The following is a 57,671-nucleotide window of genomic DNA, read 5'->3' as shown; positions in this document are numbered from 1 at the left end:
CAATACGAGCCTCTGAACCTGCTCAAAGAGATGTCTCAGGCGATACAATGGATCCACTTGCGAACGCTTTTGAGCCCAATGATTCCGTGGATCAAACTGGCTCAGCACAAGAATAAAAGAGGACCAAGATGGCTGAAAACGATAATGATTTAGCAAAAACACTGACGAGCGCTGATGTTTCTGGGTCCCTTCGCAAGGCGACATTTAATAATCTAGAAGATGGCGCTAAAGCTGGTGCGGACTTTAACGATATTGATCTAGTGATGGATGTACCGGTTCAAGTCACAGTTGAACTTGGACGTGCCAAGATGCAAATTCGCAATCTATTGAATCTGACGTATGGATCAGTGATTGAGTTAGATATATTAGCTGGTGAACCATTGGAAGTGGTGGTAAATGGTTGCCTAGTGGCTCAGGGCGAAGTGGTGATTGTGAATGATCGCTATGGTATTCGCTTAACCGATATCGTGACACCCGCAGAGCGTCTGCGTAAAATAAACCGTTAATTCTCAATGGGCACCTCAGTTGGAGGCATGTTGCTTTTTTCGTTCATCTGGCTGGCGCTAGCTGCCGCATTGATTTGGGTTGTTGCTTATTTAGTTAAGCGGGACTCTGCAGTACGCGCAAGTAATCCCCACGTCATGATTTTGGCTCAGCAGGCTTTAGGCCCTAGAGAGCGGGTGATTATTGTGAATGTTCTCAATCGAATCTTGGTGATTGGCCATACTCCTACCCAAGTCAATTTGTTAACCGAACTAGACCCAGAAGATGTTGCCCATTTAAAACCGCAGCCTAGTAATGTTGATTTTGCAAATCAATTAAGACGCTTGGTCAAGAGGAATCGCGGTTGAAAAATAAAAATACCTTCTTCATTACTGGGGCAATAGGGTTACTCGGATTTTTCCCATTAATAGCATGGAGTCAGACGCTACCGCTAGTGACTGCTAAGCAGGCTGGTGGTGGAACACTATATTCTGTTCCAGTTGAGACGCTCCTAGCAATCACCGCGCTGAGTTTTTTACCGGCAGCCTTGGTTTTAATGACAAGCTTTACCAGGATTTTGATTGTATTTTCTCTATTACGTCAGGCTCTTGGTTTAACAACGATGCCACCTAATATTGTCTTAATTGGACTTTCATTGTTTTTGACTTTATTCATTATGAATCCGGTCTTTGATTCAATTTATAAGAATGCCTATCAACCATACTCCATTGGAAAGATGGGATTTCCGCAAGCGGTTGAAGTTGGTGCAAAGCCCTTAAAAGAGTTTATGTTAAAGCAAACTCGTAAAGATGATTTGAACCTATTCGTAAAGATGTATGGCAAAGAAATTCAAGCGCGCGAAGATGTTCCGTTTACCGTCTTAATTCCAGCGTTTGCGATTTCAGAAATTAAGACAGGGTTCCTAATTGGCTTTGTGATCTTCCTCCCATTTTTAGTGATTGATTTTGCAGTAGCTAGCATCTTAACCTCGCTTGGTATGGTGATGGTCTCACCAATGATGTTTTCCTTGCCGATCAAATTGATTGTGTTTACCTTGGCGGATGGATGGGCCTTGCTCTCGACCTCATTAGTTCAAAGCTACATTAATTAATTGTCATGGAGAGCGGAGTCATTCTTGATTTGGTGTATCAGGCTTTAAGGATGGCAGCAGTTTTAGCAGGGCCGGTACTCATGGCTTTACTAGTAGTTGGATTGGTCATCGGTATTTTGCAGGCGGCAACTTCTGTCAATGAGTCGACCGTTGCATTTGTCCCAAAGCTGATTGTATTTGCTGCTGTCATTGTCATTATCGGGCCTGTTAGTTTGTCCTTATTCACAGACTACATCAAAGAGCTGTTTGCCCGCATACCCGGTTTAGTGAATTAACTTATGTTGACCATTACCGGTCTACAAATTGAGCAATACATGGCAATCTTTATGTTTGCCTCGCTTCGCGTTTTTGGATTATTTCTTACTGCTCCGATGTTTGCAATGCGAACGGTGCCGATGCAATTTCGTTTATTTATTTCTTTGGCGTTTGGTATTTATCTGATGCCGGTACTGGGGACCGAAAAAATTCCTTATCCAGGAGAGATTACGTTTTTTGCTTCTGCAATTGAGTTAGCCATTGGCGCCTTTATTGGGTTTGTAGTGCGCATTGCATTTATGGTTTTTGACATTGCAGCAGAAGTTCTGTCCTTTTTATCAGGCTTTAGTTTTGCTTCTTCTAGCTTTCGGGATCCTACTTTAGATTCTGGATTGGTATCGCAATTTATTGCTTTAACTGTATTAGCGCTAGTATTTGCTCTCAATATTCATCTAGTCCTAATTGATCTAGTGCTGACCAGTTTTAAAACGGTGCCATTAGGTGTGTGGCCTCAATCTTGGACCTCAAAAGGGTTGGTAGATTTATTTTCTGCTTCATTTCGTTTGGGCTTGGTACTATCAATGCCGGTGCTATTGGTTTACACGATGTTTAATTTAACGCAAGCTTTTTTGGGAAGAACTAGTCCACAGATGAATTTATTTTCAATCGGTTTTGCTGTTAGCATACCCTTAGCCTTTTTGGTTATCTTTATGATCTTGCCTGACCTACAGATTATCTTAGAGCGCTCGCTTGAAGACCCTTTGCAGCTTATTCGACAAGGTGTGGAAAGACCAAATGCAAAATAAGTTCAATATAAAATTTCTCATTAAATATCTAGGCGGCCTTTTATTTATCATTGCGAGTTTTTCGGCTTCCTGTCAAAGTACTGATCGATCTGATGTAAACGCTTTGCAAACGGGTTCAGTTGAGGAGGGACTGAGCCGAAAGGAGCAAGTTGTCATACAGCAGAATTCATTGAATCAACCCCTCGATCTTTTAGACGATTGTGATAAGAGGTTTCCATTTCCAGTGACTGCAGAGAAGAGCGACCCATATAGTGACAAGGGTGCTGATATCTGTAAAAAACTCAAAGTTCGTGGTCAGCGCATGCAATGTGAGGTGGATTCGTTGTTAGAAGAAAGACCAACTTCCAATACCACTGGCGCCAAAATTGAGCTAGCGGCTTGGGCCCGTTGTAATAGTAAGGTGGCTAATTTGTTGATTGAGGGCTATTACTTGCCAGCCAGTGAAATCGAAAGAAGACTGCAAATTTGCAGCTCAAACTATTATGCTGATCCTGGTAAGCTTCCCAAGCTAGGATGGTATCAACGCTTTTTAAAGTGGTACACCAGCAATGATTTAACTCCGCCACCAACGGATGCGGCGCTTGAGGTGGCATTAAAGCAGTCAACACCGCTAGATAGTCGTCAAGATAGTGCTGGTTTAATGAAGTGTGAGTGGATGTTTAATATTAGTCGTATCCCTCAGGTGGACCCTTTACCGAACTCTAACAATAATAGTGTTGAGTCAAATCCTGCCCCAAAAGCTCTGACCAAAAAACCCTCAAAGAAGTAATCTCTGCCCCTATTGGATAAAGGCTAATGGCCTTTTTAGTGACTTCTGGACCGTAAATAGCTAATAAAGTGCCATATTGAGTCTTTTAAGATTGAATATGGGCTATCCAAAGGGTAGCTGAAGATATATTGATTCGCTATTGTTAAACGAAATAACAAATATTTCCGTAAGCGGACTCATGATGAATAAAATCCTCAGCCCCCTCTCTGTGGCAACACTTGCCATATACTTCCTATTGCTTGGTCAACCAGTAATCGCGTCTGATGCTGCCCAGGTAGTTTCGCCGGCAGAAAAGCCAGTTGATAAGGTGGTGGAAAAAGCTAAGGTAACAGTATCTCCTGGCCCATCTAGTGATGATGAGATGAGCAAGGCCCTGACTAATAAAATTAGCAAGGGATCTGGTGATATTGTGATTCGCAGCAGTGATCTGTCGGTTGCTGGTAATGCGCCGCTTACTGCAGAAGTTAAAGCTAAAGCTGTAGTTAAAGCGCCAGCTAAGCCTGCTGAGAAAGAGGCACATGCTCCTCATTGGTCTTATATTGATGGACCTGGTGGTCCTGATGACTGGGGTAATTTAAGCAAAGAGAACTTAGCCTGCCTGAAGGGTAAGACTCAATCTCCGATCAATATCAATATTGATCGAGCAGTCAAAGCGGAGTTAAGTCCTCTCGAGTTTATGTATAGAGCATCGCCTTTATCTATTGTCGATAATGGACACACCATCATGGTTAGTTATGGTGAGGGTAGCAATCTGATGGTCGATGGTAGGCAATATCGGTTGATTCAGTTCCACTTTCATAAGCCCAGTGAAGAAGCGATCAACGGTGAGCGCACTGACATGGTGGCGCATTTAGTACATCAACATTACGACGGTAGCTTAGCGGTTGTTGCTGTCTTGATGAGTACTGTAAAGCCAGCAGCACTCAAAAAATATTGGTGGGGTGATGAGTCTACCCAAGAGAATCCTTTAATTAATACTCTTTGGAATAAGGTGCCATTAGTCAAAGGCAAGACCGAGACCCCTGGGGTCATGATTGACATCAATCAAATATTGCCAGCAGATAAAAGCTATTTCACTTACATGGGATCTTTGACAACACCACCGTGCAGTGAAAACGTGCTTTGGCTTGTTCTTAAAAATCCTATTTATGTAAGTGAGGCACAAGTTAAGAATTTTGATCGTATCTACCCCATGAATGCGCGACCATTACAACCTAAGGGCGATCGTTTGGTTAAAGAAACTAAAGATCGTTGATCTAGCTACGTACTGATAGCCAATCATATAAAGAGCCCATCAATGCGCCCTAACAATCAAAAATCTGGAAAAGCGGGGGGCAACTTAAGCTTGGTTTCTGGCCACACTCAGGCTAACGAGCAAATAGATCAGACCCAAGATTTATTTGAGCAAGGCATCGTTTGCCATCGCACAGGTAAGCTCAAAGAGGCTAAAAATTTATATGAGCAAACATTATTAGCACAACCCGATCACGTTGATGCAATGCATTTAATGGGGTTAATTGCTTATGAAACGGCTAATTTTGATCTTGCAGAACATTTGATGCAAGGGGCAATCGCACTTAATCCCAATAATTCTTCTTACCATTCGAATTTAGGGAATGTCTTAAAAGCAAAGCAAAAATACGATGCTGCTATTGTTAGCTACGATAGCGCAATTCAGTTAACACCAAACTCTACCTATACGTATTACAACCGTGGTAACACCTTGCATATTCAGAAGAAGCTAGAAGATGCGGTAGCCAGTTTTGATCAAGCGATTGCAATTTCTGCCGATTTTGCGGAGGCCTATAACAACCGTGGCAACGCTTTAAAAGATCTCAAGAAATTTGATCAAGCGATTGCAAGCTATATTGCGGCTATTCAAATCAAGCCTGAATATGCCGAAGCCTATAACAATCTTGGCAATGCTTTAAAAGATCTCAAGAAATTTGATGAGGCGATTGGAAGCTACACCACGGCTATACAAATTAAGCCAGACTATGCTGAGGCCTATAACAATCTTGGTAATGCCTTAAAAGAGCAAAGGCAAATCGATAAAGCAATTCAAAGTTATAGTCGAGCTATTGATTTAAAGCCTGATTGTTTTGAGGCATTTAATAATCGGGGTAATGGCTTAAAAGAATTACAGCAATTAAGTGGCGCTATCGCAAGTTATGACAAAGCCATTGAAATCAATCCTAATTTTGCCGAAGCCTATTGGAATAAAAGTTTAGCGTTATTGCTCGGTGGTGATTATATAAATGGCTGGAAATTTTACGAATGGCGTTGGCAAAGAGATGTATTTGTACCGCTCAAGAGAGATTTCCCTCAGCCTTTATGGCTTGGCACACCCTCTTTATTAAATAAGTCAATCTTATTGTATGGAGAACAAGGCTTTGGAGATACGATTCAGTTTATTCGTTATGCAAAGTTGGTGTCTGATTTAGGCGCAAAGGTAATTGTAGAAGTGCAAAAGCCCTTGATTGCTTTGCTGGCAAATTTGGACGGTATTGCATTAGCTACTTACAAAGGCGAAAAGCTTCCTGATTTTGATTTCCAGTGCCCCCTGATGAGCTTGCCATTTGCATTTAAAACTACTATTGATACGATTCCCACTCGCAATCCCTATCTTTTTGGTGACATCGCCAAAGTGGCACTTTGGGAAGCCAAGTTGGGACCAAGAATCAAGCCGCGTGTAGGAATTGCTTGGAGTGGTAACCGCAGTCATAAAAATGACCATAATCGCAGCATCTCTTTAAAACAGTTATTGTTATATTTGCCTGATAATTGCCAATATATTAGTTTGCAAAAAGGCGCTACTTTCGATGATGGTAGAACATTGAAGGCCAATCCCCAAGTTTTGAACTTTGCCGATGAGCTGCACGACTTTAGTGACACAGCAGCTTTGACTGAGCTATTAGATTGTGTGGTTACTGTAGACACTAGTGTGGCACACCTAGCTGCAGCCTTGGGTAGAAAAACTTGGATATTGCTACCCAATGATCCGGATTGGCGCTGGTTACTTAACCGGGAGGATAGTCCTTGGTACCCAACGGTCAAGTTGTATCGACAACCAGTTCCTGGCGATTGGTTCACTGTCTTTACGAGAGTTCGAGAAGATTTATTGGCCTTAAGGTGAGTGGCTGTTTACAATTTCTCAGCTCGTCATTCATTTAGCGGGCGCTAAAAACCCTAAAATTACTTAGTGGTAAATGAAAAGGGCAGGTATTACCATCTGCTTTCGTTCAAAAACGGCAAATTTTGCCCTTTTTGAACGTGATTATCTATTTTTGACCCAAAAAATAGCCCTTTTTGATAGATCCAGAGATTAATCAATAGGGCTTATCTGAAATTTCTGGCATTAGTTTAAAACTGGCACGCTCTTTGCATATCTACACATGAGGATTTTCCCCCTCAGGTATGTCATTCCCAATTAGGGAGGAGTAAATATGAATGTAGTGCCGCAATACGACCCATTAAGTTTTGGCGAAGCCGCGCTAAAGTTGCGTACCTTTCGCCAACAAATCTTGGGTAATAACTTGGCAAACTCTGATACCCCTGGTTTTAAGGCTAGGGATATTCGCTTTGCTGACGTATTGAAGGCCCAGATGGAAGGTACTCAGCCGTCAATGGATGTTTCGATGGTGACAACCCATGCTGGACATATTGAAGGAAAGATTACTAAAGAAGATCCACGTTTACTGTATCGAGTGCCAAATCAGCCATCTAAAGATGACAACACAGTCGACGGTGACGTTGAGCTTAGCGAATTTACCAAGAACTCAGTACTTACTGAGTCAGCACTAGGTTTGTTGAGTAGTACATTGCGCGCGCGAATGTCTGCGATTACAGGACAGGCATCATGAGTTTATTAGCCGCCTTTAATATTGGATCCTCTGCATTGACAGCACAAGCAATGCGTCTCAATACTACCGCCTCCAATATTGCCAACGCAGAAAGTATGTCTGGTCCAGATGGACGTCCATACCGCGCACGGCAGGTTGAATTTAGTGCAATAACCACCCCCAATTCACCTGGCGCCGGCGTGGCTGTGAGCAAAATTGTTGAAAGTGACGCCCCACTGCGGATGGAATATCGCCCGGGACATCCAAAAGCCAATGCTGCAGGCTATGTAGAAATGCCCAATGTCAATCCAGTTGAAGAGATGGTCAACATGATTTCAGCGTCTCGTTCGTATCAAATGAATGTTGAAGCAATGAATGTGACACGTCAACTGATGTTAAAGACTTTGGATTTAGGTCGCTAGAATTTTTTTGAAATAGATCAATAGATAAAGAGCTAAGAAAATGACAACAACCGGACCAATGAGCAATATTCCTGTCTACGATCCAACTGTAGCGGCAAGCTCTGCTACGAGTTCATCGAGTGGAACTTCAGCATCAGATCAAACTCAGAACTTTTTAAAGCTATTGATAGCGCAGATCCAAAATCAGGATCCGATGGCACCAATGGATGCATCGACGATGACATCCCAAATGTCTCAGCTCAATATGGTAACGAGTATGAGCAATATGAATACCTCAATGACGGCCATGCTCAATCAAATGCAGAGCGTAAATTTTATGAATCAGGCTGCGCTGATTGGCCATAGCCCTGAGGTAGCGGGTAATAGTATTTCTTTTGACGGGACTAATTCAGTAGTTCTTGGTGCCAATGCAGCTAATCCTCTAAGCTCTGTTGTTGCAACTATTACCGATAGCAGTGGAAATGTTATCAACACTGCTGATTTAGGGACCTTAGTTGCTGGAATGAAAAATTTTGCGTGGGATGGCATAGATTCAAGTGGTAATAAGGTGGCTGCAGGCAACTACAGCATCAGTATTAGTGGCAAGAATACAGCCGGTAACTCAGAGTCGCCAACTGTATATGTAGCATCACCTGTAGCGGCTGTAAGTAAGGGGACTAATGGTGACTCACTACTCACATTGGTCGATGGTAGACAGATTAATGCATCAACAATCCAGCAGTGGATCAATTAATTTAATTAAGAAATTAAGCTAAGGAGCAAAAAATGGGATATGGAATCGGATTAGCAGGCTTAGACTCAACATCACAAGCTATTGACGTAGTCAGTAATGACATCGCGAACGCACAAACCGTTGGATTTAAATCTGCGCAGTTTGTATTTGCAGATATGTACTTTAAGGCAAATGATGCGCAAGCAAAAGATCGAATTGGTATGGGATCCCAGCAGCAGGCTATTAGAAGAGACCAGTCCTATGGAACGCTGCAAACTACGCAAAATCCACTGGACTTAGCAATTACTGGACCAGGTATGTTTATGCTGGCCAAAAATGTGGTGGGAACTGTTCCTACTGAGAGTCCAAGTAAGTTTGAATACACCCGTAACGGTCAATTTGGCACTGATAGCCAAAACCGGATGGTCAATCAAAGTGGTTTATTGGTGGTGGGTTACCCAGCAGATACCGCTGGAAATATTATTTCTGGCGCAAAATCTACAATGGTATTGAGCCCAGAGCCGCTTCCATCACAACCAACGATCAATTCAAAAATAGATTTAAACCTAGATACAAGAAATCCTCCTATGGATATTCGTTTTGATCCAACCAATAGCACTACTTACAGTCAAGCAACATCACAAACCATTTATGACCAAAATGGTAATGGCCATATTTTTAGCATGTACTATAAGCGGATTTCTTCGCAGCCTTTGACATTAACTCTGCAGGGCACGGGTGCTTATTCCTACAATCCAACGCAGCCTATTCCGGCTAATGCTGATGAAGTAGCCCATCCATTGCAATATGACACCGATCATAGGCCATTAAATGAGCAGTCAAGTTTTATTGCTAGCACCTATAAAGGTGAAGATGCCAAATACAAGGTGACTGCTGGTAAGAAAGAAATTATTGACTCAGTAAACAATCCCGCTAATACGGAATTAGTGAGTGTTGTGGGAGCGCAAAAAACTCTAACTGGCGGTGCTTTGAATGCAGTAGGCTCAACCTATGATTTAAGGTTAGCAGATGGCACTCATATTCCAATCAAGCAAACTGTAGCTTATGCCGCAGCTTCAGGTGGTAATCCAGAAGTGCTAGCTCAATTTACAGCAACAACTGATCGATTTGAAGTCTATGCGACGATTGACGGTAATAAAGTAGGTCACAATCCAGACACTGGCATGGATGGCGATATGAGTTTTAGAAAGGTGAGCGATGGTTCGCTAAATACACAGCAAATGTCAATCGGTACTATGGCATTTTTAGGCGGTATCAATATTGATACTCTAGCAACAGGAGCTGATGGAAAGCCTGCGAATTTTGCAACAACAAGCTTTAAACTCAACGCATTAAGTGCTTCTCCAGTAGCTGCATATGGCCGAACAAACCAGAACGGTATTATGCAATTCACAGTTGCAAGCGATATCACTACAGCGTTAACTGCACCGACCCAAACTTACGCAAATTCTCAAGATGGTCATACCGTATCGAATCTATCAGCCTATTCAATTGATAGCTCTGGTAAGTTAACAGCAACCTATGACAATGGAGTGCAGGCAGTTAAGGGTCAGCTCATTTTGGCGCAATTTAATAACCTAGATGGTTTAATGCCAAATGGTAGCAATACTTTTGCAGCCACTGCTGCATCAGGTGATCCGATTTTAAGTGCGCCAGGAACTGGCCTATTGGGTCAAATCCGTTCCAAATCATTAGAAGCCTCAAACGTAGACCTAACTGCAGAGTTGGTTCAATTGATGGTTCTACAAAGACAATACTCCGCTACTTCGCAAGCATTAAAACTGCAAGCAGCAACCATTGTCGATGATGCAATCAATATGAGCCGATAAGCAGTAAGTGCTAATTTATGATTAACCGATACGCTTATACTTCGATGACAGGGGCAACAGCTGCCACGCAGCAGTTGGCTGTTACCTCTAATAATCTGGCGAATGGTTTAACGCCAGGCTTTAGAGAAGTCATCAGCGCTTTCCGGGCTGTACCGTTAAAGGGTGATGGTGAGCCCTTTACCGGTAATGGCGCAGATACAAGAGTATTTGCAGTTGAGAGTACGCCAGGAAGTAACTTTACTGGCGGACAAATACAAACTACCTCTAATCCCTTAGATGTGGCTATCAAGGGTGATGGTTTTTTTGCAGTACGACGACCAGATGGAAAAGAGGCCTATACCCGCGCTGGCAAATTCATGGTCAATGACCAAGGAATATTAAGCGTTGGCAAGGAAATACCAGTAGTAGGTGAGGGCGGTAGTATCACTATCCCAACTGGTTCAACTATGAACATAGCAGAGGATGGCTCTGTCTATACTCAGATACCTGGAACACAGTACCTGAACCAAGTCGGCAAATTAAAGCTGGTCAATCCCAACACCAATAATTTGGTTCGCGGTGATGATGGTTTATTTGATCTGCCAGGTGAGCAAGCGGCAGCCGATCAACGCGTTAAAGTTGTGCAGGGCGCTTATGAGTTGAGCAATGTAAACCCTACGATGGCAATGGTGCAGATGATTACTCAAAATCGACTATTCGATTTAAATACTCGATCAATCACCTTAGCTGATCAAAATTCTAGATCAGCCACGACGCTATTATCCCTATCACGTAGCTAAATGAAAGAAAGATAAACAATGTTACGTTCACTATGGATTGCTAAAACGGGTATGGATGCCCAGCAGATGAATTTAGATACGATATCTAATAATTTGGCTAACGCGTCTACTACAGCATTTAAGCGAGTCCAGCCTTTATTTCAGGATTTACTCTACACGACTATCCGTGCCTCTGGCTCTGCAGCTAACGCACAAAACCTATTGCCTACCGGTCTTCAGGTGGGATCAGGTTCAGCGATTACCTCTACTGAAAGAAACAATCTGCAAGGCACCTTGTATCAAACAGGTAATCAATTAGATATTGCAATTAATGGAAATGGTTTCTTTCAAATTGCATTAGCTGATGGAACTACTGCTTACACCCGCAATGGTCAATTTAGTAAAAGCGCTACTGGCCAAATTGTGACCTCATCAGGAAATGTCGTTTCCCCTGGATTGACAGTTCCGATTAGTGCAACTTCTCTTACGATTAGCTTGACTGGTCAAGTGCAAGCCACTGATCAGGCTGGAAATGTAACGCAAGTCGGTCAACTGTCGATGGCCAACTTTATTAACCCAGCAGGATTGGTTGCTCTTGGTGGTGGTAACTATATCGCTTCACCAGCCTCTGGTAATGCAACAAACGGTCTACCTGGGCTCAATGGTATGGGTACGATGAATCAGTACTACATTGAGCAGTCCAATGTGAACGTTGCTGAAGAATTGGTTAATCTAATTGCAGCGCAGCGCGCCTATGAAATTAACACTAGAGCAGTAACTGCTTCTGATCAAATTTTGCAACGCGTTAGCAATTTGGGGCAATAATGATTCATCTAGGTAGACTTTTTCGTTATGGCTTAGTAAGCGCTGTGAGTGCCATTTTGTTGGCCGCTTGCGCTAGTGCCGACCGACCTTCTTTATTGTCTACACCAACGACTGCAAGACCACGCCCTATCCAGGAAACGTCTGCAAATATGGGCAGTCTGTATCCAGCCAATTCTGGAGGACCCTATATTAATGCAGTCAGCCATAGACCGCTATTTGAAGATCGACGCGCTAGAAACGTTGGCGATACGCTAACAGTGCTGCTGAATGAAACAACCAGTGCGGCGAAAAATTCCGGTATGGCGGCAGCACGTAAAGCAAATGGTACTTCAACGTTTGGTAATAATAGCCCAACATTTAATGGGGCAATGTTTAGCCTTGCTAATGCAGCCAATTTTGCAGGCACAGGAGACATCAAGAGTGAAGGTTCTGGCTCGAGCGCTGCCAGTAATACCTTTGCTGGAACGATTACAGTTACCGTTGTAGAAATTCTATCTAACGGAAATTTAGTTGTTGCTGGTGAAAAACAGGTTGCTGTTAGTAACGAAGAAGAAATTATTCGCTTTGGCGGTATTGTTAATCCAAATACACTCGTATTTAATCAAGTTTCATCACAGCAAGTTGCAGATGCTCGCATTGAGTATCGTGGCCGCGGCGCTACTGATGATACTCAAAGTACCGGCTGGTTTACGCGCCTAATGCTAAAGTTGGCGCCTTTCTGATGAAGATCAACGATTTCTTCTCTTGGTGCACAAAAGGCTTACTCATCTTAGTAAGTATTAGTTGCTTTAATAACATCTGCTTTGCCGATCGCATTAAGGATATTGCAGACACCGCAGGTCAAAGATCAAATCAACTTGTGGGTTATGGCCTAGTGGTTGGTTTAGATGGCACGGGTGATCAAACAACTCAGACACCATTTACACTACAAAGTGTCTTGCAAATGATCGGGGTGTTAGGCGTTACTTTGCCATCAACGGGTAATCAAACTCAGCTGCGTAATACAGCGGCGGTGATGGTCACTGCAGAATTCCCGGCGCTTTCAAGACCTGGTCAACAAATCGATGTGACAGTTTCCTCTTTGGGAAATTCAACCAGCCTAAAAGGTGGCACATTAGTGATGACACCGCTTAAGGCTGCTGACGGTCAAGTGTATGCTCAGGCTCAAGGAAATATTGTTATTGGAGGTTCACGTGCTGCAACGGGTGGCGCTGCAACTTCTGTGAACCATTTATCAGCTGGGCGAATTCCTTCTGGCGGTATTGTCGAAAGGGCGGTCCCAGCGCTCTTAGTTGATGAGTTTGTGCAACTTGATCTACGTCAGGCGGATTTTTCATTGATGCAAAGAACGGCAGAGACGATTGGTCGTCGTTTTGGTGTTGGAACGGCATTACCTATTGATGCTAGATCCCTAAATGTACGCGTTCCCACAGAGCCATTAAAAAGAACTGCATTTATGGCAGCTTTGCAAGATTTAGATGTACCGATGGGTAGTCAACCAGCGCGGGTAATATTAAATTCACGTACAGGCTCTGTGGTCATGAATCAAGCGGTCAAGCTTTCACCGTCCGCTGTAGCGCACGGTAACTTAACGATCAAAATCCAGCAGTCGCCCACAGTAAGCCAGCCATTACCATTTAGTCGCGGACAGACCACTACCGCCACTGAAGATACTGCAACGATTAGTGATAGTGGTAAGGAAAATAGTCTGATTGCTGTCCCAGGAGGAGCCTCTTTAGACCAAGTGGTTAAGGCCCTTAATATGATGGGCGCTACCCCACAAGACCTTATTTCTATTTTGCAATCTCTAAGGGCTGCTGGTGCATTGCGTGCAGAATTAGAGGTGATTTAATGGATGTTAATCATCTGACACCTTCTATCGATCCTAATAGCGCAAGAATGTTGCAGGGCGCCGCTGTTGTTAAAACATCACCATCTACCTCTACTAATGACGCTAAATTAAAGCAGGCTGCACAGGGATTTGAGCGTACCTTATTGAGGCAGATGCTCAGTTCAGCCCGCAATACAAATTTAAACGGCATGGATGAGCAAAGTAGTACTTCCAAGTCGTATCTTGAGATCATGGACGATCATGTGGCTGATTTGCTTTCCCAGGGGCAAGGCGTTGGATTTGGAAAACAAATGGCTGAACAGCTAATTGCGCAATCTAACCGAGCAAAACTAAGTGGAATTCAAGAAGTAGCCGTAAAACCATTAAACACTCCTCGCTCGGCACCTCTTTCGGCTGAAACTTCGCAATCATTGCAAAGACCGAATGGATTTGTGAGCAATCCTTAATTAAGGTAAATAAATGGGCGTCTACTCCATTACCGATTCTGCAATGTCTGCCTTAAATATAGCGCAGGCAGGCATTCTGACAACCTCACAAAACGTTGCTGGTGCTTCAGTAGATGGTTTCACGCGTCGCACTGCAGATGCCACAATTAATGCCCTAGCACCCAATTCTTTGATGCTCAATGGTACGAGTTTTGCTGTAGAGGGTTTTACACGTCAATACTCTTCATTGCTGAATTCTCAGGTTTTGTCTCAGCAGGCTAAATCGAGTTATTCAGACACCTTAGTGCAATACACTCAAGGAATCGATACCTTGGTGGCTGACCAGTCAACCGGATTAAATACTGCGATTAGCAATTTCTTTAATGCTGTTGGTACCTATGCAGCCGATCCTACTAGTAAACCGCAAGCCGCAGCGATTACTGCCTCAGCTAATGAGGTAGCAAGACGCATTGTGGGGATGAGCAGCTTAACCTCACAAATCACGAGTGACGCTAAAAAAGGTTTGGCCGATACCGCTGCGCAGGTAAATACCCTGTTGCCTGAGTTGGCACAAATCAATGCTCAAATTATTAAAGGCACTAGTTCTGGCAATTCTTATCCATCAGCAGATTTGTTGGATGAGCGAGACCGCTTATTATCTCAGCTACAAAAGTTGGTAGGTGGACAATCGCTCATTAATGCCGATGGTACAGCCACACATTTAATTGCAGGCATGCCCTTGGTTGATCGTACAGTAGCCAATAAGCTGGTGATGAATGGTGGACAAGACATGCATACAGCAGTCTATTCATTAAAGAGTGGGTCAGACAATACAACGCTTACTAGTGTTCAACACTTAGAGGGCGGTCAAGCAGGCGCATTATTAGAATTGGTTAATACCTTTGTACCTAAAATTGACCAGCGATTAGATACGATTGCACTGGGTCTAGTGTCTGCTGCCAATACAGCTAGTCAAACAGCAAACAATGTTTTCACTCAGACTAATCCCTTGCTCGCTATTTTTGGTTTTCAGGTGGGCGCTCAAAAACTTCCTAGTCTAGAAGGGGATATCACTGCCGATATTAATAGTGTGGCAGATTCATATGGACAGTTGGTATCGGGGATTAATTCACAAGAAAATATCGATCGACTTTATAACTATTTAGCAGACTCAAGCAACAGCCTAACCGCTTCTGGTTTTAAGGCCGCTAATTTTATTTCTCTGGCTCCAACCGATACTGCTGCCTATTTTGATGTGATGGGCAATTCCCTTATTACATCTGATGCAGCTAATACTTTACAAAAGCAAAGCTCGATATTTATTGGTAGTAGCGCAAGTTTAGTAAGTGATGTTGGTGTTCAAGTGGCAACTTGGAAAAGTACTCAAAAAGCAGATACTGCAGTGATGGCCAACCTGAAAAGTCAAAAAGATTCAGTTTCAGGAGTCAACCTTGATGAGGAAGCTGCAAATCTATTGAAGTATCAGCAGTTATATACGGCATCAACTAAGGTATTGCAGACTGGCAATCAAATGTTCAATGCGCTTCTATCGATCATGAATTGAGAGTAGATTATGAGTATTCGAATTAGCACCAATCAAGTGTTAGACGCCGGCGTCGATTCTATGAATAATAGTTTGGTCAGCGCTACTGAATGGCAACAAAAAATTAATACTGGCAAAAATTACAGTAAGGCCTCAGATAGTATCTATGCTGTATCAAGGGGTGTAGAGCTAGATTTTGATACCTCTCGTTTGCAGATGTTCAAGAGCAATCAAGATATCGTTACGAGCATCCATAATAATGCTCAAACCCAGATGGATAGTATTTTGAACCAATTTACTACCCTAAAGCAATTATTCGTACAGTCACAAAATACCGCCTTAAGTCCCTCCAATTATGGGGCCTTAAAAATTCAAGCTGAGTCAATCCGTGACACTATTGTTAGTCAAATGGCAGCCAAAGACGCTAGTGGTCACGCCATTTTTTCCGACGTAGTCAATCAAGTTCAAATAGAGCCTAATGTGATGGTCGACTCGGGGGTGCAATTTAATTTAGCCTTCGGCATTGGCGGCTCTTCTAGCGACCCTCAATCCTCATCGCTTTACAGTAGTATCGACAGTTTTGTGAGTTACTTAGATGGTCGTGCTAATGGCGCGCAAGCCATTGCAGGCGATGCAGCGACAATATCGACGAACTTAAACGCATCTTATGACCAATTAATGACAGCTCAGCAAACGAGTGGGGCTATTTCTAGCCAGTTAGATGTTTCGAAAAGAGTGACAACTGCCATGGGTACACAAATCAAGGCTGCTTCCTCGGACATTTTGGACACCGATATGGCTGCAGCAACAGCGGCTTACACTAAAGCCCAGACCTTATTAAACGCAGCTCAGGCGATGTTTGCTAAACTTCAGCAAAGTAACTTGTTTTCCAAACTTTAAATTGAGTAAATAGAAGTATGAATATTCCATTAGGCTGGATCATTGCGATGGGTTGCGCCCTAGGCGGCTATGCCTTGCATGGTGGCCATATCGCGGTTCTATGGCAGCCAACGGAGGTTTTGACCATTGTCGGAGCCGCTGTCGGAACGATGATTGCATCTAATACCATCATTAATCTGAAGAAAACGCTTGGTGCCTTGGGAGGTGCTTTTAAGGGGGCCGGCGATCAGAAGAAAAAACACCTAGATTTACTGTGTTTGATGTTTGAGATTTTACAAAAAGTAAAGCGGGATGGTTTGATGTCTCTAGAAGGGGATATCGAAGAGCCTGAAGCCAGTCCGCTGTTTGAAAACTACCCTGATATTTTGAAGGACCACCACTTAGTTGACTTTATTACCGACTACTTGCGGATGATGCTGGGTGGCTCATTGGATCTCATCCAAATTGAAAGCTTAATGGAACAAGAGTTAGATGTTCATCATCAAGAAAGTCATATCCCTGTGGCATCGGTGACGATGGTGGGTGATGGTCTACCCGCTTTTGGTATTGTGGCGGCGGTGATGGGTGTGGTTCATACCATGGGCTCCATTGGTTTGCCCCCAGCAGAGTTAGGTAAGCTCATTGGTGCTGCGCTCGTGGGTACCTTCTTGGGTATTTTATTGGCCTATGCTTTTGTGCAACCAGTAGCTAAAGTATTGGAGCAGCAAGCAGAATCTGAAACCAGGGCTTTCATGGCAATTAAAGCCATATTGCTCGCGAGTCTAAATAATTTCCCACCTGCAGCAGCCGTAGAGTTTGGACGCAAAGTACTCTTTACCTATCAACGTCCAACCTTTACTGAGCTTGATGAAGGTACTAAAGCCGCTAAAGGGAAGTAAGCACGATGGCTAAGTCCGACGCGCCCATTATTGTTGTAAAGCGCGTTAAAAAAGGCGGTCACGGTCATCATGGCGGTGCATGGAAAATTGCATACGCCGACTTCGTAACGGCGATGATGGCCTTCTTCCTGCTCATGTGGGTTTTAGGATCCACCACAGCGGGTGACTTGGCTGGTATATCCTCCTACTTTCAAAATCCGATGCGCGTTTCGATGAGCGGCGGCCAAGGGTCCGGCGAGACTACCCGGATTATAAAGGGGGGTGGAGACAATATCTCAAAAGTTTCTGGGGTTGAAGCCAAAGCAGATGCCGATACTGAGCAGCGCCGAGTGAGCGACTCGTCGGTAACTGATGTTGAAAATGCCCGTAAAGACAGAACCAAAAACGAAGCTGTAAAAAGTGAGATTGAGAAAAATGTTGAGGCTGATGCTGAATTAAAAAATATTAAAGGGCAGCTCTTCATGGATATTACCTCAGAGGGTCTGCGGATTCAGGTGGTTGATGAAAAAGGCAAGCCCTTATTTAATAGCGGTGGCGTGGTACCAAGCGTGGCAGCGCGTCGTTTATTGCGCGTGATTGGTAAGTCATTAAATGACAACACTGGCAAGATCCGAATTGAGGGTCATACCGATACTTCAAAATATGCCAATGGTGAAGCGGGTTATACCAATTGGGAGCTTTCAAGTGAGCGTGCTAATGTGGCTCGCCGAGAAATGATTGCTGGAGGCTTAGCGCCTTCCAATGTGGCGCAAGTGATCGGGTTTGCAGATACGATTCCTTTAAATCCAACCGATTTGAACGACCCCTTAAATCGTCGTATTTCCATTACGCTCTTAAATAAAAAGCCGAAGAAGGAAGAAAAGCCAATCCAAAGGCCAATCGAGAGAGAGGCCGAAGTCATTCCAAAAGGGGCGCAAGATATACCCTCTAATTTAAGAGCGCCTGCACAATTTTTATCCAAAGACAAACCGGTAGCACCAGCAATGGACATCTCTAAACCAGACAAACCAGCTACAGGCAAGCCTGAGAGGTAAGGCCTTGTTACCGCTCTTTAGAATCTTTCTCGTTTTATTCATGGTTGTGCCGGCATTGGGAAACGCCTCAGACCCAAAAGCGCATGATGGTGGTTCACACAAAGAGCGTACTTCTGATGCTTCAGCCTCGAATGAGCCTTTTGTGGGGCCAGCAAGTGAAGCAAAAAAACTGTATAGACGATATAAACGCGCTTATGATAAAACGATCGTCGCGGTCGCCTGTGTCAAAGACCCAAAATGCATTGATCCAGAAGATGAGGTATTGCGTTACAGCAAGGATGCCTTAAGGATATTGGAAAAACTAGATACTTTGGCAGCAGAAGGTGATGTACAGGCAAACTACTATCGGGGCTTAATTGCCTTTGAGCGCATGAAGTACTACGATCAGCAAGCTGAAATCGTGACGCATCCCGACTTTATCTTGACCAATACTGTTTTTCGGCGCTATGCAAAACAGCAATATTTATTAGCAGTAAAGTACTTTTCTGTTCCAGCTAAGATTAATAACCCCAGTGCCTGCGAGTACTTGGGCAATCTTTATCTAATTTCTATCGTTAGTAGCCCACAAAAAGAAAAGGCAGGCTTGTACTTTTACAAAGCCGCAAACGCCTATATTGAGCAGGGCAATCAAATTGCTGCGGCGCGAATGTACAACGCGATGAAGGATAATATAGACCTTGCAGACCCTAGAATTATTCAGATGTATGCAAAGTTGCATAATAAGGAACCTATTGCAACTTGGCGAAAGTTACCCAGTGATTTGGTTCAAGGTGCGCCAAAGAAGTCTGAGCAACATTGATACGCTATTGATTGGAAATTGACTTTTATGAATGAGAAAATTGAACCCTTAATACGATTGGCAAAAAAGCTCTTGCTGTTGTTTATTTTGCCGCTAGTCCTAGTGATTTTTGCTTTTATCTTAGGTGAGCAATTTGAGGTTGGTCGACTCGCAGCGATTGCAAGTTGCGAAGGTAGCATGAATAACAATGCTTGCATTCGCTCCAAGGGCTATTTGTCAAATGCTCCTCACTACCCAGATCTCACGCGCCGTTATTTTGGAGGTTTTGCCAGGATGATCGGTGGAGATCTAGGAGCAAGCTATTACGTGGCACCACCCCCACCAGTAGCTGTGCCTAAAGCTTCCGATGCGCCACCCGATGAGGACGCCGAGGAAGTTGAAGAGAAAAAGCCAGCACCACCGAATAAAAAGTAAACCCAAAACTGATAAAAAATAAACGCCCCAGCTCGTATGAATATTGACTGGGGGGTTGATTCTCAATAGCCATGACCCAACTTCATTGGCGCACCTGCCTGCACATGTCTATTTTGGTGGCGCTGACTAGTATGTTGATGGCTTGTTCAGACTATCAAAATGCAAGATCTGCTTATGCCGCAGGTGACTACACCAAAGCCTATCAATTATTTCAAGCTCTAGCAGAGTCAGGTGATACCAAGGCTCAGTACGATTTATCGTTGATGTACATCCAAGGCATCGGTACTCAAAAAAATATTGAGCAAGGCTTGGTCTGGCTAAAGCGTGCAGCGGAGAAGGGCAATATTGAGGCAATGCTCGAATTGGGGGTCCTGTACCAAAAGATCGACACTTTAGACAATGCTCCGCAACTAGCACTTCATTGGTTTGAAAAAGCAGCGATGGCAGGAAGTGCAGTGGGTCAATATAACTTGGCCCATATGTATATGGATGGTGGGCAAATTGCGATAGATCTTCCAAAAGCGTATATCTGGATGGCCATATCAGATGCCACCGGTAATCCGTTGGCCATTTCAGAGCTGGCTAAGCTAAAAGCAGATTTAAGTAGCCAAGAGCTTGTTGCTGCTGAAGAAAAAGTCGCTGCTATCAAAAAGACCTTGCCCCAGTAAAATCTCAACCTAAGATCCAGCTTAACCCCTAAATCTTTGCTTCAGCTCTAGCCCTAATCCTTTTCGGGTAAGAATAGGTGCGCAGGGTGTAAGCTTGAGTCATAGTTTGATTTTGAATGAGGTACTAGAGAGTGGCTGAAGGTGGAGATAACTCCCAAGAACGGGAACTAGAACCGAGTGAGCGGCGTATTCTGCGTGCCCGCGAACAGGGTCAATTACCGCAATCCCGCGATCTAGCAACTTTTGCTACCCTGGTAATTGTAGTGATTTTTTTATCTGCTGTTGGCCCCTCGCTACTTAAGCAAATGGTCTTAATGACCCAGGCCATTTTTCAGTTTTCAGAACCTGCCAAGCTAATGGATCACATGCAAGAGTGGGTCGGAGGATCACTTTTAGTTGTACTGATACTCTTAGCGTTGATCTTCATACCGTTGTGGATTATTGGGGTCCTAGCACCTTTATCCCTAGTGAGCTTTCGGGCTTATTTTGCCCCTCAGTTTAATTTGGGCAGGCTAGACATCATTGCTGGGTTAGGGCGCATGTTTTCGATTAATGCCTTAAGCGAGCTATTAAAGAACTTATTAAAAACGACCCTGATGTTAGGTGTGGGTATAGCTTATTTATCGGGCTTGTTTGTGTACATTCGGATGATTGTGAATCAGGGCTTTGATGCAGCCCTAGTGCAAACCTCGTCTCTTATTCTTGATGGTTTTATGCTCCTGATGATGCCATTGCTATTAATTGCCGTTGGGGACTCTTGGTTGCAATGGTTTAACTTTCGCAAGCAAATTCGGATGAGTCCCGAAGAAATGAAGCAGGAGATGAAAGAGTCTGATGGCTCGCCAGAGATCAAGCAGCGCTTGCGGCAAATGCAACGACAAATCTCTGCATCACGGATGATGGCGGCCATTGAGCGGGCAGACGTGGTCTTAGCCAACCCAGAGCACTATTCTGTTGCGCTGCGTTATGACATGGAAAAGATGGCGGCGCCGATTGTCGTGGCTAAAGGGGCAGACCAGATTGCTTTACGCATTCAAGAGGTAGCCAAAGACTTTAATGTGCCTATTGCCCAAATTCCTCCATTAGCTCGCTATTTATATAGTCAGCTTGAAATTGGGGAAACCATACCTTTGCCCTTATTTGAGGCAATTGCTCAAATCTTGGCCTGGGCTTACGACACCAAAGAATCAGGTTTGGCAGGGGATGCCCCTCAGGTAGATTTCGTTCCTACCCAGCTCAAACCTGGCAAACCCCTGCTTTAATTAACTTAAACCAAAGCGCTCTATTTCCTGGGGCACTACTTAGTTCATGACACTTTTGGCAAAGGTTGCCCCGACATCTTCTGGGAAAAAGTACACCAGCATCAATTCATTGCGGTTATTCAGGCTTCTACCAATCTGAAAGGCAACTTGCCCGCCCCCGAAAACATAGCTTTTAGTCTTTCGAACTCCAGTAGCAAAGGCGCTTTCTTGAGCCTCAGTAGGGCTGAAATCGATACCATATTTAATAGTCAGGCGCTCAATAATGGTGTCCGCCACCTCCTTGTTATAGTAGCCCAGCTCTTTTTTCATCAATACCATGCGGCCTACCTCGTTATAGATTAGCCAAAGATCTTCTTCTTTATCCCCGTTTTTGATCTTACAGCTATAAGTGAGGTCGTATTGGGTGCACTTAAATTTATCAACTGCATCTTGCCCGCTGGTATTAAACGGAATGCCGGCATATTCTTCCATTGGCAGTTTGGCTACTGCAGTATCGGGCAGCCAAACCTCCGCTTTAGGGGCGGAATCATTATTGCCGCAAGCAAAGAGAGTGGCGCATAGTGCCAAGGCGGAAAGAGCCTGAATCCTGATCACAGTTATTTCACAGTCTTAAGTAGTTAACAAAAAAAGTAAGTTCAAAGATGGCTAACTCAGTTATTGAAAGTCAGAAAGCGGGTTATTGAGGGGCTTTTGTATTAAAGATTGACATAAATTATTGCATTTGTCCGTCATTAAAAGGTACTTTACCCTAGAATCCGAAGACGATTTAAGGGTTTGAAGGTAGCCGGCGTCACATAAGGCATCGACAAACTTCTTCACTGTAAGGTGGCTACAAGAAAAATAGCTATATAGCCCCTTTAAAGATAGCTCTTGACCTAGCTTTTGCTTATCCAAAACAATCATCACAATCCCTAGGGGGATATTCGAGTATTGACCCTGGAGCTCTTTTTCTGGGAAAAACTCCCAAAGAGACTCTGCGGGCACTAAATAAGGGTTTGAGAAGACATGTTTCATAGGAGGGAAACAGAGTGCATAAAACAAGATTGTATATCTAATTTATAGATATAAAAAATTATAGTAAGCACGCCAGCAATCCAAGATGGATGGATAAAGCTAAACAAAATTAGAAAAATAGCCGAAACATAATTAAGAAGGTTAGTTTAGGACCTAAGGAGTAGATATCAAAACTCATGTCCTTAAGAGACGTAGGAGTTAAATATTCTCAATAGAAGTTTGAAGAATATAGACCCAAGAAAATATATAAAATATATACATATATATTTTATATATTTTTACTAATCAGTTCAGAGTGTTTATCCGTTTAAGTAGATAAGAAATTAATTAATAGGAGTAAGTTATGACTATAGCAATCAAAATCGGCGCAGGTGCACAGGTTTACGATAACGTAGCTTTGGCTAATGCAATGAGGGGCACTCAAAAGCTTTCGATCACTGGAACTGGTGATGAAATTAGAGCCGAACTTACTTCTGGTCGTATTACTGATGCTATTGCGGCAAATATTGGGTCAATTAAAGCGACTAATGATCTTAATTTGACAGCAACTCAAGTCACCACTTACAAGGCAGCACTTGTAAAGCTTGGTACAAAAAGCATAGTTTTAGACAGCACAACTGCCCATACTGATATTGAGGCTGGTAGTGGCACCAGCTCGAACTTCAATAATCTAGATGCAGTCTATTCAAAAATTAAGTCGTTAACAATTACACCGGACGGTGGCGGTATTACTCAACCAACCATTGCAGTTGCTAAATTAGATGGTGTTGTTAACCTTGCAGGTCTTGAAAAGTTATCCGGAAATGTATTTAATGTAAGCGGGAGCGGAGCAGACATTCAAAATCATATGGATGCTTTGCTAAAAAACATTAGCAGTGTTGGCTCCATATCAATAACTGGGGCGACAGAGCTTAAACTAACTGCAAGTCAACTTGCAATTCTTGGAGATAAGTTAGTAAAGGGTGCTGGATCCAGTGTTACATTAAAAGATAATGCCGATAATATTCTAACGACTGCTAGCCTAGCTTTAATTAGCAAGCTCAACAATAGCAATATCAACACAGCAACACAGATATCTACGACTACTATCACTGCCGCTGATGGTGGCGTTGGAACTGGAATCATTACTCCTACTGGTGGATTTTCTATAAATACCGGTGATGCACTCACTTATTCTGGTATTGGTGTAGCTTCAGCTGGCGGCAAAGGAGCACTTACTTCTGGTCAAACTGTTTATGCAAGAAAACTTGATAGTACGAATTTTGCTCTCTACGATACTTTTGCTCATGCAATTGATCTCTCCAGCACAGCTGGACTTGTAAATACTAGTGCAGCTCAGGCCGGAACTTTGGTAAGTCAGGCAGGTAATGCCCCAACAAGCTCCTCGACACTAGATAAAATTGATGTGACTAAAGCAACCTTAGCTCAAGCAGCGCGTTTGGGTGAATTAGGGGCAGTCAGCACAACTGTAATTTCACCAGGTGTTAATCGCAATAGACTCATGCCAGATCTTGTTAGATCTATACAAATAGCTGATACTGCAAGCAATTTAAATGATGTTACTAATGATGTGATTAAAGCTGGTACAACAACTACAGCTTTAACGGATGACGCTACTACTGGGAAAATTCATACGTCGACGGCTCATGGATTTAAAACTGGTGATGCAATTACCTACAATGTGAACATTGGTGGAACAGCTTATGCTGGTCTTACTACCGGTACTACATATTTTGTTGGTAAGTTAGATGCAAATAATTTTGTACTTTACGATACCAAAGCTAAGGCACTTGCAGCACATTTAAACTCTCAAGCGTCCGCATACGCAGATACTAATAGTTACATCCAGGTAGGTGTTACAGCTACCGCATCCATTAACACTGCTTCTAATGCCAGTACACATTCATTTAGTGCCAGTTCTTTAGATAAGGCGATGAGTGCAATTGGAAGACTTAATAACGGTGCAGGTAACGTTACTAGAGTGACTTTATTGGGCGACGGAACAGAAAGTTCTACTACGCTTGGTAGTATTGCAGCGAAGGTTTTAAGGGCCAATGCTAATGCCGATGTAACGTATTCTGCTAAGGCAGTGAATATTCAGAATAACTTGCAGGCACTTTATGACAATGTACATTCAACAGATCCAACGGTTAAAAAATTGACTGAAATTGTAGTCTCTGATGGCACAGCTAACAGTAAAAAAGGTTTCTCAGTGACTGAGGCTGTCTACACAGCTCTGAAAACAGTATTTGCGAATGGAGTTGATAATCTTGCTACAGCCAATGGTTTAAGCACACCTCAGAATAAGAATTACTCATTCAACGTTTCGGGTGTTGCATTTAATGCAGCAACTCCTGACACATATCAGCAAGATGTTAACGTTTCAGGATACTCAATTACTGGTGCATCTTACTCGACTATGGACCCTGTAAACACACCTTTAAATATTGTTAAGGTACTAGGCCAGTCTAAAATGAAGTCAATAACAACGGCAGCTCTTTCTGCAAGCCAGAAAGCTGACATTCTAAGTGTAGTGAATTCAATTGGTAGTCCAGTTGATAGAGCTAAGATGAAGATAATTACTGCTTAAGTCAAGTAATTTTATTTAAAAAAATCGTGATCTATTTATGGATCACGATTTTTTTTTGTACCTGAGTTTATATAGATAAATAGCTAATCGATTACTGCCCTCAGTTTAGTTATTAAGTAGCTGAATGCTGAATGGCCTTAGAGACAGGGGTAGGACCATGGAATTGAGTGTATGTGCTTGTGAAATCTTAGATAACAGGTGAAATATTTAAGCTTTCAAATTTACATGCATTCCAACATCACCCATCGGGACTACAGTCTGGATTTTAAATTGAGTGCTTGTTGGCTTTAGGCTCACACCTTTCATCTCTTCCATTTGAGATTGCGCACCACTCTTAGTACGCGTCTCATTTATAGATCTGTTGGAGGGGGCAAATTGAGATTGGTAAGAGATTGAGGTATTGATAGCAGCCATATTGATTCTTGAATTAAAGATACAAAATAATCTTAGGTAACTTTACGCTGAACTTTATTAGTACTTGCTAACTTCTCAAGCTAGAAAAAATCTATATAAATTAACAGCTTAGCTAATATCTGGAATCATTGGCAGATTTGTCTTGCTGATTATTGAACTGGCTTTGCAGCTTCGTTTGATTTTATTCCAATTAGTTTTTTTAGATCTTTTAAATGGGTGTTCTTTTAAGATTTACTCACTTTTAGCCGTTAGAATAAAGAGGGCGCTTCTTAGGTGTCATTAGGATAATTGAATGACTGCAATATATACAGTAGGGGGCACTGGCTATAGCTCCCTAGCAACTGCACTTGCCAATCAAGGGGCCGTGACTGTAACGGGCACTGCAGCTGACCTGTCTGATGCCGCCTTGGCTGATCTTGAGGCCAATAGTGCAAGAATAGCTTCTATAACAATCTCAGGCACTGATAATTTATCCTTAACAGGCTCTAAGCTATCCTCTTACAAAGATGTCATTCTTAAGCTAAGTGCTGCCAAATTAGACGTAACAGACACTGCTGCAGGACTAAGCGGCAATAATTTTTCAACTCTGGATGCGGTTTATTCAAAGATTAATGCAATTACAGTCAGTGATGCTGGACCTGTGTCAGTGGCATATCGTGTTTATAGCGCCAATGCTCATGAGCAAGCAATAGAGACTTTAATTCGCGGTACTGGCAACAAGGGCATTGCAGTGACTAATTTCTCAGGAAATGCTAGTGCACTCGGTGTATTAATAAGCGATGCAGACGTTAAGTCAATTTCTTTAAAAGATAGTATTGCAAACCTGACTACAAACGCAACAGCAATAAATGGCAGTAGCAAAATTGCCTCAAACTCCATTACCGTTTCTGATACCTTAGCAAATATTAATGATGCTGCTGCAAAAACTCTCGTTGGAACAACGCTTGCAACAAAGGTTTCCTCGGTGGCAATATCTATGGGTGCAGGTGATTTAACTACTGAAAACATGGCGACGATTAATGCGTTACCAGATGCAATTAAATCTAAAGTAGGTATCAGCATAAGCGATAACATTGCGAATTTATCTGCAAATGTAGCGGCAATAAACAGCAACACTAGAGTTGCCTCAAGCTCGATTACGGTTTCTGATACGTTGGCAAATATTAATGCCACTGCCGCAAAAACTCTGATTGGTACAACCTTGGCATCTAAGGTAGCTTCCGTTGTCATATCCATCGCGGCCGCAGATGTCACTTCTGCGAATCTGCAAACTATTTTTGCCCTACCAGATGCGATTAAATCAAAAGTAACTTTTAATATCACCGGTAGCTCTTCGGTTTCAATTCCAGTATCTATGTCTGCTACAGATGTGAGCCCTGGAAATCTGGCGGTGATTAATTCTCTACCGGATGGATTTAAATCCAATCTCAGTATTAGTATTACTGGTAGTGCTGCAGACCTTATTAGAAATTCTGCCAACATTACTGCATTGGGTAGCAAGGTCTCGTCGATTGTAGGGACGGATGCATCAATTGCGAATTTGTCTACACTCAGCTCCTTAAAAAATAAATTCACAGCAATCGGAATTACAGATATCGGCGCTAACTTAGCGCAGGTAACCACAACCAATCACACCGCTTTAGGTGATGCAATCACCTCTTGGACAGCTGGTAAGATTTCAGGGGTCAAGATTTCTACCATACCAACATCGGCATCTCTCACAACGGTCTTATCTACCGTAACTGGCAATAGTATTTCTGTTTCTCTCTCAGATACTGCAGCTAATCTGAATAAAGACCTTGCATCTGCAAGCTCAGTGATTGGATCGAACATCGGAAATTTATTAACTGTTGCAGTTACTGATGGTACAGCGCTGAAAAAAGCAGCTTTAAATATGTCTAGCGCACAATACACAGCGTTAAAAACAAAACTAACTGGGCAAAATACTTTTATTTTGAGTGGAGTTGCCTATGCTGACTACGGTACTGTCAGAATTGACCCTGCTGTTCTGAAATTTAGCGTTCAGGATACTTATGAAAATTTAGCATCAGCTGATCTGCCGACCATGCTAATTAATGCTAGTTTATTGGGCGTGAAGATCACTAATACAGCGGTTGCCGATGTGAGTACCATTAGCGCCCAATATGCTGCATTAGCTCCTTCTATCCGAAGTAAGTTAAATTCTGTGACCGTGACAGATACGTCAGCAAACTTATTAGGAAATGCTTCGACATTACCCAGCCTGAGAAGTAATAATCTGATTAAGAATATCTATGCAACAGGGGCTAGTATTGCCAATGTTTTAACACTCAAATCTAATCCTAAGGTAAGTGGTATTACTGTGTCAGATACTGAAGCGAATTTCAAATTAACAGCCAATGCATCGTTGGTTGCCTATACAAAAATAACCGGGTTTTCTTTAACAGCGGTTAGTACAACATCTTTGACTGGCACCAATAACTATCTTACTAACAGTAAGATTACATCAATTGATGTAGCCGACTCTCTAACGAATATCAATGGAATTAGCGACACTATTATGAACAATACAAAACTACATCAAATTACTGCAAACGGTGTACTCATTGGTGATATTTCAGCGCTAAATAGTAAAGATAAAGTAACCTCAATCAATGTGTCCGATTCCTGGGCAAATATTAAGACTTACTTTGCCGGAGCTGGCGCAACGCAAAATACAAAGGTCAAATCATTCACTATTGCTGGGTAATTTTTAAGCAAAAAATGAATATTCTTGGTAATTAGTGGGCTATTACCCCATTCATCATGGCAGCCTAAAAAAGCATCTGAATTTTTCTTTAATGGCGTTTTGCTTTCACTGGCAAATCTATAGGATGGATCTGACTCAATTGATTTAGGGGATTTGGCTCTAAACTACTTTTTAGTCTGGCATTTAGCCAAAAGACCTGCTTTTATCCCCGATCAAAGGTGTTTTTATGAGGCTTGGGTTAGGGTAATTTGGGGCGTGACTCCCCATCCATGTCTTTTGGTCATCATATGGCTCAAATCACGTTTTTTGTATCAAATTTGCAGCTTTTTAGTCATTGAGGGGGTAAATAAAACCCTTGATTTAGCCGTTATAAGTTCAATAGAACTATATTTTTAGGCATACAGTGACTTTATCAATAACTTCTAACGGAGTTAACTTATGGGATAGCAGTCACGTCTCCAAGCGCAGTACGTTGGAGATTGCGCAGCTAACTACCGACCAGGCTGCTCAGATCAGCTCGGCTCAGATCGCCCCTTTCAAGGCGATCCAAATTCACGCCTTTACTAGCGCGAGCATGAATGCCTTAGCCACAGATGCTTTTGCTGGGATTGATCCTTTTTCAGTAACGGGCATGACTACCAGTCAACTGACAGGTTTATCGACCGCTAATGCAGGTGCTTTTACAACCACCCAAATTTCAAAATTAAACTCTGCGCAAATTGGGAAATTATCAGCAGCCGATATTAATGCCCTGAGCACCGGCGCAATGGCGGCCATTACTAAAACTGCTGCTAGAGGATTTACCACTACTCAATTAGCCGGTTTATTGGCTACTAATGCTGGTGCAATGACGGCCTCACAAGTCGCCCAGCTCAACGCAGTTCAAATTGGCTCCCTATCTACCGCTGCTTTAAATGGGTTAACTCCCACGGCAATCGCTGCCATTTCAACTACCGCTATTCGTGGTTTAACGACCGCGCAAATGACTGCTTTATCCGATACCAATGCCGGCGCCTTAACCAGCGCTCAAGTGGCTCAGTTAAACTCCGCGCAAATTGGAGCCTTGACTCCCACCGCATTAAACGCTTTTAATGCTGCTGACTTTGCAGCGATTCAAACAAAAGCGATGGCAGGTATTACAGGTACACAAGCAGCTGGAATATCTTCTACCAATATGGCAGCGCTATCTTATCGACAAATTAATGCCATGACCAGCGCCGGTATTAACGGCTTAACAGCCACTGCTTTTGCGGGAATTAATCCAAACGCAGTACAGGGTTTTAATGCCACTCATCTCAATAGTTTAGTGACGACGAATGCTACGGCCCTTACAACAGCGCAAGCTGCTAAATTAAACGCCACGCAAGTAAGTCAATTGTCTGTCGGTGATCTGAATGCGATGACAACAAATGCGATTGCGAGCATTCCGACGGGAGCAATCAAGGGATTGACCACCACGCAATTGGGTAGTTTGTCCGCTACCAATGCAGGAGCCTTAACTGCTGACCAACTTGCCCAGCTCAACGCAGTTCAAATTGGCGGCTTATCGACCACGGCCTTAAACGGCCTGACTCCAGCAGCAATATCAGCAATTTCGACAAATGCTATCCGCGGCTTAAGTACAGACCAGCTAACTGCATTATCGACTGCCAATGCCGCTGCCTTAACAGGCCCCCAAGTAGCTCAGCTCAGCTCAGCTCAAGTGGCTGCCTTGGTCAATATAAGTTCACTAGGAGATGATGCGATAGCCGCCATTTCCTTAAATGCAATCGCTGGCATGAGTTCTACACAAGCAACCAGTATGTCTGCCGCAAATGCCGCCTCACTGTCTGCTCGGCAACTCAATGCCTTTACTAGCACTAATCTGAATGCGTTAACTACCACCGCCTTCGCTGCGATTGAGCCAAGCGCAATCCAAGGTTTAAATACCGCGCAGATGACTGGCTTAACAACCGCTAAAGCTACGGTCTTTACTGCCAATCAAGTGGCCCAGCTAAACTCCACCCAAATTGGTGCTTTGAACACTGATGCTTTAAATGCGTTGAGTACCGCAGCCATGGCAGCGATTTCAACAACGGCTGTTCGTGGTTTGACTACCGGTCAAATGGCGGCCTTATCCGATACCAATGCTGGCGCTCTTGTGAGCGCTCAAGTAGCTCAGCTTAACTCGACCCAAATTGCCGCCCTCACTCCTACTGGATTAAATTCCTTTAGTCCTTCAGATATCGCGGCCATTTCCTTAAGTGCCATGGGTCATTTGACTACCGCACAGGCAACCGGATTATCTGACGCCAATGTTGCCGCACTCTCATATCAGCAAATTAATGCTATGAATAGCGCAGATGTCAATGCCTTAACCACCACCGCCTTTGCTGCGATTGATCCAAATGCAATCCAAGGCTTAAATACTAGCCAGCTCACCAATTTAACAACCGCTAAAGCGACAGTCTTTACTGTCAATCAAGCGGCTAAATTAAACTATGTGCAAATTAGTAAATTACCTTTCGCCGATCTCAATGCGATGAGTACTAACGCGATTGCGAGTATTCCGGTAGACGCCATGAGAGGATTGAGCACTACGCAGTTGGCTGGTCTATCTACGACTAATGCAGGAGCTTTGACTGCAAATCAAGTGGGGGCGCTGAACTACACCCAAATTGGCGCTCTGCCCTATGGCACATTAAATAGTCTATCTGATGGAGCAATCGCAGCGATTACCCCCAGCGCTATCACGGGCCTTACCACTACTCAAGCAACCAACCTGACTTCAGGTAAAGCTGGGGCCTTGGTCGGCACTCAAATAGCTGCACTAAACTCAACTCAAATTGGCGCCTTCTCTACCACTGCATTAAATGGACTTGCTCCCAATGCAATGGCAGCGATCTCCACCTCGGCTATTTCGGGTTTAACGACTGGACAACTGGGAGTCCTCTCTTCTGCTAATGCCACAGCATTGACTCCTGAGCAGGTAGCTACGCTGAACTCCACCCAAGTAGGTGGCTTATCGACTACAGCCCTAAATGCCCTGAGCCCAACGGCTCTACCGTCGATTTCAACCTCGGCTATTACCGGTTTAACGACTGCACAACTTAATGCGCTCTCTACTACCAATACAGTTGAACTAACTAGTGCGCAAGTAGGATCTCTGACTTCAAGTCAAATTGCTCAATTAACCAATTTATCTTCCTTAAATCCAGATGCGGTGGCTGCGATTTCCAGTTCGGCTATTACGGGATTAACGGGTACGCAACTTGGAACATTGTTGACTACCCATACTGAGGCCTTAACGGATAGCCAAGTTGCCCAGCTTAGCGCTACTCAAATTGGCCAACTAAGCTCCACAGCCTTAAATACTTTGATACAAGAGTCAGGGTCAGCCATTACAGCAGCTGCAATGCATGGTGTGACAGATACACAAGCTCCGAACATAGAAGCTCGTAGTGTCAGTGCAATGTCAGCTAGCCAAATTGCCCAGTTAACCACCACTGCCCTAAATCTACTAACTACAGAGGCAATGACCGCGATTGATCCATTTGCTATTTCTGGTTTAACTACTGGACAACTCGGAGCTCTCTCTGCTGCAAATGCGACAGCATTGACTCCTGAACAGGTTGCCAAGCTTAGCTCGTCCCAAATTGGCGCTCTAAACAACGATGCATTAAATGGACTTACACCTGAGGCGATGGGTGCGATTGCGACAACGGCTATTTCCGGTTTAACGACCACGCAACTCGGCGCTCTCTCTACTGCCAATGCAGGAGCGCTTAATCGAGAGCAAATTGCGATGCTCAGTGCAACGCAGCTTGCTAGCCTTCCCAGTGCAGATGTTAATACATTCACTAATGAAGAGTTTGCTGCGATTACAACCAGTGCAATAGCAGGAATGACTCTTGGCCAAGTGAATGGTCTTGGTTCAACTAGAGCAAGAATGTTGTCTGCTTACCAAATAGCGGCACTACCAGATGTATCAACCGATTTTGTGAAAACTCGATTTAATACCTTATACGCCTAAAAACCACCTAACATTCAATAGATTGTCGAATGTTTCAACTGTATTGCTAGTGATTTTATATTCTTAAGATCCGATATTTAAAAATGCATTTAGACACTAGAGTAATCTCCGCTTAGCGATGCTCACCAAAATCAAGACTGCCTTTTCTAAGTTCATTGCAGTTGGCTTAGAGCCCGTCATAGCAAAAGAAAGTCTGTTATACGAAGGTCAAACTCTGGGCGGCTTCACGCAAGTTACGCAAGATCGAGATGGTGTTCGGACACTGCGCTTTGGAGAAAATGGACCACGGCAAAGCATTGTTAAACCCGGTGATCTGAATGAGTTAGGCTTACCCTATGCTAGGTCAGCCATGATCGGTTTGGCGTTTACCCAGCATGTCGATCGCGTGTTGATAATTGGGTTAGGCGGTGGCTCGATACCCATGTTTTTACATAAACACTATCCAAGGGCGCACATCGATGTAGTAGATATTGATCCACAAATTATTGCTTTAGCTAAGCAATATTTTAATTTTACCGAGAATGCATTTTTGCGCACCTTCGCCCAAGATGGCAGGGCCTTTATTGAAAAGAATCAAAAGCCATACGACCTGATTTTTTTAGATGCTTTTACTGAAGCAGGAATACCAAAGCACTTGGCTACCCAAGAATTTTTGTTGGCAATGAAAAGAGCGCTCAAACCTTCAGGAGCTATCATCACCAATATGTGGAGTACTGCAAGTGCCAATCCCCTATATAAACTCATGCTACGCACGTATCAGGAAGTCTTTCATGAGGTCTATACCTTACGAGTTCCTAGGGCTGGCAATAAAGTGGTGATTGCCTTACCAGCCTTTAAAAGGGCAAGCTTAGATAGCATTACTGATTATGCGCAGCAGATCAGCGCACAAAGGGGGCTGCCCTTTGATTTAAGTGGCTTATTGCAGCCTGGATTAGTCAGGTTAATTGATCTTCAGGGCAGCAAAGTACTGCAAGATAGCGATTTGTAATTAGCTGTCACAAGTGAGTAGTCCGAAGCCAGACTGCTAAGAATTGGTATTTACGGGTGTGGGCGCGTTTGGACTGAAATAGGTCTAATCGATGGCACATCTGGACTACATTTGGCGCTCTAAAAAACCCTACTAATATTAAGGATTATCAATATTAGCCCTCATTGCCAATAACGCTAATGGCTACTGTAATTAAAGCCGTAAACCGTATTGGTGCTAAAAAATAGGGTGTTTCTCTAGAAGGCCCTGTTTTTGTGCGCCGCGACTTTAAATCGTCAACGTTTTCTGTTATTTTTTCCTTCCTGGCAATAGCTTTAATTTAGAAATCATGAGCATGCATTTACCTCACTTTCCTGAGACAACGTTTATCCGCGTTAAAGCCTTAGTGGCCTTAACGGTGGCTGATATTTGTCTAGTGCATGACAAATGGCTTACTTTTATTGTGCTGCTAGTTATTGCTATTGGTCTAGAGTTTCTCTATCGCAGTTTGCATGAGGTGTTATTGCACAATCATGAGATCGATAAAATGACTGAAAAAATTGCGCAGCGTAAAGCCCATCAGAAGGCGATGGAAGAAGCGGGTATCGGGAAGCACGCCTAAAACGAGTATTTCTGATTTGGGATTGTTGCGCAATCGATGTACATGTTTTTAAAAGTGCTTTAACGCCTGTTCACATTTAGAGATATTTTTCTTCTATCGCTGATTTGCGTAGAGTAATTTTTTGTGTTTGGTGTAGCGCGTAGGCTACTTTCAAAACCTCTAACTGAACTTTATCGACCTCAGAACTTAAAATCTTTTCACTATTTTGTAAATCCTCTCCGATCGTTCTAGCCCTAGTCTTGGTCATGGCACCAAGAATTTTGATGCCCAAAGGTTTACTTACTTTTTTTAAACACATCACCAAGCTTTTATCTGAAATCTTTTGCAGTAGTGTTTGCATATCAAGCGCAGTTAAAAATACCAAGTCTTCAAAGCTAAAAAGATGATCTAAGATGGCCTGCGCAATTTGGGCATCATGGCTTTGCACATGTTTTACCCCCAGATCCACTTGGGTTTGTTGAAGGTGCGCCAAGATTGCAGCGGCATTTTTCACAGTCATGTGTGCTTGCTCTTTTAGTGGCTAAGTTATCTCAGAGATGAGCATTTTTATTTCAGCAAATCATTTAGTGGTAACTGAGTCAGAGCTTAAGATTTCCAAAAACAGGAAAGTTTACGATCCATGCCAGCGGCATAATCATGGTAGACCCATTTATTGCAGATCCCTTGATCAATCAATAGTGCCAAACCTAAAAAAATCAAAAATATTACAGCAGCGCGTATTAGGTTTTTGTTCATTAGCTTCATTCTCAATAAATGATTAAAAGATGAAGGTAAGTCTTGGGCCAGGCAATTCACGCCTACTTTAGCTAGGTGCTAAAAGTGCTTACCAGTACTTTGAGGGTGGCGCGTAGACCAATACTTTGGCAGGATTTAGATACGCATTGTTTTGATGGATCTCATAGTGCAGGTGCGGACCAGTAGATCTGCCAGTAGAGCCTGATTCTGAAATCACTTGACCCCGCTTGACTTGCTGTCCCGCTTTCACCAAGAGCTTGCTATTGTGAGCATACTTAGAGACAAAGCCTTCATTGTGGGCAATTTCGATAAAGTTACCGTACGCTGGATCAAAGCTGGCTTTAATCACGGTGCCATCACCTGAGGCCACAATCGGTGTCCCTGTAGGGGTAATAAAGTCCACCCCAGAATGCTGAGCGAGTTGCTGGGTAATTGGATCAATGCGCACCCCAAAGTTACTAGTCATCCCTAATCTAGCATCAATCGGAGGGCCAATGGGTAGCGCTCGCAGCCAGCTGTATTGCTTTTGCCATTCAGGCTCAAGTTGGGTTGCGATGCTTAAAATTTCAGTCGATTTGTTGGCTAGATCTTCTAAGTTATCAGCCAAGGTTTTATTGGGATCTAACTGAAAATTGACGGGTTTAAGGGGGCCACCAAGCGGGGGGTCTGAGAGTTTTTCTTTTACGGTGCTCGGAGTTGAGATTGCCAAGAAACGATCTTTGGCAGCTTTGAGTTCATTAAAGGTGATACTGGCTTGCTGCAGTTGCTCTTGATAGGACTCAATCTCTTGGCGGTAAATCTTGTCAAGTCTTTGGCGCTCTTCAGGGGTCACTACGCCAGTGACCTCTTTGGCAAACTCTGGATTGACTTCAAATGCAATCGAAATGCCAGTGTAAAAAATCAAGATCCCCAAAGCGCAAAATGTTAAGCTGACAATGGCTCCTAAGCGCACAAGACTTTCTTTGGTGATATTGATTTGTTTGATCGCGCCAGTCGATCCTGAAACCCAAAATAATTGCATTTACATTCTATAAGTAATTGATTTGTTTGAATAAAATAAGGGTTTTAGCGCACAACGTGGTCTATAATACCAACAAAATCCTCGCTTGGCGACCTCATTTAAGTGATCCTACTTTTGCATGTAAAGAACATTCCATGAATCTATTACGTCCCTTACTCCACATTCTGTTAGTAAGTCTTTGCCTTGGGGTGCTATTGGGCAGTCGGCTAGCGCAAGCGGCTGTGATTGGTCAAATGCCAGCGCACGGTGATATTTTGTACATTACGGCCGATCCTTGTACCTCAGAGTCAGGAAGAATTGAGCCCAATTGGTATTTTTCCTACAGCGTGAACGCCGCTGGTAGCGTGAGCCGCAGTTGTTATGTGAAATACAACGACCAAATTTGGATTCGAGGGCCTTTTGGGGCGGAGTCTACCTATCCGATGAGTTACTTTTCAAAGCCAACAGGATCATTGGCCTCAGAGTCTGCTGCGTCAGGGGCTGGGGCAGGGACAGGGTCGGGGTCAGGGTCAAGTTCGGCACCTCCTGAGAACAAACCAAACGCCACACCAGAAGCAAAACCCTAGGGATTTGTGTAGGGTTCTTCTGCGGGGTTCTTTAGGGGTTGGCGCCTTGTGAACTACTTTGAACGCTAGGCCTACAAAAAAACTCAAATAAGAGGTAGCTCATGGTCTCTGGAATGACCCGCTCCCAGGCTGAATTCTCCGTATTTTCACCGCCAAGGCTCGTGCCAGATCCGCCAGGACCGGCGTAATAGCCAATATAAAACTGTTTGTAGCTTTCATAACCGGTGCGGCAATAGTAGGATAAATCTTGAATGACCGAAAGGGTCGGCTCGCCATTGGGCGCCAAGAGGGCTTGCGTGTAACTCGTTAATAGCCAGGTGCTTACTTGCTCCTCTAGGGGGTCTTTGACAATCTTGGTGTCTTCGTAATAGTAGCTATTGCCTACCGTATCTTGAGAGATCAAGACCCACTTGGCATGTGCTGGGCTAAGGGCGTTTAATAAAAAAGCCGTAAAGCCAATATAAATCCATTGTTTTGTCATAGGTGCAGGGTAAATTATGGGCGTGAAATATTTTAATTGTTCCTATATAGTGCATTTAAGCCCGAAAAGCGAATTTTGGCTGATAGAATTGTTAAAAAATACCATTAATAACAGAAGTAACGCGCCCAAGGAGTGTTTAGCATGGCTGAAGTAAATCAACAAGGTTGTCTATTTGTAGGTGAAGGCGTTGTCCTGAAGGGAAATTTTGAGGTTCCCGATATTGCTTCCATTTCCGGAACAGTTGAGGGCGAAATTACCGCTAAACAAGTACTCATTGAGTCAACGGGCGTAGTACGCGGCAAGTTATCGGGCGAGTCAATTGATATTCGTGGTGAAGTTAATGAATATGTTTCATCGACTCGTAGTTTGATTATTCGCTCCACCGGTAAGGTGAGTGGTTCTATTAACTATTCTGAGATTGAGATTGAAAAGGGCGGTCATCTGCATGGTGAGCTGCACAATCTTAATCCCCACATTTAATCAATTAAATTTTTCATATAGAACTCACAGCGATGTCTATCTTCTCAAAAAATCCCTCGTCACAAAATAACCAAGAGCAAAATATGGAAGAGCAGTCCGATAACTTCTCAGAATCGAATATTTCTGAAGAAACGATTCCTGAGGCAATAGAGCAAAATAATCGTAATGAAGCGTTGCCTCGGATGGGAGTTAGTACTAAACCATCCATCATCAGCGAAGGTTTTACTTTTGAAGGCACCATCACTTCAGATGGTGTGCTTAATATTGCTGGAGTGGTGCGTGGCACCATTACTGCCAAATCGGTTTTGATTGACTCAACCGGTCAGGTTGATGGCGAGCTTAATACCGAAAGTCTGGTGATCAAAGGTGATGTGAAGGGTGATGTGAACTGTGATGATTTAAATGTTGGTCCCTTAGCTCATGTAAGTGGCAACATCAATTACAAATATATTCATATTCAACGAGGCGGCAAGGTTAGTGGAACATTTAATAAAAACTAATCTGCTTCTAACATTGCTTTGAAACAGAGTCATGTAATTCGCCTATTAGATCCGTCCAAAGAAACCTTTGGTTCAATTATTGGTTCGGATTTAGAAATCTTTGGCAGATTATTGGCAACAAAGTCGCTTAGGATTGATGGTACGGTAGTAGGAGATATAGAAACAAAGCCTGGTGCAGACGTCTGTATTGCCTTAGGCAAAACAGCATTGGTTCAGGGCAATATCTCAGGGGTAAGGGTGTTGGTAGCAGGCCGTGTAGAAGGTAATGTACTTGCAACCGAGAGGGTCGAATTGCACAGTGGTGCAGATGTTCACGGAGATATTGTCTATGCTCAAATTGGCATCGAACATGGAGCGCGTCTGAGTGGGCAGCTGTCCAAAATTATCGAATCAGATGAGTAATCAAACAGCACTTAGCCAAGTATTTACGTCATTACAGGATTATTGATATGTATTCCAATGGCACTATCAAAATTTTAGTGACCAACCAAAAAGGTGGGGTTGGAAAGAGTACAGTTGCGGTGAACCTTGCCGCCTATTTGGCGATGCAAGAAAATATGAAAGTCTCGTTGATCGATATGGATCCTCAGGCTTCGTCTTCCCGCTGGGCCAAAAAAGCACCTAACATTGGCGTACAAGTTCACTGTTTAAATGTCAATTATGAAAGTAGTGGGGCAGCGCTCCTGAGCGCGCGTGCAGGTGTTCGTAAATATTCCGCTGGCGTTGAGGTTTGTATTTGTGATTTGACTTGGACCCCGGCAATGTCAGAACAATTTATTTTAGATTTTGATATTGTGCTAGTACCAAGTTCAAGCTCTAAATTTGAAATGGCTAGCACTGAAATTTTTATCTTGCAGTATGCGCAACAGTGCATGTCCAAGTTGGCGGTAAATAAGCAATTTATCTTAGTCGTTCCAAGCAAGGTGGAAGAGGGATACTCTTCTCATGCAGCTTTTACCAACCTAGACTTTTTGATGAATTGTCACATCACACCGCCGGTCTACCGAACACCCGAAATTGATAGTTATGTCTACGAAGATTTTTTATGTGTCTGTGCAGATCAGAAGGTTGCCGAGAACTTTTCTATTTTTGGTAAATACATCTCTAAAAAAATTAGTGAGCGCAGTGTGGTCAGAGCATCCCTGTCGATTAATGGTAGCTCCTTAAATCGAGCTATTGTGAAAAAAGTCAGCGTCCTTGATAACTATCGCGAAAGATCACGTAGCTTAGGTTTTTATGGTGGAATCGCCAATAACTTGCCTGTGGCAGGATTAAGTGAGCCTATTGCAACAGAGGAACCAACCAAGAAGGCGGGCTTTTTGCCCTCTTTCTTGAAAAAAGATGCCAGCTAAGCTCATGACCGACATCAAAGATCCTTACAGAAACGACATTTTTGAAGATGAAAGTGGTCATCGCGTCGCTGTTAAGCGTCTCTATACCCCCAATGCCATGGGGGTAAGTTATGTTGAATACAAAAGTTTCTTCGATTCATCGTTGCGATTTATGCCCAAAGAGCAGTTTATGGAAGTCTTTCATTGGGTTGATAATTTTGGCTCAACCGATACCTTTGTAAGGGTTGATGAAGTTGTAGAAGCTCCCAAAAAAGCAGATAAAGAGGCTCCAAAAGAAGAAGCGCCTGCTAAGCCTGCAGACGAGGCCAATGCTAATGGGGGCGATGATCATCGGCAGGGTCAAACTCCACCTAAGCGCATGTCCTAGGGCTTATAGGAGATTTTGCGGCCGGCAATATGCTCGGTCCCCAAATATAATGTGCAACTTAGGGTCAGTCTTATTATTTGCGACTAAGTCTTATGGTGCTCGAGCCTAAATGGATGAAGGAATTTTGATGTTAGAAAACCCAGTGTACGCTCACTACTTAAAAATTTCGCTAAAAATGGTGGCGATACTTTGCGGTCTTTTGTTGCTCTTGGGGTCTGCTCAGACCCAATACCAAGCCAGTGGATCAGATATTGAGGCAACCCTCGTATTGATCATGGCGCAACTCCAAAATCCTGCCCAAGTAAAACTAATGGTTGGAATTTGTTTTTTTATGCTGGGAATCTTATTGCCAGCACCAAGGTTTTTTCGCGCAAGATTTTTGGGGCCGAGGGATTTGCAAAATGATGCCTATAAATTATATTTGGTGACCAAGTACGGCATCGAGAGAAATGCAGTCCTTAATCAACTTGTTTGTCGCAATACAGTATTTGCTAGTTTAGAGAGCGCCCTTACGTTTGCCCATGAACTAGAAGGTCAAAATCGAGCCCATGATATTGCGCTTAAAAACGTGCCCTCAAAATCAGCTGAGCAAATTAGCTCACAGAACTCTGTGGTCAGTCCCAAAAGCGATTTCTCTTTGCCCTCTGGCAACACCTTGGTTGCCACAACATCTCAGAACAAAAGCACCATGCGCGTTACCGTTTTATTCGGACTGTTGCTCTACTCCGTTGTCCTAGGTGGATTGTTTTACGCCAACTCTCACAATACTGTCAGTACCAAGTCAGTTGCCACTGTCACTACCGTTGCTTCGCCCGAAGATGTTCCTGCGCCAACAGTGACAGAGCCTGTTGCCAATAATTCTAGCGCTAACCCAGGGTCTTCCAGTGTTGCAGAGCCCGTAAGTGCAGATCTTGCTGCAAAGCCAATCCCCATTAACGAACGATGGCTAGGGGTGTGGGGTGCAGAGGGCAACTCCCAAAAATTATCCATTACTGCTTCTGCTGTGAAGTATGGCCCCGATGAATTTACATGGGTTGGCACAAGGCCCAAGGGTGTTGTCAAGTGCTGCCCAGCGTTTTATGAGGGGTCAACTAACAAGGCTGAGCTACTGACAAGAATTCAGACCCAACAGGCCCTGCCAGCAAACTCGGCGATTGATTTTCAAAAGATGACCGCATTGGTCAATAACCTTGGGCAGGATAATTTCAAAAAGATTGTCATTGCTGACCCCTTTTTAAGAAAATATTTTTTTATTTATGACCAAAATTATGTATATCGAATCAGTAGGGATATGGGCGATAAGACGTCATTCATGATTGAGCAATTTAAAAGGCAAGAGTGAGCGAGAAGACTGATCCGACTTCCAAACTTGAAGGCAAACTCCACCCCCTAGAGCACCTGCGTTTATTGCGTGAAACCACGCCATTACAAAAGGTGATAGATGAGATAGCCGGGCGACAATGCATCTTTTTTTATAATACTGCGTGGGAATTTGATTTCTCTTTAAGTGCTTCTGACGAGCCTTGGTCTGTGACCAAGCAAGTTTACTTTCGCAATACGCGAAGGCATAAATCCTTAGCTTTTGCGCTCCCCTATTTAGTGATTCAGATGAAGTTTTTAGATGAGCCTAAATATCTTCGTGCAATCGTCACTTATGGGGATGATGTTGCCACAGTGATTGGTTTTATGAGTCAGTTCATGAAACAAGAGAGGGGTACTAGAGTGTGGACTGAGAAACCTGGCTTTGATTGGGTGCCTTGGAATATCTCTGCTTTATTTAATAGATTATTAAATGCAGATGGACGATTTAGTGAAATTGAGTTTTATCGATTTCACGATGCTTTTCATGCAAAGTTAAAGGGTAACTGGGAAATGATCCGAGCCGATTAATCGGTTAACAATTGCGGATACAGCCTTCAGACAGTTTGGGTATAAGTTAGCTTTTTGTAGTGACTTTTACTTATATCAAAAGGCTCAATTAATAAAAAGTCTAGTCTAATCAGTCGGTTTAAGCGTTTACTTCAGATTTTCTTTTGAATAAATCCTTAAATGAATGAATTTATGCAGTAATTCTGTGAAGGTGGCACACCTCTAGGAAAATCGTGCCGGTTCCTGAAAATAAAGTCTATACAAATCAATAACTTCAATTTGAATTTCACTAAGCGAGAAAAGAGCTTTTGTTGATGATAAAAGCTTTATTAAGATCGCAAGAGCGTCTAGGATGGTCTTAACACGTCAGCGTATCTTAATAGGAGGCATGTTAATGAACCCATCTCAAGACAACAGCAATGCGACTATTGGAGCATCAAGCTTTACTCAGCTGGCGATAGAGGATTTAGTGCGAGACCGCCTAGTTTGGCAGGGGCGGCTTGAAAAAATGATGAATTCCAACACTATTTTGCCCAGTGTGATTCATCCCATTAAATCGAAGATTGTGAAAATAGCTTAAGCGAAGGGTCTCTAATGAAGGTCTACATTGCACCCTTTGTTTTTGCCCTCCTAATGCTATTTATTTGCTTTTATCTCTTTTTGGAGGCAAGGACAGTACTTGACTACAAAAAAACGGAGGAAATTACAATTGACCCCGATGCTTTGAAGTACTTCTCAGTCATAGCAGAGCAATACGCTTCTGAGGCGCGCTCAATTAAGGATGTCAAAAATTAGTTACGCCTGGCGGTTTAAAAATTCTGATCCCGTGGAATCAGTTTGTTAGTCTATCTAATAGTCATCAAATTAACAGGCAAAGCAAGCCTAGGTCATAGTAAGCTATGCTTTTATTGATTTGAGATAAGCCTATTGTATGACTGATCAAGAGTGGGATTATTGGGTTGCCAAGCAATACGTCTATACCTGGCAAGCGGCTGCTTTGGTTCTGGATATTAATCCTCGACAAATTAAATTTCCTAGAAGAGACCCGGCTGGCGAGCTTCATTTTGAGCAGGATAATTTTGAAGGAATATATTCTGAATTTAAGACGAAACTTGATTTACTGACAGAGCATGCTTGGATGCAAAATTTCTCTGCGCAGAATATGCGCGTTGACTTTAAGCGATTTTTATTTTGGGCTCACAATGGTATCCAGTGGAATATGCCTGAAAAGTTACTCACCTTTGCAAAAGAAATTGATCTAGAGGCTTTGGACCAAAATGCAGAGGAAAGAGCAAAAATTTTGCGGGATGACCGCGCTTCATTGCAGTTAATTTGGGCATTAAGGTTAATGCTCAAAGATCACCAATACGGTAAGACCGATCGGGAGCTGATTTATTACCTATCAAAAACCTATCCAGATCTGCATGGATTTAAAAGACTGGCCTTAGAGATGAAATTTGCTGAAGCGCAGATGGTGTCAGAGCCCTAAATTTCATCTGATTTGCCTCTTAACAGAGTCTAAAGACCTAGTTAAAACTTTGGAGAGAAGAATCTGTATGGATGACCTTGTTTATAAAAAACCTCAAAATAGCGCTACGATGTCACCTTCCGCTAACGATTTGTTTCGTTTGCCAACGCTTGAAGATTTGCAAGAAAAGCAACTTAGTGAACTGCTAGAGATGGCTCAGGTTCGCTTTGGAATGAAAGGGGGAGCAGTTAAGGTCAACTTAACCCCACTAGAAATCCATTCCAAAATGACTGAAGCTCAGGTTTTAAAGGCTCTGCTTTTAGCCCCTCAAGATCAAAGACCTGATCTTGTGCTCTATGAGCTGTCTAAAGGGAATATTGATTGTCGTATTGCAAACCAAATTTTAGCCAGTTTGGCAATTTTGGAAAAAATTAAGAAATTCGCTATGACTGATCAATAAAAGGGTGCTTAAGGGCTATTTCGGTCACATGACAGTTATTTGGTCGAAAATTGGAGGCCCAAGCGCTCAACCCTTTTTGTTTTTAGGATCAGAACCTTTTTCTACATCTTTATCAATTATCTGATTTTGTTCATATTCCGCTAATTTTTGCATTATGCTACTAGCGGCAGGGGACAAAGAGACATCAGAGGTTGTTTTGACCTTTTTAGTTCTTCTTAAGAAATTTTGAAGTATGGTTTGCAATAACATAGATGGTGTTGATAAATGGTCTTCTCTACGATTATTCACTATACGCTAGTTGTAATTAGTGGTCTAACTGTTTAAATCACCCGATGGTTTTTGGAGACTCTTTTGCTTAAAAAAACTCAAGAACTATTTCACGGAATGCGTTTTTCTGATTTTCTATTTGTTTTGGTTCTATTGGCAAATATTTCGGTCGTTGTCTACCTTGGGATAGGTAATTATCATAGGGCCTCAAAAGTTGGGGAATCTCTAAAAAATGGCGAAAGTATCCTTGCTTGGTTTAATGCTATTCCAAATGATCCACATTCTGAAAATTTATCTGACAAAAATTTTTGTAGCGCCTTAAAAGAGGGTCAGACCAGCAATGTGGGCAAAGCTAATACTTGGAGAGAATGCCTTGATTCTATCTTTTCAAGCCATGGCCCGTTTCATGGTTATACCAACCTACTTATGCCTGAGTCGCCTATATACGCAGGGCAATGCAATAAGCACGATTTAGGAACTAGCGGTGCCTTTATCTTTGAGTTATTGACTTTAAATCCCGCAGGCCCCCCTCAGACATCGCAGATGGAAGGTGATCAAAAACTCATCGGTGATATGCATGTTCGTTTAAGTCTTTGTGATACGGGGTATTACCTTGTAAAAATCGGAGAGTTTAAGTTATGAACTTTAGTGCCAACTTACCTTCACAATTAAATATTCGATTGCGAAGACATATTTATGATTTATTTTTTAATCATCAAATAAAAAAGAACTACCACAGTCAGTTTGAGCATTTCATTACTTATATGATTTTACTAAATATGGCCGGTTTGGTTTTAGAGCATATTCCCATTATTTATGACTCGCGTCAAAATATTTTCCATCTCTTTGATATTTTTTCTTTAGCAATTTTCTCAATTGAATATGTCTTGAGACTTTACGTTGCTCCAGAGGACCCATCATTTAAGAATACAAAGCTACCACGATTCGCTTTTTTTAAGAGCCCATTTGCGCTGATTGACTTAATTTCGATATTGCCGTTTTATCTTGGGGCATTTTTCAATGCTGATTTGAGGATCCTCAGAGCATTGCGTCTATTACGTTTATTCAAATTATTTAGAGCTCTAATACCTGCAGTAAGTGATTTTCTGAAAAAAAATCAAGGAAAATCATTTCGATATAAGGTTTATGCATTAGTAAATGAAACTCCAACAAGTGGCGAATTACATCATATCTTCGATCTATTTATTGTCGTATGGGTAATCATCTCTGTCTTGGCCGTCATTCTCGAATCAGTACAAAGCATTAATTACTATCTACATTCAGAATTTATCATTCTAGATGCAATTGCGGTAGGTATCTTCTCTACAGAGTATTTAATGCGTATTTATAGTGCCCCAGAAGATCCCGCTTACAAAACTTGGTTCATGGGGCGACTAAAAAATGCTGCTAAACCAACTAGCATCATTGATTTGCTTTCCGTCTTACCTTTTTACTTAGAAAGCTTTTTACATCATCTGTTTGATTTACGATTCTTACGGGTTTTTAGGCTGATGCGCTTACTTAAGTTGGCTCGTTATTCTGGGGCAACTGAGTCACTCTTTATTGTCATTCGCCGTGAGTGGCCGGTAATGAAAGCTTCTATCTTCATTATGTTGCTTCTGGTCATGCTGGCTGCCTGCTTGGGCTATTTATTTGAGCATGAAGCGCAACCTGATAAGTTTGAAAATATCCCCCAAGCGATTTATTGGTCCGTGATCACCCTTGCAAGTGTTGGCTACGGTGATATAACCCCTATAACGCCAGTCGGTCGGGCAATAACGATTATTTTGGCACTACTGGGTATCGGTATATTTGCTATTCCAGCTGCTATTCTTTCATCGGCCCTAAGTGATCAACTTCGTATTGATCGTGAATCAATGATGGATGATCTTTATAAAATGCTAGAGGATGGGGTGATCTCTGAGGAGGAGCAAGAGTTAATAGAGGCAGAAGCCAAGCGTCTGCATTTATCGCAAGATGAGCTTAATCGCTTGCTTGAAAAAGCTAAAGTACAAATGGGCCTAGAGCAAACTGTCGGTTATAAAAATGATGGCGGAAATTCAAGTGGGCATGGGCTTGAGTATTTAATTTCCCATCCCGAGATTGCGGCTGAGGAATTAAAAATTACGATTTCAAAGTTACAGCAAATTATAAGTGCTTCAGATATTCAAAAGCTTTCTAAATACTTTGATGACCCTGATAATGTTTCGGGTTTACAAAGAAAAATAGTGTTACTCCTTTTAGAAAATCGGCAATCCCATGTGCCCCTTAAGGAATGATAAATATTAAAAATATTGTTCTTCCAGGCTATAACTATACAGACCCACAAATGAGTTAATTGGAGTATTTGAGTATAGTAAAAAGCAGTTTAATTAAAAAATACAAAATTATTAATGAGAGATTAAGAATAAATGGGTGATTACACCAAGATGTCGAATTATTACGACATGATTATGACTTCTGGTTATTACGACTATCCAGCCATTGTGGATGGTTTGCTTAACCACCAACCTTTTGAAAATGTCTTAGAAATCGGCTGCGGCACTGGTTTAATATTGGAAGAAATTGCCAAGCGTCAACCGCATGCGAATATTCGAGGGATTGATTTAACCCAATCAATGCTTAATATTGCGCAAAAGAGACTGGAATCATTTCCAAATATCAAACTCAGCCGACAAAATATTACAGAGTTAGATTTGGAGCAGCAATATCGTTTGGCTTTTTCTTATGGCGGCGTTTGGTATTTTGTGATTGATGGTGATAAAGAGCCACTTTTGGTAAGCCATATTTATGATGAGCAGTTAAATCATCTTGGGCTAGAGAATTTGAGTAAATTTGTCCAGATCGGTGGAAAGTTGCTGCTTGGAATTCAAGGGCCCCATCACGATTATGAGAAGCCTATAACTAATGGAATGATTTATTCGCAAAAAATTGAACCATTAGAACTTGGATTTACAAAGCACTATTACTTAGATGATAAAGACGACCGCGTTATGGCTCAAACCATTCACTATCGTACTTATAGTTTTGCCGATGCTAAGCAATTATTAGCAAACTATGGATTTGTATATGAAAGCAGGGCTAAGACGCATTGTCACTTTCTGGAGTTTAAGCGTGTATAGAAATGTCTAAATTATCAGATAAGCCATCCATTGGCTTTATTGGGATTGGAAATATGGGTAATCCCATGGCTGCCAATTTAATCAGAGCCGGATATCGAGTTAGTGTTTTTGATCGCGATACCCATAAGGCTGATAACTTATTACTTCTAGGGGCTAGTTTTGCAAAAAGTATTACTGAGTTAGGCAAACACTCTCAAGTGGTAATTTGCTCTTTGCCAGGACCAAACCAAGTGAAGGAGGTGATGTTTGACCCCAATGGCCTCATTGATTCAATACAACCAGAATCAACAATCATTGATACCTCTACAAGCTCTGTAGAACTTGCACAAGAATTATCACAGGAATTGGCTAATAAAAATGTTGGTTTTTTAGAGGCACCAGTTACCAATGCGGTTGATTTTGCAGCACTGGGTAAATTATCGATATTTGTTGCCGGCGACCTCTCAAATTTTGAACGGCATAAACCCATCTTTGAAGTACTTGGCGAAAAAATATTTTATGTCGGTAAGCCAGGTAATGGTGCCACGATAAAGTTACTAACAAATTTATTATGGTTTACACACGCAGCAGTGATTGGCGAAGCCCTAATGCTTGGCGCTAAAGCAAATATTCCTCTAGAAATTGTCGCCCAAGCAATTCAGTCTTCTGCTGGTAATAGTTGGGTAGCTCAGCATGATATTCCCTCTATCTTCGCTGGTCATTACGACCCAAGCTTCTCTTTAGCTTTGTGTTGCAAGGATTTGGCCCTGGTGAATCAAATTGCGCAATCTCAAGGATTTGACTTGACGATGGGTCAATTTGTGCAGAAAATTTTTGAAGAGGCCAAAGCAATATACGGGGACTCAGCTGCTGAATTACATGTAGTCAAATTATTAGAGGACAGGGTAGGGATGTATCTACGCCCCGATCAAATAAGCTCACTCTCATAGCATTTCTATTATTTATAGTCCCTATTATGATATTGAAGAACCAGTCAAAGTTAATGCAAGAGGCTCACTTGCATATGCCTCAGGGAGTCGCTGAAAATTATCGCTACTGGGGCGATGATCAGACTGTATTTGTTGACTCTGCGAAAGGCGCTAAATTAACCGATTGTGATGGTAAGCAATATATTGATTTTCGATTAGGCTATGGGCCTATTATTTTGGGTTATCGCGACGATAGGGTGGATCAAGCTGTTATCCGTCAAATTAGTGAGGGTGGAACTTTATCAGGCTTTTCTACATCACTGGATACTAAGGTTGTAAAGAAAATTAAAGAGCTGTGCCCACAAATTGAAAAATTACGCTTTGCCAATTCCGGTACCGAAGCAGTGATGGGGGCAGTCAGAACGGCGCGCGGATTTACTGGGCGAGATCGAATTGCAATTGTCGAAGGTAGCTTTCATGGCTTAGTCGACGAGATGATGTGGAAATCAGATATTGAGCATTGGAATGCTGGCGATACTTGCCCTCCTAAAATCATTCCTTTTGGGGCAGGTATTCCGCAAAATACTAGAGCGCTTGTTGATTTTATTGAACTCAATGATTTTGAATCTCTTGAACAACTTTTTGCTACTCGAAAAGATTCTCTTGCATGTGTTTTATTGGAACCCATTATTGGGAATGCGGGCAGTATTGCAGCGTGTCATTGTTGGTTACAGCGATTGCGCGAGCTTTGCACCCAAAACGGTACGATTCTAATAGTTGATGAGGTCAAGACAGGTTTTCGAGTGGCAAAGGGTGGGGCGCAATCTCTCTATGGAATATATGGCGATCTCACCACTTATGCCAAGGCTATGGGAAATGGATATCCTGTCGCTGCCTTTGGGGGTAAAGCCAACATCATGGATGTAGTTGGTTCTCACGAAGGTGGTGTTGTCCATGGTGGAACCTATACCGCCAACCTGATTGCTTTGAGTGCGGCGCATGCAACACTCGAGATACTTGCCAATACCAATGCCCTAAAAACGATTGACGAGAGTGGAGAGAAAATTCGGTCGTTATTAGGTCGCGTATTTACTGGGGCAGGAATTGAGCACTCCTTTGCAGGTCCTCCTGCAATGCTTGGTATCCACTTCTCTAGCGAAGTTCCTCAAAATTATCGACAGTGGAGAAAAGTGAATAACTCCTTGTATAAGAATTTTGCCTGGAAGCTAATAGAGTATGGTGTCATGTTGGAGCCAGATTCTAGGGAGCCCTGGTTTATCTGTGAGGCTCACGAACAGATAGATTTTGCTTGGTTGGAAGATGTAGTGACTAGAGCAATTAGAGCGGTGCTGTAAACCTAAATTGTGGTCCAAAAATCTCTTTTGCCTTGACTTGCTATTTTTTAAACCCCATAAGTCTTGACCATAGGACAGTTTTTTCTTTAATGAAGATAATTAATCTCATTAATGTATATTAGTTAAGAATAAGAAAATTAGGGTGTTAGTGATTACTAAAATAAGACATTTTTTAATAAAAAATCAAGCTTTGAAATAAAGGTATGAAACAAGTAAAAATCATTATTACCAATCAAAAAGGTGGGGTTGGTAAGAGCACAATTGCTTCGAATTTAGCTGGTTATTTTTCTGCTCATCATCATAAGAAAATCTCTTTTATCGATTTTGATAGACAAGCAAGTGGTGCAACTCTAATAAAAAAAATTCATGACCCCAATATAGGGGTTTACAAAAAAGAACTTTTTTTTAAACAAGGCTCAAATTGGAGTCTTATGGAGGCAAGGCAAGCACTTAATACATACTCTGTTGGTGTCGACATTGTAATTGCCGATTTAACATGGACCTTTGGTCTGCCATATGATTTTTTACTAGACTTTGATTTGATCATCGTCCCTTCTTCTGATACCTCCTTGGAGGTTGCCAGTACAGAAATATTTGTATTGGAATATATTCAAAAAAATATGGACAAATTGAGATTGATTAATCAAGCCGTAGTAGTTGTTCCAAGTCGAATTGATCCAAGTCAAAGCGAGATTCCTAAATTTAGTGGTTTGGATTTTTTAACAAACTGCTCAGTATCGCCGCCTATATATAGAATTCCTGGGATAGACCGATATTATGAGGAAGGTTTTTTATGCACATCTGCTGATCCTGTAATTGCAGAAAATTTTCTCAATTTAGGAAATTTTATTTATGAAAAGTTAGAGTCTTTGAGCACTCTTTTTGTTCCCATAAAAAAAATTACTCCAAATTTGCTGACTAAGCATCCAATAAATAGAACCGCAAGCAAAATTATTGAGCAACCTAAAACTTTAGTTAGCACTAGAGTCAATCAAACTCAACCAAAGAGTCAGGCCTCTCCGAGTAAAGAATTTAGCTTTATCCCAAAGTTTTTAAGAAGAGGGAAAGAATAGAAAGCGCAATATCGCTCTTAGAAAAGTGATTAGATTTTGCGGATTGCCCGCTATTTTTTTAATATTTTTTTGCTAGTGATGATTGAATGTAAATATTTAGTCTGATAAAAGTTGATTAAATTCAATTACTTAGAGTATATTTAACTTCCGAGTACCCCCCAATCTATCCATCTTCTAGTTCAAGATCACTCGATGGCGTAGATTACTTAAATTAGAATGTTAATAAAACAACCTTAGGCTTATTTCATGTTTGACTTTAGCAAAATTGAGCGTTTGAAGAGTAAAGCCGACAAAGGCGATGTAAAAGCTCAAATCGAGCTTGCCCAAGAGTATTTCTCGGGTCGAAACGTGCAGGCTAGCTTGTCTACCAGCTACTCCTATTACTCAAGAGCTGCAAGGCAAAACGACCCAGAGGCAATCTATAAGTTGGGTGAGTATCAAGATATTGGTTGGGGTTGTGCAATGAGCCCAAGCAATGCCTTTCAGAATTTCTACAAGGCGGCAAAGTTAGGGCATTTAAAAGCCATTCTTAGTCTTGCGCATTACTACCAAACTGGTCGAGCAGGAATTGTTGATTACGATAAGGCGCTTGCGACTTATCAGTTGGCGTTAAAAATGGGGCATACCCAGGCAAAAGAAAAAATTGCCAAGCTCCAAGAGTTGAAAAAAACCTCCCCGTCTTACGTCCCGCCAATTCCTTCTACTGCAACCCGTGGCACAAATCCTGTAGGGACTAAAGCTGAGCATAAGCCAACCGCTGAGATTAATATTGAGGATATCCCATTTTTTATGGGATTAAGCGGCACTGACCTCATTTACCTTATGGGCTTAGTTTCAAATGTCGAGGGAAAAAGAGGGCAGTTTCTTTTCTGCGAGGGTGATGAGCCTAATGGCCTTTTTATTTTATTAAAAGGGCAATGCACCATTAGGCTTGCCAATATCAGTACCAATACATTTAATGAAATAAAGTCGGTTCATCCAGGTGAATATGTAGGTGAATTTGGACTTATTGATGGTTTACCACGATCTGCGACGGTAGTTATTACTGAAGATGCAGAGATGATGTTTTTGCCAACCCAGGTATTTCAATCTGCTATTGAAAGCCAAAAAGGCTTGGCAGAAGTGGTTACTCGCAATCTACTCTCTTTTATTCGCAACGGAAATATTCGTATCGAAGAAAAGGATTTAAAGGCTTTAGTTTATAGTGGCCAACCAGTTACGCCAACACTCTCAAATATGAAATTACTAGTTGGAATATTGCGTGCTAGCAACAGTACCAAACAGGTTAATTATTGGGAGCGTTAAGATAGAGTTGTATTGAAACTACCTAGAATCAGCATAGTTGCGTCATCACAGGTTTCTAATCTGTTTCCAATAAACAAGCTTTGAATTTTCCCAGCGCCTTTTTGGGGCGATAAACAAGCGATCAATTTAATAAGCGAAATAACGCCTTCTAGCCCGATTTCATCGTTTGTTCCTGTAATCTTTGCCTCTAAGATGCCGTCTGTAAAAATAAACATTTTCTTAGCGTCTAATTCAAGCTGCTCACACTGCCAATTTAATTCCTCGGAGGGAACAACCCCAATAGGGGGGAGGGCAGAAGCCCGAGTATCAATTTCTTGGTTCGCATCACAGATCACAATATTGCCATGACCACAGTTAAGGTATTCCACCTTTTTGGTCGTAAGATCATATTGACCGATAAACAGTGTTACAAATCCCGCTGAGCCTTCAAAGCGTTCGGACATCTGGTACATTTCATGATTCAAGTACATGGCGATTTCAGCAGACGATTGGCCCTGGTTTGCCATATACCGAAATAGGGCTAGGCACCTTGCCACTGTTAAGGCGGCAGGGATGCCCTTTCCTGATACGTCACCCTCACAAAAAAAGATTGAATTGTCAATCCTAAGGTAGTCTAAAAAATCACCCGAAAGATTGCGTGCTGGGATAACCAAACCATGAATGACATCAATATTTTCCAGGGAAGCAAATAGATTTTTTTGGGTTTCCTCAGCAGTTAACAAATCTTTTTTAATTAAGGCATCTTTAATCATTTGCTCTGTGAGGGAGAGATTTTCAAAAGCTACTCCCAAAATTAGAGCAAGGTGTTCAAAAGACTCAAGGTGGGATTGGTCAAAATGAGTAATGCGACCATTATCCATCCGATTGATCGCTTGTAGACAACCATAACTGCGCTTGCCAGACATGATTGGTACTGTCAATATTGAGTGAGTCTCAAACCCGGTTTTTTTATCTACCGCAGAATAATGATTTGCATCAGTCTTGGCGTCTTGAGTTAGAAGTCCTGTTTGGGTAGTAAACGACTTGCCAACTAAACCTGTGTTTGATGGAATCGATATTCCTTTGATGTCTACTGGTCCAAGGCAGATCTCGCATTGAAGTTTAGATTGATCATGATTGGCTAAAAATAAGGATAGTGCCTGAGCTTGTATGGATTCCAGAATAATAGGAAGAGCCCAGTTAAGAGCTAAAACAATGTCTCTATCTTTGGCATAGCGTTGAATAATGCCAATAATAAGGTCGCTCAGAAGGCTACTAAATGGCTTATTTAACATCACAGGATTCACGGATTCTTCAGATTTAGTGGGTAAAATGGTTGCACAAATAGCGTGAGAAAGTATTTTTAGCATTCTACGAGAATCATCTCTTTCGTATGCCTTTTTTGGTTGAAATATTTTTTAGATTGTAGTTAGTTTTTAATTATTAGACCTATGTTTACCATCTACTTGAGCTATGAAAATCCGTTTTTCCCCTAAAATGAATATTAGGCAAGTAAGCCCTTTGAAAGTAGGTCTTATTGCTACGATTTTTCTATTTACTCTCAGTTTCTTTGATATTTTTGAATTTAATGATTTTGGCAGTAAAAAATCATTAGATTTCTTATCTCAAACATTTCCATACGATCAATATTATCGCGACAACTCCGCTGGATTAATTCTTATTGCCATAGATGATGATGCTCTAAATCAATTAGGGCAATGGCCATGGCCAAGACAGGTGATTGCCAAAATTATTAATAATGTGAAGAAGAGTGGTGTTGCGGCAATTGGAGTTGATGTACTTTTTTTAGAAGAGGATCGATACTCTCCTCATCAGCTTGCTCGTAACTTACATATCCCCATCAATATATTGCAGAATTTAGGTTTTGAAAGTGGGGATATTAAATTAGATGAGGTGTTGTCTCAATCCCCAGCGGTTATTGCTTTTTCATTAGGCAAGAACCAAAAATCTGCAGCATTAATTGAACATTCTCGTCTTCAAAATTTATTTGTAAGCTCTAATGATGTTAGTGAACAACTCTTATCAAGCTCTAGCCTAATTCTTCCTCAAAAAACGATCAAAAGTGCCCCTGGATTTGGATTCGTAAACGCTAACGAGCAGGATGGCCTAATCCGTGAAAATTTAATTATTGCAAATCACCAGGGACAGTTGATTCCCTCTTTGAGCATGGAAATGCTTCGTGTCGCACAGGGTGCTCGAAATTATGTCGTTAAGCTAACTGATAGTGGTCACGGACTCCTAATCAAGGTTGGTGACTTCATCGTACAAGCTAATCTCAAAGGTCAATTGCTATACCATCATGGTAGCACTCAACGATTTAGGCAAATTTCTGCTTCCCGATTCTTGGATGGACCAGTTGCAGGTTTGGATAATCACTTAGCAATCTTCGGAGTGAACGCTCTCGCACTTGGAGATCGACATGCAACAATTAATGAAGACTCTATTCCTGGCGCGCTATTGCACCTACAAACCTTAGATCAAATTTTATCTGAACGATACATCACCAGTAGCCTAGGTTTTGATCGTATGATTTTTCTTTTGTGCGCACTGATTGCGATTATGGTCTGTTACTCAATAGTCCGGGTTCCTTTGATGTACTCGCTAATGATTGTGAGTGCCAGCTTTTCAATATTAGTTGGAATTTCTGCTTTTTCATTTATAAAGTTTGGATTTGTTTTCAATTTTTTAACCAGCTCCTTAATTTTAATCAGCGGTGGATTTATTACTTATGTCTTACAATCCTTTTATGAGGAGCGCTTGAGAAAAAAATTACAAAATTCATTTGCACAGTATGTTCCCCCTGATGTAGTTAAGCGAATTTCTAAAAGTGATCTTGCGCCTAAACTAGGAGGTGAGTTGATAGAAGCAAGCGTTCTTTTTTTAGATTTGAGAGGATTTACTGCGCTTACAGAAAAACTCAAGCCACATCCAGAATTGATGGTTAAGGTAATCGGCACCATTATGAATGAAGTTACTGCGAGACTGATAGAGAGCGGTGCCACTATCGATAAGTATATTGGCGATGCAGTAATGGCCTTTTGGAATGCGCCTGAAAAACAAGATAATCATACAATTCGCGCGATTTATGGTGCGTGTCGAATCCAAGAGGATTTGGAAATCATTCGCTCCCAAATTTATAACCTTGATCCCATCACCCTCGAAATTAAAATCGCCTTTGGTATTGGAATTTGCTCAGGACCAATCACTGTAGGCAATTTTGGTTCTGAGTTTCGCTTTAACTATACCGCGCTGGGGGACGCCGTCAATACTGCATCGCGACTAGAGAGTCTAACCAAGGAAAAGGGTCAACCCATTTTGATTGCCTCTGATAACTTGGTGGATGGTCAAATTTTGGAATTCAATAACAGGACTATTCAAATTAATTTAGTGGGCAGTACTGAAATCCGCGGCAAGGTTGAGGTGCTCAATATATTTACCGCTAAATTTGTGAACTAATTGAATTTATTGATCAACCTATAGTCTCATTGATAATTCTTAGATTCATGCTCCAAATATCTCATTCTAAAACTTACTTGGCACAGGTACTTACAGCATTTTTTACGGTGAGTATTGGATCTGCATTGGCTCAAAGTCCAGCCCCATTAGTCAACATGGAGACTCAAACGCCTGGATCAATCGACTTTTCGAATGATCAATTTACTCCTTTGGATGGGGGCAGACAAAAAAAAGCAGATAACTTATTTGAGAAGGTCTATCAAAACCCAACTTCTTTACCGCTCAATGTTGAACTCGCTCTTGCGCAACTCGAGATTGGTAACTTTAAGGGGGCATCAGCTACCTTAGATCGTGTTTTAAGCCTATATCCAAATGAGCCTAGGGTTCAGTTATTAATGGCGCAAACCGAAAAGCACTTAGGTAATGCTGTAGAGGCTAAGGGGTATTTCCAAGAGGTAATCGACAATCCTTTGGCTACTCAACTTCAAAAGGATGCTGCGAAGGCAGAGCTGGGAACTCTTGAGTATGACGAAAAAGTTTGGAAATATAGCGGTATTTTGCAGGCGGGTATCGGAAGATCTATGAATCCTTTAAGTTCGCCAAGATATTTGACGATCCAAGGATTTGATCTCACTAATCCATCATATGCCTCTAACTATGCAACAACATTTATGTATTTTGGCTCAGTAAGTTTTGAGCGATCCCTTGAAAATCAAGCGAATGAATCCATTGTCGTGACATTAAGTCGCTATAACCAGCAATATCAAAATTCTAATCCTGATATTAATTATGGTTTGGCGAATTTAGGAGTTAACACAGGAACAATTGCATATCAGTCTGGTGATATTACTGATCGTTTTACTTTGGGTTGGAATAGTTCTCAAACAACCCTGAGTAATAAGGGATATATGAATAGCAATTGGGCTTCTAGCTCTTACCAAAAAGCGATTGGTGAGAGCCTCCTTGTCAATGGTAGTTTTAATTATGGCTATAACAATCAATTAGAAGGTCAAAACTACTCTGGAACGAACGCAAGAAGTAATTTTATGACCGGTTATATTTTAAGTGGTAAATACTTTATTAATGCTAATTGGTTAGCGGAGGCAAACCTATCTCACTATAACTATGCCGCCAAGTTGAGCTATGAAAGTTATATGATGAATTATGAGTTAGCAAGTATTAGTTACCTTTTTAAATATGGGATGATCACAGGATTTGTGAGTAATCTTAGCAATCAATATGCCGATAGTGACCCAATTAGTGGGATTCAAAAACAGATCCAGACAGCCAGTATTGGTGGCTCATATACAGTTGCACTCCCTTATTTTACAAGACCTGAACGCAAAGATTTAACAATGAGTTTAAATTATCAGCAAAGTAATTCCAACTCTAATGTGCAGACCTATGCAAGCCAATCAAGGCAGTATATGTTGGTTTTCAGTAAAGGTTTTTAATCATTCAATTGATTGGTATGCACTCTTCGAGCTTGAAAATACAATACATGATTTTTCTTGTTTTGATAGTCGTGAAGAGTACATATGCTGATCAAATGCCGCTGCAGTCTGGAATTATCTCAGTAGCATCGGAGCCGATTGCTGTCAAAACAAAACCTATTACAGGTGCTGTGCTAAACCGCATGGTGTTAGTGGGTCAGTCAATTTATTTAAATGATGAAATTAGTACTAGCCCCACATCTAAGGCTCAAATTTTACTTAAAGACCAGACCGTATTTAATATTGGACCTAATAGTACGATTGTGATTGATAAGTTTGTTTACGATACACAAAAATCAGACCTGAATGTTTCCGTAAAAAAAGGAGCCTTTAAGTTTTTCTCTGGCAAGATTGCCAATTCCTCTGAAGAAGCAATGAAGGTGAGTTTGCCAAATGCCACAATTGCTGTAAGAGGAACTGGAGTGGCTGGAACAGTAGAGCCCAATGGATCGGCAACAGTGATTTTGCTTCATGGTGTTGTTAATGTAACTAGTATTGCTAACAACAGTACTTCAACCTTAACAAAATCAGGTTGGGCGGTACAAATTAATCCCTCAGGTGTGGTGAGTGCACCGGTGAAATTGCCTGCGGATGTGTCTCGAAACATTATCCAAACTTCAAAAACAAACCAAACTACTACTCAAACAGCATCTAGCTCGTCTACAGCACCAGTCCAAAATAATACCAATGCAACTGGTAGCTCCTCTAATCAGTCTTCCCAGACAACGCAAACTAATACTGCTAGTAGTGCCCCAGCAACAAGCACTGCCAGTTCTACTGCCAACACTACGACTCCAGTCGCATCTGAAGCGGTTGTTATTTCTTCTGCAACAGCAGTTTCTACAAGCACAAGTGCTAATGCTAATGTTGTAGCTCCACAGCTATCTGAGGCGGTAGCTATTACCGCGGTAACAAATAGTATCGCTTCGACTAGTATGCCCATAACATCTTCCACCATTCAATCTACCATCGGAAACAGCGCATCGACAGCGGTCAATACCTCTACTGCCTTAGCGGGCGCAAGTTCGACAAGTTACTCCACTGCGGAAGCAAGCAATAATCTTGGTTTAGGAAATGCGCAACTCTCTTCAGCAAATACTTATCTAGGTACTTCTCAATCTTTAGCCAGTACTGCTGTCACTCAAGCAGGTAACGCTACAACTCAAAATAATCTAGCATCGACATATGCTACGACTGCAGCAAATCAAGCGACAATTGCAGCTAACGCTGTTACTGGCACAGCACCTGAACTTGCAATCCGCGCTAATGAATTAGCCGCTGCCGCCGCCGCTTCGGCTTCCTCTGCATCGAATTTAGCAAGCAATTACTCAACTCAAACATCTACAAGTGCAACAAGCGCCTCTCAAAATTCGACATCGAGTAGTCAAGCTGCGACAACGGCGATTGGATATGCAAATACTGCAACTACCCAGGCTAA

The 57,671-nt window shown here is 42.1% G+C and carries 58 protein-coding genes (2 of these 58 cut by a window edge); 52 read left to right on the top strand and 6 right to left on the bottom strand.

Annotated features, from left to right (window positions below; translation table 11 throughout):
* From fliM to ICV38_RS06975, 26 genes are all read left to right on the top strand, one after another.
* On the top strand, positions 1-116 hold the 3' end of the coding sequence (gene fliM, locus ICV38_RS07100; protein ID WP_215378695.1) for a flagellar motor switch protein FliM. It extends 1,024 nt beyond the left edge of the window; only the last 116 of its 1,140 coding nucleotides appear in the window; its start codon lies off the left edge, out of view; its stop codon occupies positions 114-116.
* Positions 117-128: 12 nt separating this feature from the next.
* A complete protein-coding gene (gene fliN, locus ICV38_RS07095) occupies positions 129-506 on the top strand; it encodes a flagellar motor switch protein FliN (protein ID WP_215329142.1) in 378 nt (125 codons plus the stop codon).
* Between the two features lie 27 nt (positions 507-533).
* Positions 534-851, top strand: coding sequence for a flagellar biosynthetic protein FliO (gene fliO, locus ICV38_RS07090; RefSeq protein ID WP_215378693.1), 318 nt, complete (start codon positions 534-536; stop codon positions 849-851).
* Positions 848-1,594, top strand: a complete 747-nt coding sequence (gene fliP / locus ICV38_RS07085) for a flagellar type III secretion system pore protein FliP (RefSeq protein ID WP_215378691.1) — start codon at positions 848-850, stop codon at positions 1,592-1,594. Before fliO ends, fliP begins: the two co-directional genes overlap by 4 nt.
* A 5-nt stretch (positions 1,595-1,599) precedes the next feature.
* Positions 1,600-1,869 carry a flagellar biosynthetic protein FliQ gene (locus ICV38_RS07080; protein WP_215378689.1) on the top strand — a complete coding sequence of 90 codons (270 nt, stop codon included), beginning with the start codon at positions 1,600-1,602 and terminating at the stop codon, positions 1,867-1,869.
* 3 nt (positions 1,870-1,872) lie between these two features.
* The gene (locus tag ICV38_RS07075; protein WP_215378688.1) at positions 1,873-2,655 is read left to right on the top strand and encodes a flagellar biosynthetic protein FliR; all 783 of its coding nucleotides are present in this window, start codon (positions 1,873-1,875) and stop codon (positions 2,653-2,655) included.
* Positions 2,656-2,824: 169 nt separating this feature from the next.
* Positions 2,825-3,424 (top strand): hypothetical protein, encoded by a 600-nt coding sequence (locus ICV38_RS07070; RefSeq protein WP_215378686.1) that lies wholly within the window; start codon positions 2,825-2,827, stop codon positions 3,422-3,424.
* 178 nt (positions 3,425-3,602) lie between these two features.
* The gene (locus ICV38_RS07065) at positions 3,603-4,679 is read left to right on the top strand and encodes a carbonic anhydrase (protein ID WP_215378684.1); all 1,077 of its coding nucleotides are present in this window, start codon (positions 3,603-3,605) and stop codon (positions 4,677-4,679) included.
* A 42-nt stretch (positions 4,680-4,721) separates the two neighbouring features.
* Entirely contained in the window at positions 4,722-6,560 is a 1,839-nt protein-coding gene (locus tag ICV38_RS07060; RefSeq protein WP_215378682.1) for a tetratricopeptide repeat protein, read from the top strand.
* Between the two features lie 310 nt (positions 6,561-6,870).
* Complete coding sequence (gene flgB, locus ICV38_RS07055) at positions 6,871-7,287, top strand: flagellar basal body rod protein FlgB (RefSeq protein WP_215378680.1); 417 nt, start codon at positions 6,871-6,873, stop codon at positions 7,285-7,287.
* Positions 7,281-7,688: a flagellar basal body rod protein FlgC gene (gene flgC, locus ICV38_RS07050; RefSeq protein WP_215382835.1), complete on the top strand. Its 408-nt coding sequence runs from the start codon at positions 7,281-7,283 to the stop codon at positions 7,686-7,688. The genes flgB and flgC overlap by 7 nt, the downstream gene beginning before the upstream one ends.
* Positions 7,689-7,728: 40 nt before the next feature.
* Entirely contained in the window at positions 7,729-8,421 is a 693-nt protein-coding gene (locus ICV38_RS07045) for a FlgD immunoglobulin-like domain containing protein (RefSeq protein ID WP_215378678.1), read from the top strand.
* A 32-nt stretch (positions 8,422-8,453) separates the two neighbouring features.
* Positions 8,454-10,250 (top strand): flagellar hook protein FlgE, encoded by a 1,797-nt coding sequence (locus tag ICV38_RS07040; protein ID WP_215378677.1) that lies wholly within the window; start codon positions 8,454-8,456, stop codon positions 10,248-10,250.
* 17 nt (positions 10,251-10,267) lie between these two features.
* Positions 10,268-11,029, top strand: a complete 762-nt coding sequence (locus ICV38_RS07035) for a flagellar basal body rod protein FlgF (RefSeq protein WP_251368128.1) — start codon at positions 10,268-10,270, stop codon at positions 11,027-11,029.
* Between the two features lie 18 nt (positions 11,030-11,047).
* On the top strand, positions 11,048-11,833 hold the full coding sequence (gene flgG, locus ICV38_RS07030) for a flagellar basal-body rod protein FlgG (protein WP_215305989.1): 786 nt from the start codon (positions 11,048-11,050) through the stop codon (positions 11,831-11,833).
* Entirely contained in the window at positions 11,833-12,555 is a 723-nt protein-coding gene (locus ICV38_RS07025; protein WP_215378675.1) for a flagellar basal body L-ring protein FlgH, read from the top strand. Before flgG ends, ICV38_RS07025 begins: the two co-directional genes overlap by 1 nt.
* On the top strand, positions 12,555-13,685 hold the full coding sequence (locus ICV38_RS07020) for a flagellar basal body P-ring protein FlgI (protein WP_215378673.1): 1,131 nt from the start codon (positions 12,555-12,557) through the stop codon (positions 13,683-13,685). Before ICV38_RS07025 ends, ICV38_RS07020 begins: the two co-directional genes overlap by 1 nt.
* On the top strand, positions 13,685-14,131 hold the full coding sequence (locus ICV38_RS07015) for a hypothetical protein (protein WP_215378671.1): 447 nt from the start codon (positions 13,685-13,687) through the stop codon (positions 14,129-14,131). The genes ICV38_RS07020 and ICV38_RS07015 overlap by 1 nt, the downstream gene beginning before the upstream one ends.
* Before the next feature lie 13 nt (positions 14,132-14,144).
* Positions 14,145-15,674, top strand: a complete 1,530-nt coding sequence (gene flgK / locus ICV38_RS07010) for a flagellar hook-associated protein FlgK (RefSeq protein ID WP_215378669.1) — start codon at positions 14,145-14,147, stop codon at positions 15,672-15,674.
* Between the two features lie 9 nt (positions 15,675-15,683).
* Positions 15,684-16,553 carry a flagellin gene (locus ICV38_RS07005; RefSeq protein ID WP_215378666.1) on the top strand — a complete coding sequence of 290 codons (870 nt, stop codon included), beginning with the start codon at positions 15,684-15,686 and terminating at the stop codon, positions 16,551-16,553.
* 17 nt (positions 16,554-16,570) lie between these two features.
* Positions 16,571-17,431: a flagellar motor stator protein MotA gene (gene motA / locus ICV38_RS07000; protein ID WP_215378664.1), complete on the top strand. Its 861-nt coding sequence runs from the start codon at positions 16,571-16,573 to the stop codon at positions 17,429-17,431.
* A gap of 5 nt (positions 17,432-17,436) precedes the next feature.
* A complete protein-coding gene (gene motB, locus ICV38_RS06995) occupies positions 17,437-18,465 on the top strand; it encodes a flagellar motor protein MotB (protein WP_215378663.1) in 1,029 nt (342 codons plus the stop codon).
* A 40-nt stretch (positions 18,466-18,505) separates the two neighbouring features.
* Positions 18,506-19,264, top strand: coding sequence for a hypothetical protein (locus ICV38_RS06990; protein ID WP_215378661.1), 759 nt, complete (start codon positions 18,506-18,508; stop codon positions 19,262-19,264).
* A 27-nt stretch (positions 19,265-19,291) separates the two neighbouring features.
* Positions 19,292-19,678: a hypothetical protein gene (locus ICV38_RS06985; protein WP_215378659.1), complete on the top strand. Its 387-nt coding sequence runs from the start codon at positions 19,292-19,294 to the stop codon at positions 19,676-19,678.
* Between the two features lie 71 nt (positions 19,679-19,749).
* Entirely contained in the window at positions 19,750-20,346 is a 597-nt protein-coding gene (locus tag ICV38_RS06980) for a tetratricopeptide repeat protein (protein WP_215378657.1), read from the top strand.
* Between the two features lie 131 nt (positions 20,347-20,477).
* Entirely contained in the window at positions 20,478-21,608 is a 1,131-nt protein-coding gene (locus tag ICV38_RS06975) for a flagellar biosynthesis protein FlhB (RefSeq protein WP_215378656.1), read from the top strand.
* 39 nt (positions 21,609-21,647) lie between these two features.
* Here the strand turns inward: ICV38_RS06975 and ICV38_RS06970 are convergent, their stop codons facing one another.
* Positions 21,648-22,202 (bottom strand): hypothetical protein, encoded by a 555-nt coding sequence (locus ICV38_RS06970; RefSeq protein WP_215378654.1) that lies wholly within the window; start codon positions 22,200-22,202, stop codon positions 21,648-21,650.
* A 763-nt stretch (positions 22,203-22,965) separates the two neighbouring features.
* On the opposite strand from ICV38_RS06970, the gene ICV38_RS06965 reads away from it, so the two are divergent.
* From ICV38_RS06965 to ICV38_RS06945, 5 genes are all read left to right on the top strand, one after another.
* Positions 22,966-25,212: a hypothetical protein gene (locus ICV38_RS06965; protein WP_215378653.1), complete on the top strand. Its 2,247-nt coding sequence runs from the start codon at positions 22,966-22,968 to the stop codon at positions 25,210-25,212.
* Between the two features lie 706 nt (positions 25,213-25,918).
* Positions 25,919-28,354: a hypothetical protein gene (locus ICV38_RS06960; protein ID WP_215378651.1), complete on the top strand. Its 2,436-nt coding sequence runs from the start codon at positions 25,919-25,921 to the stop codon at positions 28,352-28,354.
* 403 nt (positions 28,355-28,757) lie between these two features.
* Entirely contained in the window at positions 28,758-32,366 is a 3,609-nt protein-coding gene (locus ICV38_RS06955; protein WP_215378649.1) for a hypothetical protein, read from the top strand.
* A gap of 118 nt (positions 32,367-32,484) precedes the next feature.
* A complete protein-coding gene (locus ICV38_RS06950; protein WP_215378647.1) occupies positions 32,485-33,354 on the top strand; it encodes a spermidine synthase in 870 nt (289 codons plus the stop codon).
* A gap of 328 nt (positions 33,355-33,682) precedes the next feature.
* Positions 33,683-33,955: a hypothetical protein gene (locus ICV38_RS06945; RefSeq protein WP_215378645.1), complete on the top strand. Its 273-nt coding sequence runs from the start codon at positions 33,683-33,685 to the stop codon at positions 33,953-33,955.
* 76 nt (positions 33,956-34,031) lie between these two features.
* Here ICV38_RS06945 and ICV38_RS06940 read toward each other — a convergent pair whose 3' ends face one another.
* Both ICV38_RS06940 and ICV38_RS06935 read right to left on the bottom strand, forming a co-directional pair.
* Positions 34,032-34,454 (bottom strand): FliG C-terminal domain-containing protein, encoded by a 423-nt coding sequence (locus ICV38_RS06940; RefSeq protein ID WP_215378643.1) that lies wholly within the window; start codon positions 34,452-34,454, stop codon positions 34,032-34,034.
* Positions 34,455-34,778: 324 nt separating this feature from the next.
* Positions 34,779-35,711, bottom strand: coding sequence for a M23 family metallopeptidase (locus ICV38_RS06935; RefSeq protein WP_215378641.1), 933 nt, complete (start codon positions 35,709-35,711; stop codon positions 34,779-34,781).
* Between the two features lie 134 nt (positions 35,712-35,845).
* Between ICV38_RS06935 and ICV38_RS06930 the strand changes: the two genes are divergently transcribed.
* Positions 35,846-36,277 (top strand): hypothetical protein, encoded by a 432-nt coding sequence (locus ICV38_RS06930; RefSeq protein WP_215378639.1) that lies wholly within the window; start codon positions 35,846-35,848, stop codon positions 36,275-36,277.
* Between the two features lie 31 nt (positions 36,278-36,308).
* Here ICV38_RS06930 and ICV38_RS06925 read toward each other — a convergent pair whose 3' ends face one another.
* Entirely contained in the window at positions 36,309-36,758 is a 450-nt protein-coding gene (locus ICV38_RS06925; protein WP_215378638.1) for a surface-adhesin E family protein, read from the bottom strand.
* 141 nt (positions 36,759-36,899) lie between these two features.
* On the opposite strand from ICV38_RS06925, the gene ICV38_RS06920 reads away from it, so the two are divergent.
* From ICV38_RS06920 to ICV38_RS06875, 10 genes are all read left to right on the top strand, one after another.
* Positions 36,900-37,238 (top strand): polymer-forming cytoskeletal protein, encoded by a 339-nt coding sequence (locus tag ICV38_RS06920; protein WP_215378636.1) that lies wholly within the window; start codon positions 36,900-36,902, stop codon positions 37,236-37,238.
* Between the two features lie 32 nt (positions 37,239-37,270).
* Positions 37,271-37,738 carry a polymer-forming cytoskeletal protein gene (locus ICV38_RS06915; protein ID WP_215378634.1) on the top strand — a complete coding sequence of 156 codons (468 nt, stop codon included), beginning with the start codon at positions 37,271-37,273 and terminating at the stop codon, positions 37,736-37,738.
* Positions 37,739-37,756: 18 nt separating this feature from the next.
* Positions 37,757-38,140: a polymer-forming cytoskeletal protein gene (locus ICV38_RS06910; protein WP_215378632.1), complete on the top strand. Its 384-nt coding sequence runs from the start codon at positions 37,757-37,759 to the stop codon at positions 38,138-38,140.
* Positions 38,141-38,187: 47 nt separating this feature from the next.
* Entirely contained in the window at positions 38,188-39,090 is a 903-nt protein-coding gene (locus ICV38_RS06905; RefSeq protein ID WP_215378630.1) for a ParA family protein, read from the top strand.
* On the top strand, positions 39,080-39,457 hold the full coding sequence (locus tag ICV38_RS06900) for a hypothetical protein (RefSeq protein WP_215378628.1): 378 nt from the start codon (positions 39,080-39,082) through the stop codon (positions 39,455-39,457). The genes ICV38_RS06905 and ICV38_RS06900 overlap by 11 nt, the downstream gene beginning before the upstream one ends.
* Positions 39,458-39,584: 127 nt before the next feature.
* On the top strand, positions 39,585-40,799 hold the full coding sequence (locus ICV38_RS06895) for a hypothetical protein (protein WP_215378626.1): 1,215 nt from the start codon (positions 39,585-39,587) through the stop codon (positions 40,797-40,799).
* Positions 40,796-41,347, top strand: coding sequence for a hypothetical protein (locus ICV38_RS06890; protein ID WP_215378624.1), 552 nt, complete (start codon positions 40,796-40,798; stop codon positions 41,345-41,347). Before ICV38_RS06895 ends, ICV38_RS06890 begins: the two co-directional genes overlap by 4 nt.
* A gap of 373 nt (positions 41,348-41,720) precedes the next feature.
* Complete coding sequence (locus ICV38_RS06885) at positions 41,721-41,906, top strand: hypothetical protein (RefSeq protein ID WP_215378623.1); 186 nt, start codon at positions 41,721-41,723, stop codon at positions 41,904-41,906.
* 351 nt (positions 41,907-42,257) lie between these two features.
* Positions 42,258-42,815 (top strand): hypothetical protein, encoded by a 558-nt coding sequence (locus ICV38_RS06880; RefSeq protein ID WP_215378621.1) that lies wholly within the window; start codon positions 42,258-42,260, stop codon positions 42,813-42,815.
* Between the two features lie 67 nt (positions 42,816-42,882).
* The gene (locus tag ICV38_RS06875; protein ID WP_215378619.1) at positions 42,883-43,254 is read left to right on the top strand and encodes a hypothetical protein; all 372 of its coding nucleotides are present in this window, start codon (positions 42,883-42,885) and stop codon (positions 43,252-43,254) included.
* A 66-nt stretch (positions 43,255-43,320) separates the two neighbouring features.
* Here ICV38_RS06875 and ICV38_RS06870 read toward each other — a convergent pair whose 3' ends face one another.
* On the bottom strand, positions 43,321-43,542 hold the full coding sequence (locus ICV38_RS06870) for a hypothetical protein (RefSeq protein WP_215378617.1): 222 nt from the start codon (positions 43,540-43,542) through the stop codon (positions 43,321-43,323).
* A 63-nt stretch (positions 43,543-43,605) separates the two neighbouring features.
* Here ICV38_RS06870 and ICV38_RS06865 point away from each other — a divergent pair, with 63 nt between their 5' ends.
* From ICV38_RS06865 to ICV38_RS06835, 7 genes are all read left to right on the top strand, one after another.
* Positions 43,606-44,163: a hypothetical protein gene (locus ICV38_RS06865; RefSeq protein ID WP_215378615.1), complete on the top strand. Its 558-nt coding sequence runs from the start codon at positions 43,606-43,608 to the stop codon at positions 44,161-44,163.
* Positions 44,160-45,800: an ion transporter gene (locus tag ICV38_RS06860; protein WP_215378613.1), complete on the top strand. Its 1,641-nt coding sequence runs from the start codon at positions 44,160-44,162 to the stop codon at positions 45,798-45,800. Before ICV38_RS06865 ends, ICV38_RS06860 begins: the two co-directional genes overlap by 4 nt.
* A 132-nt stretch (positions 45,801-45,932) precedes the next feature.
* Positions 45,933-46,643, top strand: a complete 711-nt coding sequence (locus tag ICV38_RS06855; RefSeq protein ID WP_215378611.1) for a trans-aconitate 2-methyltransferase — start codon at positions 45,933-45,935, stop codon at positions 46,641-46,643.
* A 2-nt stretch (positions 46,644-46,645) separates the two neighbouring features.
* Positions 46,646-47,572, top strand: coding sequence for an NAD(P)-dependent oxidoreductase (locus ICV38_RS06850; RefSeq protein WP_215378609.1), 927 nt, complete (start codon positions 46,646-46,648; stop codon positions 47,570-47,572).
* Positions 47,573-47,598: 26 nt separating this feature from the next.
* Positions 47,599-48,906 carry an aspartate aminotransferase family protein gene (locus ICV38_RS06845; protein ID WP_215378607.1) on the top strand — a complete coding sequence of 436 codons (1,308 nt, stop codon included), beginning with the start codon at positions 47,599-47,601 and terminating at the stop codon, positions 48,904-48,906.
* 203 nt (positions 48,907-49,109) lie between these two features.
* Positions 49,110-49,979 carry a ParA family protein gene (locus ICV38_RS06840; RefSeq protein WP_215378606.1) on the top strand — a complete coding sequence of 290 codons (870 nt, stop codon included), beginning with the start codon at positions 49,110-49,112 and terminating at the stop codon, positions 49,977-49,979.
* Between the two features lie 246 nt (positions 49,980-50,225).
* Entirely contained in the window at positions 50,226-51,284 is a 1,059-nt protein-coding gene (locus tag ICV38_RS06835; RefSeq protein ID WP_215378604.1) for a cyclic nucleotide-binding domain-containing protein, read from the top strand.
* Here ICV38_RS06835 and ICV38_RS06830 read toward each other — a convergent pair.
* A complete protein-coding gene (locus ICV38_RS06830) occupies positions 51,281-52,633 on the bottom strand; it encodes a GAF domain-containing SpoIIE family protein phosphatase (protein WP_215378602.1) in 1,353 nt (450 codons plus the stop codon). The two genes, ICV38_RS06835 and ICV38_RS06830, sit on opposite strands and share 4 nt — an antisense overlap.
* 127 nt (positions 52,634-52,760) lie before the next feature.
* Here ICV38_RS06830 and ICV38_RS06825 point away from each other — a divergent pair, with 127 nt between their 5' ends.
* The 3 genes in view from ICV38_RS06825 to ICV38_RS06815 are tightly spaced (at most 47 nt apart) and all read left to right on the top strand, a layout consistent with a single transcriptional unit that may run on beyond the window.
* Positions 52,761-54,740 carry a CHASE2 domain-containing protein gene (locus ICV38_RS06825; protein WP_215378600.1) on the top strand — a complete coding sequence of 660 codons (1,980 nt, stop codon included), beginning with the start codon at positions 52,761-52,763 and terminating at the stop codon, positions 54,738-54,740.
* A gap of 47 nt (positions 54,741-54,787) precedes the next feature.
* A complete protein-coding gene (locus tag ICV38_RS06820; protein ID WP_215378598.1) occupies positions 54,788-56,194 on the top strand; it encodes a tetratricopeptide repeat protein in 1,407 nt (468 codons plus the stop codon).
* A 47-nt stretch (positions 56,195-56,241) separates the two neighbouring features.
* Positions 56,242-57,671 carry the 5' portion of a FecR family protein gene (locus ICV38_RS06815; RefSeq protein ID WP_215378596.1) on the top strand. It continues 718 nt past the right edge of the window, so 1,430 of the gene's 2,148 nt are visible here — the first part of the coding sequence; its start codon is at positions 56,242-56,244; its stop codon lies off the right edge, out of view.

It is taken from the genome of Polynucleobacter sp. MG-6-Vaara-E2, assembly GCF_018687695.1.
In the GTDB taxonomy this organism is placed as follows: domain Bacteria; phylum Pseudomonadota; class Gammaproteobacteria; order Burkholderiales; family Burkholderiaceae; genus Polynucleobacter.
This window is presented reverse-complemented; position numbering and strand designations above follow the sequence as displayed.

Coding starts and splice junctions, on each gene's coding strand:
- ICV38_RS06935 (WP_215378641.1), bottom strand. CDS start 35,711: ATGCAATTATTTTGGGTTTCAGGATCGACTGGCGCGATCAAACAAATC.
- ICV38_RS06855 (WP_215378611.1), top strand. CDS start 45,933: ATGGGTGATTACACCAAGATGTCGAATTATTACGACATGATTATGACT.
- ICV38_RS07015 (WP_215378671.1), top strand. CDS start 13,685: ATGGATGTTAATCATCTGACACCTTCTATCGATCCTAATAGCGCAAGA.
- ICV38_RS07065 (WP_215378684.1), top strand. CDS start 3,603: ATGATGAATAAAATCCTCAGCCCCCTCTCTGTGGCAACACTTGCCATA.
- motB (WP_215378663.1), top strand. CDS start 17,437: ATGGCTAAGTCCGACGCGCCCATTATTGTTGTAAAGCGCGTTAAAAAA.
- flgB (WP_215378680.1), top strand. CDS start 6,871: ATGAATGTAGTGCCGCAATACGACCCATTAAGTTTTGGCGAAGCCGCG.
- ICV38_RS07035 (WP_251368128.1), top strand. CDS start 10,268: ATGATTAACCGATACGCTTATACTTCGATGACAGGGGCAACAGCTGCC.
- ICV38_RS06860 (WP_215378613.1), top strand. CDS start 44,160: ATGAACTTTAGTGCCAACTTACCTTCACAATTAAATATTCGATTGCGA.
- ICV38_RS06895 (WP_215378626.1), top strand. CDS start 39,585: ATGTTAGAAAACCCAGTGTACGCTCACTACTTAAAAATTTCGCTAAAA.
- ICV38_RS06930 (WP_215378639.1), top strand. CDS start 35,846: ATGAATCTATTACGTCCCTTACTCCACATTCTGTTAGTAAGTCTTTGC.
- ICV38_RS06915 (WP_215378634.1), top strand. CDS start 37,271: ATGTCTATCTTCTCAAAAAATCCCTCGTCACAAAATAACCAAGAGCAA.
- ICV38_RS07040 (WP_215378677.1), top strand. CDS start 8,454: ATGGGATATGGAATCGGATTAGCAGGCTTAGACTCAACATCACAAGCT.
- ICV38_RS06840 (WP_215378606.1), top strand. CDS start 49,110: ATGAAACAAGTAAAAATCATTATTACCAATCAAAAAGGTGGGGTTGGT.
- ICV38_RS06825 (WP_215378600.1), top strand. CDS start 52,761: ATGAATATTAGGCAAGTAAGCCCTTTGAAAGTAGGTCTTATTGCTACG.
- ICV38_RS06880 (WP_215378621.1), top strand. CDS start 42,258: ATGACTGATCAAGAGTGGGATTATTGGGTTGCCAAGCAATACGTCTAT.
- ICV38_RS06905 (WP_215378630.1), top strand. CDS start 38,188: ATGTATTCCAATGGCACTATCAAAATTTTAGTGACCAACCAAAAAGGT.
- ICV38_RS06900 (WP_215378628.1), top strand. CDS start 39,080: ATGCCAGCTAAGCTCATGACCGACATCAAAGATCCTTACAGAAACGAC.
- ICV38_RS07060 (WP_215378682.1), top strand. CDS start 4,722: ATGCGCCCTAACAATCAAAAATCTGGAAAAGCGGGGGGCAACTTAAGC.
- ICV38_RS06985 (WP_215378659.1), top strand. CDS start 19,292: ATGAATGAGAAAATTGAACCCTTAATACGATTGGCAAAAAAGCTCTTG.
- ICV38_RS06885 (WP_215378623.1), top strand. CDS start 41,721: ATGAACCCATCTCAAGACAACAGCAATGCGACTATTGGAGCATCAAGC.
- ICV38_RS06850 (WP_215378609.1), top strand. CDS start 46,646: ATGTCTAAATTATCAGATAAGCCATCCATTGGCTTTATTGGGATTGGA.
- ICV38_RS06980 (WP_215378657.1), top strand. CDS start 19,750: ATGACCCAACTTCATTGGCGCACCTGCCTGCACATGTCTATTTTGGTG.
- ICV38_RS06965 (WP_215378653.1), top strand. CDS start 22,966: ATGACTATAGCAATCAAAATCGGCGCAGGTGCACAGGTTTACGATAAC.
- ICV38_RS06945 (WP_215378645.1), top strand. CDS start 33,683: ATGAGCATGCATTTACCTCACTTTCCTGAGACAACGTTTATCCGCGTT.
- ICV38_RS07075 (WP_215378688.1), top strand. CDS start 1,873: ATGTTGACCATTACCGGTCTACAAATTGAGCAATACATGGCAATCTTT.
- ICV38_RS07005 (WP_215378666.1), top strand. CDS start 15,684: ATGAGTATTCGAATTAGCACCAATCAAGTGTTAGACGCCGGCGTCGAT.
- ICV38_RS06820 (WP_215378598.1), top strand. CDS start 54,788: ATGCTCCAAATATCTCATTCTAAAACTTACTTGGCACAGGTACTTACA.
- fliN (WP_215329142.1), top strand. CDS start 129: ATGGCTGAAAACGATAATGATTTAGCAAAAACACTGACGAGCGCTGAT.
- ICV38_RS07025 (WP_215378675.1), top strand. CDS start 11,833: ATGATTCATCTAGGTAGACTTTTTCGTTATGGCTTAGTAAGCGCTGTG.
- ICV38_RS06845 (WP_215378607.1), top strand. CDS start 47,599: ATGATATTGAAGAACCAGTCAAAGTTAATGCAAGAGGCTCACTTGCAT.
- ICV38_RS06960 (WP_215378651.1), top strand. CDS start 25,919: ATGACTGCAATATATACAGTAGGGGGCACTGGCTATAGCTCCCTAGCA.
- ICV38_RS06830 (WP_215378602.1), bottom strand. CDS start 52,633: ATGCTAAAAATACTTTCTCACGCTATTTGTGCAACCATTTTACCCACT.
- fliO (WP_215378693.1), top strand. CDS start 534: ATGTTGCTTTTTTCGTTCATCTGGCTGGCGCTAGCTGCCGCATTGATT.
- ICV38_RS06940 (WP_215378643.1), bottom strand. CDS start 34,454: ATGACTGTGAAAAATGCCGCTGCAATCTTGGCGCACCTTCAACAAACC.
- ICV38_RS06950 (WP_215378647.1), top strand. CDS start 32,485: ATGCTCACCAAAATCAAGACTGCCTTTTCTAAGTTCATTGCAGTTGGC.
- ICV38_RS06875 (WP_215378619.1), top strand. CDS start 42,883: ATGGATGACCTTGTTTATAAAAAACCTCAAAATAGCGCTACGATGTCA.
- ICV38_RS06990 (WP_215378661.1), top strand. CDS start 18,506: ATGGTTGTGCCGGCATTGGGAAACGCCTCAGACCCAAAAGCGCATGAT.
- ICV38_RS06920 (WP_215378636.1), top strand. CDS start 36,900: ATGGCTGAAGTAAATCAACAAGGTTGTCTATTTGTAGGTGAAGGCGTT.
- ICV38_RS06925 (WP_215378638.1), bottom strand. CDS start 36,758: ATGACAAAACAATGGATTTATATTGGCTTTACGGCTTTTTTATTAAAC.
- ICV38_RS06835 (WP_215378604.1), top strand. CDS start 50,226: ATGTTTGACTTTAGCAAAATTGAGCGTTTGAAGAGTAAAGCCGACAAA.
- ICV38_RS07045 (WP_215378678.1), top strand. CDS start 7,729: ATGACAACAACCGGACCAATGAGCAATATTCCTGTCTACGATCCAACT.
- motA (WP_215378664.1), top strand. CDS start 16,571: ATGAATATTCCATTAGGCTGGATCATTGCGATGGGTTGCGCCCTAGGC.
- flgK (WP_215378669.1), top strand. CDS start 14,145: ATGGGCGTCTACTCCATTACCGATTCTGCAATGTCTGCCTTAAATATA.
- ICV38_RS07020 (WP_215378673.1), top strand. CDS start 12,555: ATGAAGATCAACGATTTCTTCTCTTGGTGCACAAAAGGCTTACTCATC.
- flgG (WP_215305989.1), top strand. CDS start 11,048: ATGTTACGTTCACTATGGATTGCTAAAACGGGTATGGATGCCCAGCAG.
- ICV38_RS07080 (WP_215378689.1), top strand. CDS start 1,600: ATGGAGAGCGGAGTCATTCTTGATTTGGTGTATCAGGCTTTAAGGATG.